Raw genomic sequence first — 55778 nt, forward strand, 5'->3', positions numbered from 1 at the left:
TTTTCTCCGCCCCGGCGACCTGTAAACTCCATCAGCCGGGCAAGATTTCAGAAATATACTGAAACAAAAATCCTGAGCCGCTTCCCCCGAATCACGGACAAAAGAGTCGGTATGACCCAGGCTGCGCCCAATATCCTAGTCGTCGAGGACGACCGCGAGACGCGGTCCCTCATCGCAAAATATCTCCGGACCAATTCCTGCCATGTCACGACCGCCTCCGACGGCCGCGAAATGGCCAAGGCCATGACCGACCACCGGGTCGATCTCCTGGTGCTCGACGTCATGCTGCCCGGCGAGGACGGCCTCAGCCTGTGCCGCAAGGTGCGCGCGGAGTCGCAGACACCGATCATCATGCTGACCGCACGCGGCGAGGACGTCGACCGCATCCTCGGCCTCGAGATGGGTGCCGACGACTATTTGGCCAAGCCGTTCAACCCGCGCGAGTTGCTGGCGCGCATCAACGCGGTGCTGCGCCGGCAGGCCGCCGCGCGGAACGCCAGCGCGATCGAGGGCGCGACCACGCTGAGCTTCCTCGGCTGGCGCATCGACATCCGCCTGCGCGAGCTGCGCAACCCGGAGGGTGCGCGCGTCGCCATGACCAGCGCCGAATTCGACCTGCTGCGCACCTTCTGCGAGCGGCCCGGCCGCGTGCTGTCGCGCGACAGCCTGCTCGACCTGACGCAGGGCCGCAGCGCCGGTTCGTTCGAGCGTTCGATCGACGTGCTGGTGAGCCGCATTCGCCGCAAGATCGAGCCCGATCCGCAGGAAGCCACCATGATCAAGACGGTGCGCTCCGGCGGCTATGTGTTCACTCCGAGGGTGGAGGCGGTTGCCGCCACGAGCAACTGACCATGAAGCTGCTGCGCGTGCTGAGTCTGCGGGGGATCGGCGCCCAGATGGCGGCGCTGGTTGTCGTCTCGATCGTCGCGCTGCATCTGATCATTACTGCCACGTTCCTGATCCATCGCCCTGACCGGCCGGAGCCTTCGGACCGCTGGCACACCCAGCTCGCCGCTGCCGCGCAACTGCTCGGGCATGCCCCGGCATCGGAGCGGCCGCGGCTCGTGGCCGACGTTGCCCGCGCCTTCCCGCAACTCGCAATCGGCGACCTGCCAACCGATACCGGCGCGCTCACCGAGACCGACACGCCGAGCCTGCACGCGCTGCGCCGGCTCGGCGCCGGCTATCACGTCTTCCTGCTGCCGCGCGAGGCGGGCAATGCGCCGCATGACGGCGACATCCGCCGCGTCGCGATCCGCCTGCCCGATGGCGCCATGTTCGCCGCCAACCTGATGCCGGACCAGCATATGCGGCCGTTCTGGGGTGGCCCGTGGATGATGACGGTGCTGTTTGCCGTCATCAGCGTCACCCTGCTCGGCCTGTGGGCGGCATGGGCGCTGACGGCGCCGCTGTCGTCCTTCGTCAAGGCCGCCGAGACCTTCAGCCTGAACGGCGCCTCCGCGCCGCTGCCCGAGCGCGGCCCCGAGGAGATCCGTTCGCTGGCCAAGGCGCTCAACCGGATGCGCGAGCGCATCACCGCCTTGATCGACGACCGCACCAAGATGCTGGCCGCGATCAGCCACGATCTGCGCACGCCGATCACGCGGATGCGGCTGCGCGCCGAGTTCATCGAGGACGAGACCCATCGCCACCGCATGCTGCGCGACCTCGACCAGATGCGCTCGATGCTGGAATCGGTGCTGTCGTTCCTGCGCAACGACCGCAAGCTCGAGGAGATGACGCTGGTCGACATCGCGAGCACGCTGCACCTCGTCACCGACCAGTTCGCCGACATGGGGCACAAGGTGAGTTACGAGGGGCCGCAGCACGCCATGGCGACCGCACGGCCCGCCGACCTGCATCGCTGCATCACCAATCTGGTGGAAAATGCCGCACGCTTCGGCGGCGAAGTCGCCGTCCGGCTCGACGTCAAGGCCAGCAGTCTCGTCGTCGACATCGAGGACGACGGCCCCGGCATTTCGGACGCGCACAAGGCGACCGTGCTGGAGCCGTTCGTGCGCGGCGACCAGGCGCGCAACATGGACGAGGCCGAGGGCTTCGGCCTCGGCCTGTCGATCGCCAACGCCATCGTGCTCGCGCATGGCGGCACGCTGTCGCTGCACGATCGCAAGCCGCACGGGCTCGTGGTCCGGATCGAATTGCCGGCGCGTCAGCAGCAACAGTTGCAGCCGCCGCAGAAATCTGCGGCCTGATCAGGCTGATCTGAGCGACAACAAAGATTTTAGGCGGCGAGTGGCGTGAGCTGAGCTACGTCATAGATCGCGATCGCCTCGAAGCGGTAATTGCAGGCGCGGCAATTCCACAGGAATGACGTGCGCCCCTCGCTGTGCTCCACCCAATCGGGGCGGGCAATTGGCTTGCCGCATTGCGCGCAGGGATTTTCGCGAGGCATATAGCCGGTGTCCTGACGGACCATGGCGCATCTCCCGAATGTTGTTTTTTGCGTGCTTTGGAAGGGACAGACGCGCTGACTGAGCGCGCGCTGCTATAGATGAAGTGTAAACCTTCACCGAATCGTTTGCACGAAAAACCTTTGTGGATAGCGTGCGGCAAAAAGCGGCCAACAAAATTAGAAGCGAAGACAATTTTTGGCTGAGACGATTGAAGCGAACAATTTGAAGCATCTGTCTTCACAATCGCGTCGTCCATTTGACCGGCACCCGAACAATTACCGACGCAGAACGTTCGCTGATGCGAAGGTTTTGCCACATTCCTGCCCGCTCGCCGTACCATTCAGACCGCAGAACCGACGCGCATCTGAAAGCCCCGAGCGACCGAGATGAAGACCGTACAAGCCCTTAGCTGCCTTCTCAGCTGCCTTGCCGCGATTGCGGTGCTGGCCTGCAGCACCAGCGCGCATGCACAATCGCGCGCGCAATATGAGGCGATGGTGGCGGCCGAGGCGCAGGCGAACCTGGTGCCGGAAGAGCTGGTGCATCGCGTCATCGTGCGCGAGAGCAAATACCATCCGCAGCTGATCGGGCGCGGCGGCACCATCGGACTGATGCAGATCAAGCTCGGCACCGCGCGCGGCCTCGGCTACACCGGTACCGCAGAAGGTCTGCGCGACCCCGGAACCAACCTCAAATACGGCGTCAAATACCTCGCCGGCGCCTTTCGCGCCGCCAATGGCGATCACGACCGAGCCGTGCGTTATTTCGCGGGCGGCTATTACTATGTCGCAAAGCGCCAGCGCGGGGATCACCTCAAGCAGGCGAAGCATGGCAGCGCGGGTGCAGCACCGAAGGAACTCGCCAAACAGGACGCCAGCCAGGACCAGATGACGCCGAATGCCGCCGAGGCGACGGCGGAACAGGCGGAAAAATAAGTGCTTTCGTGTCCCGGACGCGGTGCAACGCGCAGCGTTGCTCCGCAGAGCCGGGACCTATGTTCGACAGGATGGTGGACCCCGGCTCAGCAGCGCACCGCTGTCGCGCTGCGCTGCGTCCGGGGCACGAGAGCTTTGCGCGCGCCACGGTGCGCCGGTCCTTGGCATACAAGTTGACACACCCGCCCATCCGCCTACATTAGGGGCGTTCCGAGGGGTGCTCCGAAGGAGGAGCTGAGATACCGCAAGCTTGGACTTCGCCATCACGGCGATCAGTTCGGGACCGCGGTGACCCTTTGAACCTGATCCGGGTCATGCCGGCGAAGGGACAGGGATGTATCAGACGTCAAGACCGCGGGGGGATTCCCCCGTCTCCATCATCGGCGCAGGCATAGCCGGCGCTTGGCATGCGCTATTGCTCGCAGAGGCCGGGCGTGCCGTCACCCTGCATGAGCGCAGTGACGCCGCGATGACGGAATCCACGAGCCACTGGGCCGGCGGGATGCTCGCGCCATGGTGCGAGGCGGAGGCGTCCGAGCCCGTCATCTCGCGGCTCGGCATCCGCGCGCTCGATTTGTGGCGGCAGCATTTCCCCAAGACTCCGTTCAACGGCTCGCTGGTGGTGGCGCATCCGCGCGACCGCGCCGATTTCGAGCGCTTTGCCCGCCTCACCACCAATCACTGCCGGCTCGACGCTCAAGGGGTGAGCGCGCTCGAGCCGTCGCTCGAGGGCCGTTTCCGTGACGGCCTGTTCTATCCCGACGAGGGCCATGTCGAGCCGCGCCGCGTATTGCCGCAACTGCATGCCGCGATCGCCAAAGCCGGCGGCGCCATCAAGTTCGGCAGCGACGCCGAGGTCCAAGATCTCGACGGCCTCGTGATCGACTGCCGCGGCCTTGCCGCGCGCGACCGCGAGCCGAGCCTGCGCGGCGTCAAGGGCGAGATGATCATCATCGAGACCTCCGAGGTCGAGCTGTCGCGCCCGGTGCGGCTGATCCATCCGCGCTGGCCGCTCTATGTGATCCCGCGCGGCGACGGCCGCTTCATGCTGGGGGCGACCTCGATCGAGGCCGAGGACAATGGCGTCAGCGTGCGCTCGGCGCTGGAGCTGTTAGGGGCCGCCTATGTGGTGCATCCGGCCTTCGCCGAGGCGCGCATCGTCGAGTTCGGCGCGGGCCTGCGCCCGGCATTTCCCGACAATCTGCCGAAGATCAGGATCGAGCAGGACCGCATCACGGTGAACGGGCTCTACCGTCACGGCTTCCTGCTGGCGCCGGCGCTGGCCGAGCTGACGCTGAGCTATCTCGCGCGCGGCGAAATCGACAATGAGGTGATGCAATGCGCGTGATCGTCCAATGCGTGTGATTGTAAATGGCGAGCAGCGGGAGATCGCGGCTTCCAGCGTCGATGCGCTGCTGGCCGAGCTCGACTACGAGGGCACCCATTTCGCGATCGCGCTGAATTACGACGTGGTGCCGAAGAGCCGCTGGGCCGACACTGCACTCAAGGCCGGCGACGAGATCGAGATCATCACGCCGCGGCAGGGAGGGTGATGATGATGCGCGATCGCGCCATTCACTCCGCTGTCATCGCCCGGCTTGACCGGGCGATCCAGTACGCCGCGGCTTCTCGGTTCACGGCATGGCCTCTGGAATACTGGATCACCGCCTTCGCGGGGATGACGACCACATTTGAGGAGACACCTCGGACATGGTGAACTTCTATGGCAAATCCTTCCCCTCCCGCCTGCTGATCGGCACGGCGCTGTATCCCTCGCCCGCGATCATGCAGGGCGCGATCCGCGCCTCCGGCGCCAGCATCGTCACCGTATCGCTCCGCCGCGAAGCCGCCGGCGGCAAGACCGGCGATGCGTTCTGGTCGCTGATCCGCGAACTCGGCGTCACCGTGCTGCCGAACACCGCGGGCTGCCGCAGCGTCAAGGAGGCGGTGACCACCGCGAAGCTGGCGCGCGAATTGTTCGGCACGCCCTGGATCAAGCTCGAGGTGATCGCCGACAACGACACGCTGCAGCCGGACGTGGTCGGCCTGGTCGAGGCCGCCGCGATCCTGATCAAGGACGGGTTCGAGGTGTTCCCCTATTGCACCGAGGATCTTTCGGTCGCCTCGCGCCTCGTCGATGCCGGCTGCAAGGTGGTGATGCCGTGGGCCGCGCCGATCGGAAGTGCAAAAGGCATCACCAACCGCGACGCGCTGAAGCTGTTGCGCGACCGCCTGCCCGACATCACGCTGGTGGTCGACGCGGGCCTAGGCGCGCCGTCGCATGCGGCCGAAGCGCTCGAGCTCGGCTACGACGCCGTGCTGCTCAACACCGCCGTGGCCAAAGCCGCCGATCCCGTCGCGATGGCCAACGCCTTCCGGCTCGGCGTCGAGGCCGGCCGCACCGCCTATGAGGCCGGGCTGATGGAAGCCCGCGACTTCGCCTCCCCCTCCACCCCTGTCGTTGGGACCCCGTTCTGGCATGCCGTATCCTGATCCGTTTTATCCCGTCGTCGACAGCATCAAATGGGTCGAACGCCTGACCAAGCTCGGCGTCGGCACCATCCAGCTGCGCGCGAAAGAGCTCGACGATGCCGGGGCGCTGCAGATCGTCAGCGACGCGCTGGCGATCACAAAGGGCACGCCGACGAAGCTCGTCGTCAACGACTACTGGCGCGCGGCGATCGTCGCCGGCGCCGAGCATCTGCATCTCGGCCAGGAAGACCTCGCCGACGCGGACCTCGGTGAAATCCGCAAAGCCAAGCTGACGCTCGGCGTCTCCACCCATGACGATGCTGAACTCGCCACCGCGCTCGCAGCCAAGCCCGACTACGTCGCGCTCGGCCCGATCTTCTTCACCACGCTGAAGTCGATGCGGTTCGAACCACAGGGTATTGCGAAGATCACCGAGTGGAAGAAGCGCATCGGCGCGATCCCGCTTGTCGCGATCGGCGGCATCAAGTTCGAGCACGCGGCCGAGATCTTCGCCGCCGGCGCCGACTCGATCGCCGTCGTCTCTGACGTCACGCAGAACGCCGACCCCGACGCGCGGGTCAGACAATGGCTCGGCCTCAGCGCGGAGGCCGCGTGATGCTGCCTACCGCACACTGTTTATCCCGTCACCCTGAGGTGGCCGCTTCTTCAGCGGCCCTCGAAGGGCGACGGCCCGGCTCGTCGACCCTTCGAGGCGCGCAAGAGCGCGCACCTCAGGGTGACGAGAACAACATTACGCACACGAATTAAACGGAGGATACGCTATGAACATCCGCTCCAACCCCGACACCACACGTCCCGCCGTCACCACAGGCTCGCTGCCCTCCTCGCGCAAGATCTTTGCGACGCCGGAGGCCGCGCCCGACCTCCGCGTGCCGCTGCGCGAGATCATCCTGTCCGAAGGCGCCGGCGAGCCGAACCTGCCGGTCTATGACACCTCGGGTCCCTATACCGATCCGGCGGTGACGATCGACGTCAACAGCGGCCTGCCGCGCAATCGGCTGGCCTGGGTCAAGGAGCGCGGCGGCGTCGAGGAATATGAAGGCCGCACCATCAAGCCGGAGGACAACGGCAACGTCGGCGCCTCGCATGCTGCAAAAGCCTTCACCGCGCATCACACGCCGCTGCGCGGGCTCGACGGCCACAAGATCACGCAGCTCGAGTTCGCCCGCGCCGGCATCATCACCAAGGAGATGATCTACGTCGCCGAGCGCGAGAATCTCGGCCGCAAGCAACAGCTCGAGCGCGCCGAGGCCGCGCTCGCCGACGGCGAGAGTTTTGGCGCCGCGGTGCCGGCCTTCATCACGCCGGAATTCGTCCGCAGCGAGATCGCGCGCGGCCGCGCCATCATCCCCTCCAACATCAACCATGCCGAGCTCGAACCGATGATCATCGGCCGCAACTTCCTGACCAAGATCAACGCCAATATCGGCAACTCGGCGGTGACCTCGTCGGTCGAGGAAGAGGTCGACAAGATGGTGTGGGCGATCCGCTGGGGCGCCGACACCGTGATGGACCTCTCGACCGGCCGCAACATCCACACCACCCGCGAATGGATTTTGCGCAACTCGCCGGTGCCGATCGGCACCGTGCCGATCTACCAGGCGTTGGAGAAGTGCGACGGAGATCCCGTCAAGCTGACCTGGGAGCTCTACAAGGACACCCTGATCGAGCAGTGCGAACAAGGCGTCGACTATTTCACGATCCACGCCGGCGTGCGGCTGCCCTACATCCACCTCACCGCCAACCGCGTCACCGGCATCGTGTCGCGCGGCGGCTCGATCATGGCGAAGTGGTGCCTGGCGCATCACAAGGAGAGCTTCCTCTACACCCATTTCGACGAGATCTGCGACCTCATGCGCAAGTATGACGTCTCGTTCTCGCTCGGCGACGGCCTGCGCCCCGGTTCGATCGCCGATGCCAACGACCGCGCGCAGTTCGCGGAGCTCGAGACGCTCGGCGAGTTGACCAAGATCGCGTGGGACAAGGGCTGCCAGGTCATGATCGAGGGCCCCGGCCACGTGCCGATGCACAAGATCAAGATCAACATGGACAAGCAGCTCAAGGAATGCGGCGAGGCGCCCTTCTATACGTTAGGCCCGCTGACGACCGACATCGCGCCGGGCTATGACCACATCACCTCGGGCATCGGTGCGGCGATGATCGGCTGGTTCGGCTGCGCGATGCTCTGCTACGTCACGCCGAAGGAGCATCTCGGTCTGCCCGATCGCAACGACGTCAAGGTCGGCGTCATCACCTACAAGATCGCGGCCCACGCCTCCGATCTCGCCAAGGGCCACCCCGCCGCCCAGCTCCGCGACGACGCGCTGTCGCGCGCCCGCTTCGACTTCCGCTGGCAGGACCAGTTCAACCTCGGCCTCGACCCCGAGACCGCAAAGAACTTCCACGACGAGACCCTGCCGAAGGAAGCCCACAAGGTCGCGCATTTCTGCTCGATGTGCGGCCCAAAATTCTGCTCGATGAAGATCACCCAGGACGTCCGCGACTATGCGGCGACGCTGAACGACCCGACGGGCGTCGGGGCGTCGATGTCAGGCACCATAGAGGACGGCATGGCGCAGATGAGCGCCAAGTTCAAGGAGATGGGCGAGAGCCTGTATCTCGATGCGGACAAGGTGAAGGAGAGCAATCGGGTGTTGTGAGGGCTCGCCCTCTCCGCTCGTCATGCCCGGGGCAGAAGCGCGAAGCGCGTCTTCGCGCCAGATGACCCAGGCATCCATCCAGAACGAAGAGGCCGGGCGAGAGCCAGGCCTCTTCGCTTCAACGGCGCGCACTCATAAATCCATCGCCTGTGTGCGGATTGTACAGGGGCAGTCACGACAGCAACCGGCCCAAGGCCGCCACGTGCTGCGCAGAACCATTGACTTGGATCAACGAAAAATCCGTTGTCTCATCGCATGCCATGATGCTCAAAAGCGATGAAGTGCCGCGTCGATGATGTTATCATGCTCCCTTCAAATAAGCGATTTAGCGACCTCCACGTCCGGTTCACCGAGGGTCCAGTAGCCTAATGACCATTTAATTGGAGATTTTCATGAGAACCTTCAATGCGCTACTATTCGTACTTCTCGTTGCGCAATCGGCCTCGACACAGGCTGCCGATTTGAACGGAGCCTGGACGATCGACGCCTCGGCCTGCGACAAGGTATTCACCAAGGAGAACAACAAGCTCGCGTTCAAGAAAGATGCCGATCTCCACGCGGGCAGCTTGATCGTCCAGGGAAAGCAAATCACCGGCACGTTTCAAAAATGTACTGTCAAATCGTTGCACGATGACGGGCAGAATGTTCGAGTGATTGCGTCGTGCTCGGACGGCGTCGCGATTTCAGACGTAGCAATCGACGTGAAACTCTCTGGCGAGAATAAGATCACACTCAGCGCCAAGGAGCCGGTGCCAATGGAGACGCCGTATGTTCGCTGCTCGATGTGATATCGGTGGCGACGGCCTGAGAGCGACGTGGATGATCGACTATCGAAGGTCCTAAATGCGGACACTGTAGATAGCTGTCTACTGCACCGGATTGCCATCGTCGCTTCGCGCCTCCTGGTTCGACCGCGCGGCGAGGTTGAACGACGATCAGAGCGGTTCGGTGGCCCGCGACAGCACCTTTGCGAGCCATCGTAATGATCGCGATAACGACCGCGAGAAGATGGTGGGTTACGCTTCCGCCTTCGCTCGTCGAGCTACGGCGGACAAGTCGCTAACCCACCCTACGATGCCGACGCGCCAACAGCCGCCGCCTGCGCGCCAGCCCGCGCCCCAGAACCAAACTCAATCTCCCGATACCCCTTCTCCGCCACCCCATTGATGATCCCCAAAAACTTCGGCGTGCCGCCGTTGTAGACGAAGTAGCGGACGGTGCCCTCCTCGTGGCCGGCGACGTTGGAGTTGTAGCCGGTGAACCACGATTTGGCTTTGCGCATCAGCAGGATCTCGTACATTTTTGCCACATGCGCGGTCCAGCGCTCCTGCGCTTCGAGCGTGGCGTCGGCGCGGGTCAGGCCGCGGTCCCACATGTATTGCAGCAGGTTGGTGCACCAGTTCACCCCATTCTCGATGCCGCGTGGAAAATTGGTCGAGGCGGAGGCGCTTTGCGGGCCGGTCGGCATCAGCAAATTCGGGAAGCCGTGCACGAGCATGCCGAGGAAGGTCGACGGCGCCTGCTTCCATTTGTCGGCGAGCTTCTCGCCGCCGATGCCGGTGATGTCGATCAGGTCGTAGGCGCCGGTGATGGCATCGAAGCCGGTGGCGTAGACGATGATGTCGAATTCGTAGTCGCGCGCTGAGGTGCGCAGCCCCGTCTCGGTGACGCGCACCAGCGGCGTCTCGCCGAGATCGACGAGTTGCACATTGTCGCGGTTGTAGGCCTCGAAATAGTTGGTCTCCAGCGGCAGGCGCTGCACGCCAAAACCGTGATCCCTGGGGATCAGCTTCTCGGCGACCTTGGGATCGTTGACGCGGCCGCGGATACGGTCCGCGATATACGCCGACAGTTCGGCATTGGCGGCCTCGTCCATGAAAATCTCGCGAAAATTCGCCAGCCAGATGCCGAAGCCGGGCTCGTCGTAGAGCTTGTCCCACAGTGCCAGCCGTTCCTCGCGGCTCACCTCGTAGAAGCCGCGCTTGTCGGGACCGTGCACAAAACTGCCGGGCGTCAGTGCGCAGGCGGCGAAGATCTCGTCGTAGCGCGCGCGGATGTCGGCCATCTCCTCCACTGAGATCGCGGAGTTGTTGAGCGGCGCGCTCCAGTTCGGCCGGCGCTGGAACACGGTGAGTTGGCCTACCTTGTCGGCGATCTCGCCGATCACTTGAATGCCCGTCGCGCCGGTGCCGATCACCGCGACCTTCTTTCCCGCAAGGTCGACCAGCTCGTGCGGCCAGTAATAGGTGTGGAACGAGCGGCCCTTGAAGTCCTCGATGCCAGGCACGCGCGGCATGGTCGGCGCCGAGAGCAGCCCGATCGCGAGCACGACGAAGCGGCAGGTCAACTGGCGGCCATCACCGAGCCTGAGCTGCCAGAGATCGCGCGTCTCGTCGAACTGCATGGCCTCGACCTTGCAGTTGAACTGCATGTGCCTGCGCAGGTCGAACTTGTCGGCGACGTAATTGAGGTAGCGCAGATTCTCTGATTGCCCGGAGAAGCGCTCCTTCCAGTGCCACTCGTCGAGCAGCTCGCGCGAAAACGAGAAGCCGTAGGTGTAGCTCTCGGAATCGAAACGACAGCCCGGATAGCGGTTCCAGTACCAGGTGCCGCCGAGATCGGGCGCGCCTTCGAGCACGGTGGCGTCGATGCCGAGATCGGCGAGCCGCTTGATCTGGTAGATCCCGGCGACGCCGGCGCCGACGACAATCACCTCGTAATGGGTTTTTGCCTCTCCCGTCATGTCCTGCTCCCAAAATTCTTCTTGATCTGTTGGGGCGGATTACAGACCCTTTTGCCAGCGCAGGCAACCGCCCGCGCCCGGCAGAGCGACGCGCAACTTGCGTTGAGGCGCTGGGCGCTCCACATCATGCGGACGATTGATCGCCCACACTTCACCGGGACCGCCATGACCGACAATCTCACCGGCGTCTGGGACGGCAGCTATGTTCAGCCGGGCTCCGGCATGGTCACGTTCCTGGCGACGCTGATCGACGCCGGTGGCTCGCTCGGCGGCAGCGTGACCGAGCCTTGCTTGACGCCGGGCTGCCCGCTCGCCACCCACAATGCCTCGCTGTCGGGTCATCGCTCCGGCGGCGCGGTGACGTTCGTCAAACGCTACGAGCCGCCCGGCTACGGCTACGGCACCGTCCACTACGAAGGCTCGGTCAATGCCGACGCGACGGAGATCGACGGACGCTGGAGCATCCGCGGCACGAGGTTCTCGGGAACGTTCCTGATGGTGCGCGCGACCGGGCCTGCGCAGGCGGTCACGACTGAAGACGAGATCAAGGAGCCGACGCGCTAAACAACGATGACGTTAGGTTGAACCGGTCAGGCCGCAGACACGCTCCACCTCTCCCGCTTGCGGGGGAGGTCGGATCGCATCGAAGATGCGATACGGGTGGGGGCTCTCTCCACGATGTGACTCGTGGAGAGAGCCCCCCAGCCCCCCGCAAGCGGGAGAAGGAGCGCACCGCCTGTGCGACTGCCACTCAACCTAATTCCATCATACGCTAGCGCGTGGATACGCCGTTCAGTCTCTTGTCAGATGCCCGCTAATAACCTTCACCGCCTCCCCGACCAGCTCCGCGCCAATCTGCGCCTGGTCTTCGTCGGCACGGCGGCCAGCACGCGCTCGGCCGCGGTCGGGCATTACTACGCGCATCCCGGCAACCGGTTCTGGCGTGCGCTGCATGAGGCCGGCATCACGCCACGGCGCTATCGGCCGGATGAGTTCGCGGCGCTGCTCGAACTCGGCATCGGCTTCACCGATCTCTCCAAGACCGGCGCCGGGATGGATCATGAGATCGCGCGGGGCTCGTCCGATGTCGCAGGCTTCAGGGCGAAGATCAAGAGGCATCGGCCGAAGACGATCGCCTTCACCAGCAAGAAGGCGGCGAGCCTGTTTTACGGCAGGCCGACCAGCGCGGTCGTGCTCGGGCGGCAGGCGCGCATGAATGGTTTCCCGGATGTGTTCGTGTTGCCGTCGCCGTCCGGCGCGGCGTCCGGACATTGGACGCTGCAGCCGTGGCGCGAGTTGGCGCAGTGGATCGCAGGGCCGTAGGGTGGGTTAGCCGACCACGTCCGCCGTAGCTCAACGAGCGAAGGCGGAAGGCGTAACCCACCATGTGCTCGTGAAGGTCGGTGGGTTACGCTTCGCTAACCAACCCTACGGACCACGAAGCCCGCGCGCCCGTTACTCCTTCAACGTAATCGCAAGCCCGCTGAGGTCGACATTGGCCATCAGGCCGACCTGCTTGCCGCTCAATTCGAGCACCGCGCCGTTCTGGTTGGTCAAGAGGATGCCGCGCACGCCGGCGCCGAGGGCAACGCCCATGCCGGCCGCGGCGTAGACGCCAGCGATGTCCTGGGCGCGGCGGATATTGCGGACCCGCCCCTGCAAGGTGGTCTGGGAGCCGCCGAACACGAGGCCGTAGTCCAGCCCGCCGGCGGTGAGCCCGTAGGTCTGGCCGTGGAAGGTCAAAACGCCCTTGCCGGCGGAGCCGCCGAAGATCCAGCCGCCCTTGAAGATCACGAGCGTCACGGCGCCCTCGTCGGCCAAGGCGGCGGACGAGCCGGTGAGCAGCGCCAGCGCGAACAGCGCGGCGCGGATGGCGGATGACAATCTCATGGGGTGTTCTCCGGACGAAGTGAGAGCGAGAAGCGAATTGCGGCAATCCGGCTGGTGGCATCGTTGAAATGCCGGCAAACACGCGGGATTGCGCTTGTTCCTGATCTGGCGGAGTCTATCATCGGGTGCACAGTCGCGCGACCGTTGGCGCATCCGCAGCCGCCACTTTGCCGGATCGCTGAGGTGTTCGCGCAACAGGGATCAGCATCGATGCACGATTTCACCCCCTTTTCCGGCCTCGCCGGCGGCGCGCTGATCGGGCTCGCCGCGGCGGTGCTGATGCTGCTGACCGGACGAATCGCAGGCGTCACCGGCATCGTCGGCGGCCTGCTGCAGGCCGATACCGCCGACCGCTCCTGGCGCGTCGCGTTCATCGCGGGGCTGGTCGCGGCGCCCCTGATCGCGGCGCTGTTCGGCGCGCCGCTGCCGCGGCCGGCGATGAATGCGAGCCTCGCGGTGATCACGATCGCGGGATTGCTGGTCGGGTTCGGCACCCGCATGGGCAATGGCTGCACCTCGGGCCACGGCGTCTGCGGCTTCGCGCGGCTGTCCGGCCGCTCGATTGCGGCCACCATCGTCTTCATGCTGGCGGCGATCGCGACGGTTGCGATCGCAAGACATGGATTGGGAGGCTAGCGATGCCGCTTCTTGCCAGCTTCGTCTGCGGCCTGATCTTCGGCGCAGGCCTGCTGATCTCGGGCATGACCGATCCGCAGAAGGTGCTCGGCTTCCTCGATTTGTTTGGCGCCTGGGATGCGACGCTCGCTTTCGTGATGGCCGGCGCCGTCGCGGTCGCGGCGACAGGCTTTGCGATCGCGCGGCAGCGCACCGCGCCCGCCTTCTCGGCGCGCTTCCTCTGGCCCGACCGCAACGACATCGATGCGCCGCTGGTCGCCGGCGCGGTGCTGTTCGGCATCGGCTGGGGCCTCGCCGGCATCTGCCCCGGACCGGCGCTGGTCAACCTCGCCGGCCTGTCGCTGCCGATCGTGGTCTTCGTCGTCGCGATGCTCGCAGGCATGATCGGCCAGAATCTGTTCGGCAAGAATCTCTGGCGCCGCGATGCGGTGGCGCCGCACACCATTGACACCGCTTCCCTTCCATCTCGCGCAGACGGGTGATCCCAATGACAGAAACGACAGCGATCAAGCACTTCCCTCCTCCGCCCGGCGTCCAGGCGCCGCCGCTCTCGTTCGGCGCCCGCGTCGGCGATTTGCTGTTCATCTCCGGCATTCCCGGCTTCGACGCCAACCGCGAGCTGCCTGACGGTTTCGAGGCGCAGTTCGCCAATGTCGTTACCAATTTCAAACGTGTGCTGAACGAGGCGGGCGCAACGATGCGCGATCTCGTCAAGGTCAACGTGCTGCTGACCCGCGCCTCCGACGTCGCCACCATGAACGTCCTGTATGCCGGCGCGTTCGGTCCCGCGCCCTACCCCGCCCGCACCACCTGCGTCGTGGTGGCGCTGCCGAATCCGAAGATGCTGATCGAGATCGAGGGCGTGGCGTCGGTGAAGGGGTGAAGGCTCCCTTCGTCATTCCCCGGTGCGCAATTGCGCACCTGAGGGCGCGCCGCGGCCGCTCGGCTCAAACACTGGCGTCTCTGGAATACTGGATCACCCGCATGCGCGGGTGATGACACCGATCAAGCTGTTTGGCAGGTTGAATCGAGGACCATCTTCATCGTCGTCCTGGCCTAGTGCGCAATTGCGCACGGGAGCCAGGAACCATTACCCCAGATCACAATTGTTGCGCGACGCTGGGGCCACAATCCCGTCCACGATCAACTGCGGTGGTTATGGGTCCTTGCTTTCGCCAGGACGACGATGTGGAGAAATCTGTACCTGTATTCGCGCCACGCTCCACGCTTTTCCAACCGATCGCTAAAACAACGACCCCTGCCCGTCATCCTCCCGCACAGTCGTCTTGCGCGGCGCGGACTTCTTCGCCGGTGCGTCCTCAGCGGCGATCTCTTCCGCACTCATCGGCAGCAGCAATTGCGTGTCGTCATTGGCGACGCTGTTCACCCGCATCGTGACCTGGTGCCAGGCGAACTCGCCGACATCGGGTCCCCTCAGCATCGGCATCACGTCGTCGACATCGTTGGGCAGGCAATCGAGCCAGCGCGCGAATTGCTCGGGCCGGATCGTGACGGGCACGCGGTGATGCAGTTGCGCGAGGTCGGGGCTTGCGGGCGCGGTGACGATCGCCACCGTGTCCTGCTCCTCGCCGTTCGGCCCCATCCAGCTCTCGGCGAGCGCGGCGAAGGCGAGCGGGTGCCCGTCGCGGCGATGAATGAAGAACGGCCGCTTGCGGCCGCCGGCATCCTGCCATTCGTAATAGCCGTCGGCCGGGATCAGCGCGCGGCGCCGCTTGATCGCGTTCTTGAAGGCCGGCTTCTCCCGCACCGTCTCGGAGCGGGCGTTGATCAGCAGCGAGAACGTTCGGGGGTCCTTGACCCAGGACGGGATCAGGCCCCAGCGCATCAATTGAAAATGCCGGCCGCCATTCTGCAGCAGCACCACCGGGATCGGCTGGGTCGGCGCAACATTATACCGTGGCGGAAAATTCGGCTGCTCGATATAGCCGAACATCTCGCGCAAGGCCGCCGGCGGCGAGGTTATGACAAAGCGTCCGCACATTTCCCGTCCAGAGTGGTATCCGTTTATTCTGCCTTAACTTGGAACGTTAAAGACTGCGATCAATGACCTCAACGGCCGCCATAGCGGGCTCTTCCCCGCGACCGACGTACCCCGACGAGGCGCGGGCGACGCTGTTGCGCGCCGCCAACATCAATCCCCGGACCGGGCTTGCCACCGACTACCTCAATCACTTCAACGAAGCCATCATGCTGCTCGAGATGGTTCCGGACCTGCCGGAATGCGCCAGCGATTTCCTGGAATGGCAGCCACTGTCCTATGCTGAGCATTTCACCGCCTCCAATTTCAAGGCGCGTGACCTCGCGATCGAGTCCTACGAGACCGCTGACGCCAGGATCCGGGCCGAATTCGACCAGCTCACCGACAGCATGACGAAGATCCTGACCGAGGTCGGCTCCGCGATGCGGCAGTTGCATCAGGACAAGAGCCGGGTCGCGCTCGCCGAGCAGGCGATCGTCTGGGTCAAGCCGCTGGTGATGCTGACCGCCGGCATCATCAACGGCGCCGCGGAGGCCGATGTCGACAGCATCATGGCGGGCGCCTGATTTATCGGGCATATAGTGCTTGAAGCTGATTGTTGATTGCCTTGACCTCTCCCGAACCTCCGATCCGCCCGCAGCTCGCCGTCTCCGGCGTGATTTTTCGCGACGGCAAGGTGCTGCTGGTCCGCCGCGCCCGCTCGCCCGGAAAAGGCTTCTATTCGCTGCCGGGCGGCCGGGTCGAGTTCGGCGAGTCCTTGCACAGCGCCCTGCACCGGGAGATCGACGAGGAGACCGGCTTGCGGGTCGAGATCCTGGGCATGGCCGGCTGGCGCGAGGTGCTGCCGACCGGCCCTGGCACCGGGCATTATCTGATCATGACATTTGCGGCGCGCTGGGCGTCCCGCGAGCCTGTCCTGAACGACGAGCACAACGACTTCAAATGGCTGGCGCCGGAGGCGATCGGCGACCTCAAGGTCACCGGCGGCCTCCACGAGGTCATCGCGGCCGCCCGGCGGCTGGTTTGAGGCCTGTTTTGGGGCGGTATTGGAGGCGGTATTGCCAGCCCTTTGCCGCCTTGCCTCGGGCGCATTGAGGGGGCATACCACCGCCATTCCGGAACCCCTGATGATCAGAGCCTTTCTCGCCGTTGTGATCCTGATGTCGGCATGCCTTGCCTCGCCCGCCCGGGCGCAGGACGCGGCTGCGCCGTTCGACGGCGACCTGCAGCGGCTGGCCGAGATCCTCGGCGCCCTGCACTATCTGCGCGGCATCTGCGGCTCCAACGAGGGCGCCAAATGGCGCAACGAGATGCAGGCGCTGATCGACGCCGAAACCCCCTCCGGCGACCGCCGCGCCCGCATGATCGCGGGCTTCAACCGCGGCTATAACGGCTTCCAGCAGACCTACCGGTCCTGCACCCCCGCAGCCACCGTGGCGATCCGCCGCTACATCGAGGAAGGCTCGAAAATCTCGCGCGACCTGACGGCCCGCTATGCCAACTGACCGCGCGATCTTCTTCGACCTCGACGGCACCCTGACCGACCCGAAGCCCGGCATCACCGGCTCGATCCAGTATGCGCTGGGAAAGCTCGGCCGGCCGGTTCCCTCGCAGGACGAGTTGACCTGGTGCATCGGGCCGCCGTTGCGGGCGAGCTTTGCGCTGCTGCTCGGCGGCGAGGAGCTCGCCGATCGCGCAGTGGAGTTCTACCGCGAGCGATTCGGCGATGTCGGGCTGTTCGAGAACAGCGTCTATCCTGACATCGCCGAGGTGCTGGCGGAGCTTCGCGAGCGGCCGGGCCGCATGTACGTTGCGACCTCGAAGCCGCATGTGTTCGCGACGCGGATCGTCGCGCATTTCGGCCTGAACGGGTATTTCGACCACGTGTTCGGTTCCGAACTCGACGGAACCCGTGTCAACAAGGTCGACCTGCTCGCCTATGCGCTGGAGCAAACCGGGGCCGATCCGGAGAAGGCCGTGATGATCGGCGACCGCAGCCACGACGTGATCGGAGCTATCAGGAACGGCATCCGTGCGGTCGGCGTGACCTATGGCTACGGCACGCCCGAGGAGCTGCTCGAGGCCGGCGCCAGCCAGCTGTGCGCCTCGCCGCGCGCGGTAGGGGACCATATCCACAGCTCATTTGGCTGACGGCGGCCGCACCATCCGGAATTCCCCTTTAAATGCCGAAGCGCGCGTTAACCTTTTCGAAAGATGTGGGCTAGGCGGTACCCGCATGCGTGATACATCTCGCGCGTCGCAGTGGTTCGCGTCCGGACCGCGCGCATTCATTTTGATGAGTTCCATGCGCCATCCAGCGTCCTTTCCCCATCACCAAGACCCGCGTCCCGATCACGAGCAGAAGCAAGCCGCGCTGGGCTACCTGAACGAGGCCTGGGCGGAAGCGCGTCACGACGGCGTCGACGGCGACTGCCTCGCGCAGGCGAGCCTGTTTGCGGCGCTGGCGGAGCTCGTCGGCACCTATGGCGAGGATGCGGTGGCGAAATTCGCCGAGGGCCTCGCCGCGCGCGTGCGCAACGGCGAGTTCTCGCTGGCGCTCGCCCGGCAGTAATCGCACCAGTCGTTACGGCTTCAGCGTCTCGAGGAACCGGACCGGCTCGCCGAGCGACGGCGTCGTCAGTTCGCCCTGCCACATCACCCGCCTGCCGCGCACGAAAGTGCCGACCGGCCAGCCCTGCACCCGCACGCCATCATAGGGCGTCCAGCCCGCGCGCGAGGCGACCCATTTGTTGGTGATGGTCTCGCTGCGCTTGAGGTCGACCACGGTGAAGTCGGCGTCATAGCCCGCCGCGATGCGGCCCTTGCAGGCGATGTTGAACAGCCGCGCCGGCCCCGCGCTGGTGAGATCGACGAACCGCGCCAGCGACAGCCGCCCGGCATTGACGTGATCGAGCATCAACGGCACCAGCGTCTGCACGCCGGTCATGCCTGACGGCGAGGCCGGATAGGTCTTGGCCTTCTCCTCCAGCGTATGCGGCGCGTGGTCGGAGCCGAGCACGTCGATGATGCCCTGCTCGATGCCGTACCAGATGCCGGCGCGGTGATCGGCCGAGCGCACCGGCGGGTTCATCTGCGCCAGCGTGCCGAGCCGCTCATAGCATTCGGGCGCGGCCATGGTGAGGTGATGCGGCGTCGCCTCGCAGGAGGCGACATCCTTGTGGTCGCGCAGATACAGGATCTCTTCCTTGGTCGAGATGTGCAGCACGTGGATGCGCTTGCCGGTCTCGCGGGCGAGATTGACCAGACGCTCTGTCGCCATCAGCGCTGCGGTCTCGTCGCGCCACACCGGATGCGAGCGCGGATCGCCCTCGATGCGCAGCGGCTTGCGCTCATTGAGGCGGTATTCGTCCTCGGCATGGAACGCGGCGCGGCGCCGGATCACCTGAAAGATCCGCCGCAGGCTCTCGTCGTCCTCGACCAAGAGCGCGCCGGTGGAGGAGCCGATGAACACCTTGACGCCGGCGCAGCCCGGCGCCCGCTCGAGCTCCGGCAGGTCCTGCACGTTTTCGCGGGTGCCGCCGATGAAGAACGCGAAATCGCAATGCATGCGATGGTGGCCGCGCTTGATCTTGTCGGTGAACGCCTCTGCGGTGACGGTCAGCGGGTTGGTGTTCGGCATCTCGAACACAGCGGTGACCCCGCCCATCACGGCGCTGCGCGAGCCGGTCTCGAGGTCTTCCTTCTGCGTCAGCCCCGGCTCGCGGAAATGCACCTGGGTGTCCATCACGCCGGGCAGGATGTGCAGGCCCTTGCAGTCGATCACCTCGCCGGCCGAAGCCTGGCCGAGCGAGCCGATCGCGGCGATGCGGCCGCCCGCGATACCGATATCGCGCACGCCCTCGCCGTCCTGATTGACCACGGTGCCGGATTTTAGAATGGTGTCAAAATGCTGATTCATCGGTCCTCGGCGCCCGCTTTCCGTTGTCGCGCGGGCCTTGTTCGGCGCACTCTAGCGCCTTAGCTTGGCAGGGGATATCCGCGGCCTGCGCGTTTCCCAAGGAACTTGAAAAGAGCCAATTTTGCGAATGAAAGCAGCGTTTCTTCCGGATCGGGGCGTGGTCAAGGTCTCTGGCGAGGACGCCCGCAACTTCCTCAACGGCCTCATCACGGCGGATGTCGACGAGCTGCGCCCGGGACAGGCGCGGTTTGGCGCGCTGCTGACGCCGCAGGGTAAGATCATCGTCGATTTCCTGATCACCGAGATACCCACAGGCCATGGTGGCGGCTTCCTGATCGACGCGCCGCGCGCGCTCGCCAAGGGGCTCGCCGACAAGCTCGGCTTCTACAAGCTGCGCGCCAAGGTCGTGGTCGAGAACCTCACCGACAGCCTCGGCGTGCTGGCGGCCTGGGATGGCGAGCCGGCGGCGATCCCCGATCTCGCCTTCGCCGATCCGCGCAACCCGGCGCTCGGCTGGCGCATCCTGATCCCGCAAGATCTGACGCAGAAACTCGCCGGCCTGATCGGCGCCGATCTCGTCGACGATAGCGCCTATGAGGCGCATCGGATCGCGACCGGCGTGCCGCGCGGCGGGCTCGACTTCATGTATGGCGACGCCTTCCCGCACGAGACCAATATGGACCGCCTCAACGGCGTCGATTTTGAGAAGGGCTGCTATGTCGGCCAGGAAGTGGTGTCGCGCATGCAGCACCGCGGCACGGCGCGCACCCGCACGGTGAAGATCATTCTCGACGGCCCCTCCCCTGAGACCGGCGCTACTATCCTCGCCGGCGACAAGCAGGTCGGCACCATCGGCTCGACCGCCGGCGAGAAAGGCCTCGCGCTGGTGCGCATCGACCGCGTCGCCGATGCGCTCGACGCCGGCCTGCCGCTGACCGCGGGCGGGCTCGCGCTTCATCTCGCCGAGCCCGACGCTGTCCGCATCACACCCAAGCAGACCGTCGCATGAGCCGTACCGCGCAACTGCATCCCGACGGCAAGACGCGATGCCCGTGGCCGGGCGAGGACGCGTTCTACGTCGCCTATCACGACAATGAATGGGGCGTGCCCGAATATGACGACCGCGCGCTCTACGAAAAGCTGATCCTCGACGGCTTCCAGGCCGGCCTGTCCTGGATCACGATCCTGCGCAAGCGCGAGAATTTCCGCAAAGCCTTCGACGATTTCCAGCCCGAGAAGATCGCGCGCTACAACGCCAAGAAGGTGCACGCGCTGATGAACGACGCCGGCATCGTCCGCAACCGTGCCAAGATCGAAGGCACGGTGGCGAGCGCCAAGTCGTATCTCGATATCATGGAGAAAGGCCCCGGCTTCTCGAAATTCCTCTGGGACTTCGTCGACGGCAAGCCGAAGGTCAATCAGTTCAAGACCACGGCAAGCGTGCCGGCCTCGACGCCGGTGTCGATCAAGGTCTCCAAGGAGCTCGGCGGACGCGGCTTCAAGTTCGTCGGCCCGACCATCGTCTACGCCTTCATGCAGGCCACCGGCATGGTCAACGATCACCTCGTCACCTGCTTCTGCCATGAGGCCTGCAGCGGGAAACTCCGCACACCGCGGCTCAAGACGAAATGACTGCGCGTAACTCGACGGAGACCGCCCGCGCCTGGCAGCGGATGTTGTCCGGGCGCCGGCTGGACCTGCTCGATCCGTCGCCGCTCGATATCGAGATCGTCGACATCGCACATGGATTGGCGCGGGTCGCGCGCTGGAACGGACAGACCAGCGGCGCGCACATCTTCTCGGTGGCCCAGCATACGCTGCTCGTCGAAGCCGTGATGCGCCAGCAGACGCCGCGCGTCGACATCCGCGTGCGGCTTGCCGCGCTGCTGCACGACGCGCCGGAATATGTCATCGGCGACATGATCTCGCCGTTCAAGGCGGTGCTCGCCGGCGAATACAAGGCGGTGGAGAAGCGGCTGCTGTCGGCGATCCACATCCGCTTCGGCCTGCCGCCCGTGCTGGCGGATGAGATCACCCAGCAGATCAAGGCCGCCGATCGCGGCGCCGCCTATCTCGAGGCGACGCATCTGGCGGGATTTTCGCAGGCCGAAGCCAAGCGGCTGTTCGGCCGCGATCCGGAATTGCCGGAGGCGACCGAGCGCGACTATCTAACGCCGTGGACCGCAGCGAGGGCCGAAAAGCAGTTCCTCGAGCGCTTCAAGGCATTGCACGCGTCGTAGGCGCGGCACCGCGAAACGTGCCGCCGGTTGCGGCGCAAAACGAGGCGCGGGCACGGCGCCGCCCGCCTTTGCCCACCCGGGAGCAGCCGTTATAATCGGACGCACCCGATACCCAAGGACCATCATGCTTCACGTCTGCTCGCTCGCCGCGCTCTCCGACACGGTTCGTGCCACCGGCGCCAGCCATGTGCTGACCGTGATGGCCAATGTCGACCAGGTACAACGGCCGCCCTCCGTGCTGCCGGCCAACCATCTGAAAGTGTCGATGGACGACATCATCGAACAGATGGACGGGTTCGTGGCACCCAACGAGACGCATATCGAGAAGGTGCTGACCTTCGTGCGCGGCTGGGATCGCCGCGCACCGATGGTGGTGCATTGCTACGCCGGCATCAGCCGCTCGACCGCGAGCGCATTTGCCACCGTCTGCGCGCTCAATCCGCACCGCGACGAAATGTCCATCGCCCGGCTGATCCGCGAGGCCTCGCCGATCGCGGCGCCCAACCGGCTGATCGTCAGCCTCGCCGACAAGGCGCTGGGACGCGAGGGCCGGATGCTGCGCGCGCTCGATGCGATGGGTCCGGGCAGCATGAGCGTCGAAGGCCGCCCCTTCCACATCGACCTGGAATAGCGCGGCTCGCACACCCGATCGCTTGAACTTCCGGTCCTCTCAAGTGCACTACTAGGTTGCGACCCCCCGCTGGTTGGCCACGGCTCCGGCGCGCGCTGCCGGAGGCCTGATGTTCGACTCGCCGTTCGATTTCCTCACGCTGGTCATCGCCATCGTCGCGCTCATCTTTGCGCGCCAGGCGCTGGGCCAGATCGCGCTGCTGCAGCGGCGGCTGGATGCGGTCGAGACTGCGGGTGCAGCCGCCACACGGACGGCGATGCCGCCGCCTTTGGCACCGCTGCAGGAGTTCGAGCAGACACTCCCGGCGGCACCTCCGATCGCACCGCCACCGCTCCCCGAGGCCGTACCGAGCGGGCCGGACGCGCAGACAGAGCCGACCGCGGATGCTGCGGGCGCCGCGCCACCGCCCATTCCGCAACCCGCGCCCGCGCCGGAGCCAACGCCCGGCTTCGAGGAGACGCTCGGCACGCGCTGGGTGGTGTGGATCGGCGGCCTGACGCTGGCGCTCGGCGGCTTCTTCATGGTGCGCTACTCGATCGAGGCCGGGCTGCTCGGCCCCGGCGTGCGCACGATGCTCGGCGGGCTGTTTGCGCTGGCGCTGCTCGGCGCCGGTGAATGGACGCGGCGCAAGGAAAGCATCTCCAACATCGCGGCGCTGCCGATCGCCAACATTCCGGCGATCCTCACCGCCGCCGGCACCGCGGTGGCATTCGCCACCGTCTACGCCGCCTACGCGCTGTACGACTTCCTGGCACCCGCAACCGCCTTCATCCTGCTGGGCATGGTCGCGCTCGGCACGCTCGCGGCCGCGCTGCTGCACGGGCCGGCGCTGGCCGGGCTCGGCATCGTCGGCGCCTTCGTCACGCCGATCCTGGTCTCATCGGACAAGCCCGACTTCTGGTCGCTCTACATCTATCTCGCCATCGTCACCGCCGCATCCTTCGCCCTCGCCCGCATCCGGCTGTGGCGCTGGCTTGCGGTGACGACCATCGCCTTCGCACTGCTGTGGACCTTCCCGTGCCTGCAATGCGGGCCGGAGATGGTCGCGCCGCACGTCTTCCACGTGATCGCGGGCTTCGTGCTGGCGGCGCTGCTCGTGGTCTGCGGCTTCATGCTCGGCCCCGACGGCGATGGCGAGGAAATCGAGCCGATCTCGTCGGGATCGCTCGCGGCCTATCTGTTCGGCGCGATGCTGATCGTGCTCAACAGCGCGCACGCCGACATCGCGATGATCGGCTTTGCGCTGCTCACAGCCGGCAGCCTGCTCGTCGCCTGGCGCGCACCGGCTGCCACCCGTGCGATCGGCGCCGCGTCACTCTTCGTGTTCATCGTATTCGGCGAATGGGCGGTCCGCCGCAACGTCGACATGCTGGTGCTGCCGGGCGGCGCGATCCCCGGCATCGGCCCGTCCGCGACCGACGGTTCGGTGTCGCTGCATCTCGTCACCGCGGCGCTGTTCGCGGCCGCCTTCGGCATCGCCGGCTTCCTCGCGCAACTGCGATTTGCCACGACGAGGGTCACGGTGACCTGGGCCGCGGCGGCCGTGTTCACGCCGGTCGCGCTGCTGGTCGCGCTCTATGCGCGCATCGCGCATCTCGACCGCTCGATCCCGTTCGCGATCCTCGCCGTGCTGCTGGCCGCGGCCTACGCGGCCGCGACCGAGGCGCTGACCCGGCGCGGCGAGCGTCCGGAGCTGTCGCCCTCGATTGCGTTGTCGGCGACCGGCGCTCTCGCCTCGCTGGCGCTTGCGCTGACCTTCGCGCTCGACAAGGGCTGGCTCACCATCGCGCTGGCGCTGGTGTCGATGGGCACGGCATGGCTGTCGGTGCAGCGGCCGATCCCGTTCCTGCGCTGGCTCGCTGCGATCCTGGCCGGCATCGTGGTGCTGCGCATCGGCTACGAGCCGCGGATCGCCGGCGATGCCGTCGGCACCACGCCGATCTTCAACTGGCTGTTGTGGGGCTATGGCGTCCCGGCGCTGTCGTTCTGGGCCGCAAGCCATTTCCTGCGCCGCAATGGCGACGACGTCCCGCTGCGCATCATCGAATCCGCCGCAATCCTGTTCACGGTGCTGCTAGCCTTCATGGAGATCCGCCACGCGGTCAATGGCGGCGACGTCTATCGCGACAGCGCCGGGCTGACCGAGGTTGCGCTGCAAGTTGGCGTGACGCTCGCGATGGCGATCGGGCTGGAGCGGTTGCGCCTGCGCACCGGCAGCATCGTCCACAATGTCGGCGCGGTCCTGCTGACTGCCTTTGCCGGGCTTGCCAGCGTGTTCGGGCTGCTGTTTCTGGAGAATCCGATGCTATGGGCGCATGACGTCGGCGGCAGCTTCATCAACCTGCTGCTGCTCGCCTATGCGCTGCCGGCCGTGCTCGCGCTGCTGCTGTCCTACGCGGTTGCGGGCCATCGTCCCGCGGCTTACGCCAACACAATCGCAGCCGGCGCGCTGATCCTCGCGCTCGCTTATGTGACGCTTGAGATCCGCAGGCTCTATCACGGGCCGGTGCTGGCGCGCGGCGAGACCACGGGCGCGGAGCAATATACTTATTCGATCGCCTGGCTGATGTTCGGCGTCGCGCTGCTCGGCATCGGCATCGTGGTCAATTCGGAGCGGGCGCGGCTTGCGTCCGCTGCCGTGATCGGCCTGACAATCCTGAAAGCGTTCCTGGTCGACATGTCGACACTGTCAGGTGTCTACCGGGCGCTGTCGTTCATGTGCCTTGGCATCGTACTGGTCGCGATCGGCTGGCTGTACCAGCGGATCCTGTTTCGCAGGCGGGCCGCGCCGCCTGTGCCGCAGGCTGGGGGTTAGAACCGCTTGTCGTGAAAGGTGAGCCTCAGTCGCAAGTCTCACAGTCGACGGACTCGGCGACCAGGCGAATCCTGAAAACCGGCTTTCTGCCCTCGTCGAGCAGCTCCATGTGCCATTCGCTGTTCTGCTTCAGATTGCGCGAAATGCTGCCGAGGAAATTGCCGCAGACCTTGGTCATCTCGGCCCAGGCCACATCACGGCTTTCAAACTCCGTCGCGTGGTCGGACGCGCCAGCGTAATCGCCGTCACTGATCCGGAAAAAATACTGCGCCATATGACTACTCAAAATCGGAGCCCCCAACATCTCGCCGCCTGGCGAACGCTAGGTATTGAGTAGATAACAACGCGTGGCGACCGCCATCCGTATGACTACGGCTTGGCGGCGCTATTCCCGTTAGCGCGCAGATGAAACGTTGGTCAGCAGAGCGTTAGTCGGTGGAGCGGCGCAACTCCGGCGCGCTCTCGACCTTGGCGGGTTCGGCCTTGACCGGCTCGAGCTTCGCGCTTCCGACCTGCGGCGTCTCAACGCGCGACACTTCAGTCTGCGAGGCATCCGCGGATCGGGTGCGCGGGTGCAGCGAGCGTGGCCGCGCCACCGCGCGCGCCATCAGCATCTGTTGGCCGCCCTGATGGCGGAATTCGCAATAGGCGAAGCCCATGCCGGAGACCGAGCCGCGGAACGAGCGCTCGTCCTGCTTGTCGAGGTTGAAGCACGGCTCGAACGGAATGCCCTTCAGCGAGGCGCAAACGCTCTGGCCGCGGATTTGCAGCGTGTTGCCGGGCAGGCGCACATGGCGGATCGGACCGGAGCCGGAGAACTGGATCGAGCCAGCCGCGCCCATGTCGTCGAGGATGCGGCCGGCGCCGCGCGTGCCATCGAAACAGGTGAAGGCGAATACCTTGCCCGCGACAAACTTGCGGGCCTCATCGGCGTTCATCATGCCTGCGAACGCCGGCACGACCATTGCCCCGGCCGTGACGGCCCCCAACACCAAACGCGCAAGCATGAGCTACTCCACTTACGAGCGCGGGCACCCGCTCCTTGTTGAGCATGATCCCCGCGACCGACGCTTCTCGACGTCCGCGCGAGGAAACCCGGCCCCCCGGGATCATGCTGCAAGTCTCTTTACCCGCTGCTTACCATACCAACCGTGGCAACATTGGAGCAGCTTGGTTGGTAAAGTCTGAACGTCCTCAGACTATTTTTACCACGATCCGCCCGCGGACCTGGCCGCCGAGAATTTTCGCACCAAAGCCCATGACCTCATCCAGGGCGATTTCATGAGTGATATCAGCCAGTTTTGCCTTATCCAGATCGCTGGCAAGGCGGCGCCAGGCGGTCCGCCTGAGTTCGATCGGGCACATCACGGAATCGATGCCGAGAAGGCACACGCCGCGCAAAATGAAGGGCGCGACCGACGACGGCAGGTCCATACCAGCCGCCAGGCCGCATGCCGCGATGGCGCCGCCGTATCTGGTCATCGAAAGCAGGTTGGCGAGCGTGGTCGAGCCGACGCTGTCGACGCCGCCCGCCCAGCGCTCCTTGGCAAGCGCCTTCGGGGCGCCGGACAGCTCGGCGCGGTCGATCACTTCGCTGGCGCCGAGCCCCTTGAGATAGTCGGTCTCCGACATCCGCCCGGTCGACGCAATGACGTGGTAGCCGAGCTTCGACAGCACCGCGATCGCGACCGAACCGACGCCGCCGGCAGCGCCCGTCACCACGACCGGGCCGCTCTTCGGGGTCAGACCGTGCTTCTCCAGAGCCAGCACCGACAGCATCGCGGTATAGCCGGCGGTGCCGACCGCCATCGCATCGCGGGCCGAAATGCCGTCCGGCAGCCGCACCAGCCAGTCGCCCTTGACGCGGGCCTTTTCGGCATAGGCGCCGAGATGGGTCTCGCCCATGCCCCAGCCGTTGCAGACGACCTTGTCGCCCGCCTTCCAGTCCGGATGGCTTGATTGCTCGACCGTGCCGGCGAAATCGATGCCGGCGATCATCGGGAAGCGACGCACCACCGGCGCCTTGCCGGTCAGCGCGAGGCCGTCCTTGTAGTTCAGCGTCGACCATTCGACACGGACGGTGACGTCGCCATCCATCAATTCCGCCTCGTCGAATTGGGTCAGTGCGGCGGTGGTACCCTTGTCCGCCTTGTCGATCCTGATTGCCTTGAACGTTGCCACGATGAGCACTCCCCGTAATCTTGGTTTCGGAAAAGTGTTTAACCCATCAGGCGGGCTGCGCAACCGGGCGCACGACCGGCTTTTCGACGATCGGCAGATTGATCAGCGCCGACAGCACGCCGAACACCACCGACAGCCACCAGATCGGCGTGTAGGAACCAACCTGCTCGAACACGATGCCGCCGAGCCAGACGCCGAGGAAGCCGCCGACCTGATGGCTGACGAAGGCGAAGCCGTACAGCGTCGCAAACCAGCGCGTGCCGAACATCAGCGCCACCAGCGCCGAGGTCGGCGGCACCGTGGAGAGCCAGGTCAGGCCAGAGATCGCGCCGAACGCAATCGCCGAGAAGGTCGTGATCGGGAACGAGATGAAGGCGATGATCGACAGCGCGCGGGTGAAATAGATCACCGACAGGATGTAGCGCTTCGGGAACATGTTCTGCAGCCAGCCGACGCTGAGCGAGCCCATGATGTTGAACAAGCCGATTGCCGCGATCACCCAGCCGCCGGTCGAGGCCGGAATGCCACGGTCGGCGAGATAGGCCGGCAGATGCACGGTGATGAAGGCGAGCTGGAAGCCGCAGGTAAAGAAGCCGAGCACCAGCAACACGTAGGAGCGATGGCCGAAGGCTTCGGCCAGCGCGGTCTTGAACGATTGCTGATCGGCGGGCGCGGCCTCATGCGTCTCTGCCGGCGGCGTCGAGAGCGCCAGCGACAGCGGCAGGATCAGCAGCATCAGCGCGGCGAACACCAGCAGAGCAGTCTGCCAGCCAAAATTGTCGATCATCGCAACGCCGAACGGGGCGAACAGGAACTGGCCGAACGAGCCCGCGGCGGTGCCGGCGCCGAGCGCGATGCCGCGCTGCGCGGGCGGCAGCAGCTTGCTGAACGCGGACAGAACGAGGTTGAACGAGGAGCCCGACAGCCCGAAGCCGATCAGGACGCCGGCGCCGATGTCGAGCGACAGCGGCGTCGTCGAGTAGCGCATCAGCAGCAGGCCCGCAGCGTAAAGCAGCGCGCCGACGATCATCACGCGCAGCACGCCGAAGCGGTCGGCAATGGCGCCGGCGATCGGCTGGCCGAGACCCCACAACAGGTTCTGCAGCGCCAGTGCGAGGCCGAACACATCGCGGCCCCAGGCGAATTCGCGGCCCATCGGCTGCACGAAGAAGCCGAGGCTGGAGCGCGGGCCGAAGCTCAACAATGCGATCGCGCAGCCGCAGACGATGATCACAAGCGGCGTGCGCCAGGTGCCGGACGCCGGTCGAAGATCGCCGGTGGTAACAGCCATGTTGTCTTCCCCCGCAGCTGCTGCGGGGGAACCGCCCCGCCGAACATTACGGGGAGTTAATGCATCTGCATGAAAACCCCAAGAGGGCCCGGGAGAAAAATCTTCGCCCGCAGGGCTGCTCTGCAGAATTGGAAAGGATGATGCGCGTCATTCCGGGGCATGCCGCACCCACCCGGAACAGGGCGAAAGACCACTATCGCTTGGCGCTGGCCTGCTCGGCAGAACTCTGGGCCGCCTCGGCGAGCTGCGCCGAGATCTTGGCGGTCTCGGCCGGGTTGCCCCAACTCGGCGCATCGCTGCCGTCGCCCCAGGCGCGCGGGCGATAGAAGGTGTGGACGCCGAACTTGTACATCTTCTTCATTTCGCTGACCCAGGACGGTCGCACCCAATAGGCATGGTAGTGGGTCGAGCGGTCGACTTCGGGCAGCCACAATTTGCCGTCGAGCATCGCTTTCGCGATCTTCTTCGCGCGGTCCCACATATCGGGCTCGCGGACGACGTCGGCAGTGTTGTCGCAGGCGAAGGTGAACTGACAGGCGTAGTGCCGGTTCTTGTTCTGGTAGACCACGCCGCACACCGTCTCCGGATATTTGCCGGAGAAGGCACGGTTCAAGACCACCTGGGCGACCGCGATCTGGCCGCGCACCGCTTCGCCGCGGGCTTCGAAGTAGACCGCCTCAGCCAGGCACTTCTCCGACTTGGCGCGCGACTTGTCGTCGAACAGGCCGAGCCGCTCCGCCGGCGTCTTGGTGTGCTGGTCGTCGGCGTTGACCTCGCCCTTCGGCGCGATGCTCTCGCCCATCTCGCCGGCCCTGACCGGGCCGTCGGCATCGACCGGCAATGACGCCATCACCTTCATGTCGGGATCGGGCTGCGCTACCGGCATCACGACGACCGGCGCCTCGCCGGGCTGCCAGCGCTCGAGATTCTCGGGCGTGCCGAGCGAAGAGCCGAAGAACAGGCTGGCGGTCTTGAATGCAAACGGGTCGCGCTCATGCGCTGCATCGGCGGGCGCAGCAGCAGGCTTCGCGGGCGCCGGCTTCAGATCGTCGAGCGGGCTGGCCTCGAGCGACAGCGACACGTCGTAATGCTGCGACGACGGCTTGGCATATTGCGGCAGCGGCGGCGCGCGCAGCGCTTCCTGCAATTCCGGATCGAGCGGCGCGCTGTCGGCCGGCGCGGTCGCGGTCTTCATGCCCTTGACCGACGAATTCGATGTTGCAGGATCCTCGTTCGCCGGCGCCGTGTTTGCGGGCTCGGAAGGCTCGACCTGATCGGGCCCCCTGACCACGAGACGATCGCCCTTCAGGGTGCGATCGACCTTGGGGAAATCGGATGCCGCGTAACGCGGCGGCGGCGCCGCGATCGGATTGCGCGTCACCGTGCCGGTGATGTCGACGCTCGAATTGTCCAGCCTGGCGAGCAGGATTTGCGGGGCCTGCGGCGCGGATGTTCCGATCGGACGGCCGAAGCTGTAGGTGGCGACCTGGATCGAGCCGACCGCGGATGCGAAGACGCGCTTCTGCCAGCGCTCGGCGACGCCGGGCTGCCGGGCCAGGAGCGAAGCAATATCCTGATATCCGATCTCGGTCGGCATCAGGGCGAAGATGCCTAGACCGAGACCGAAGAGCGCAAGACGTGCGCCCTTCGGCTGGTTACGCGACACAAACATCGTACGCTCACGCAACGCTTACTGAGTGCAATCGAACGCGGTACATCCGCGCAATTCGACCTTTCCCGTTGCTAACTTGTTTAGGTTGCCGCGGAGTTAATCGACGTTGCCCGCGCGCTACACTCAAGCGATCGCAGAGTCTTCGCGCGTTGCATCGCGCGCCTTGGTAAATGCGCGGCGCATGAAGGTCGTGAACATCCGGTTAACGAAGATGGTGAACAAGGCGTTACGCGCGACCGTCTCTGCGTGGTGTTGAGGCAGCGCACCACAAACAAAATGGCCGGGACTTGGTCCCGGCCATGGTTGTCACCGAATTGTTCGATCGTTCACGCCTGGCTAGCGGCGGCCTTGCCGAGCGCGGCCTGGGCCGCGGCGAGACGCGCGATCGGCACGCGGTAGGGCGAGCAGGACACGTAGTCGAGCCCGACCTCGTGGCAGAACACGACCGACGCCGGATCGCCGCCGTGCTCGCCGCAGATGCCGACCTTCAGATTCGGACGCGTCTTGCGGCCGCGCTCGACGCCGATCCTGACCAGCTCGCCGACGCCGTCGCGATCGACCGAGATGAACGGATCGATCTCGAGAATGCCCTTGGCGACATAGGTGCCGAGGAAGCTCGCAGCGTCGTCACGGCTGATGCCGTAGGTGGTCTGCGTCAGGTCGTTGGTGCCGAAGGAGAAGAACTCCGCAGTCTCTGCGATCTCGCCGGCCATCAGGCAGGCGCGCGGCAATTCGATCATGGTGCCGACCTGGTAGCTCAGCTTGGCCCCGGTTTCCTTCATCACCGCCTTGGCCATGGCATCGATCCGCGCCTTGACCAGGTCGAACTCGGCCTTGGTGGCGATCAGCGGCACCATCACCTCGAGACCGACCGGCTTGCCAGTGCGCTTGCCGGCCTCGACGGCCGCCTCGAAGATCGCGCGCGCCTGCATCTCGGCGATCTCCGGATAGGCGATCGCGAGACGGCAGCCGCGGAAGCCGAGCATCGGGTTGAACTCGGACAGTTCGCGGGCGCGGTCGGCGAGCTTGCGCGGATCGGTATTCATGGCGCGCGCCACTTCCTCGATCTCGGCCTGGGTGTGCGGCAGGAATTCATGCAGCGGCGGATCAAGCAGACGGATCGTGACGGGCAGGCCCTTCATGATCTCGAACAGCTCGACGAAGTCGGCGCGCTGCATCGGCAGCAGTTTCGACAGCGCGGCGCGGCGCGACTGCTCGTCCTCGGAGAGGATCATCTCGCGCACGGTGCGGATGCGGGTCTCCTCGAAGAACATGTGCTCGGTGCGGCAGAGGCCGATGCCTTCGGCACCGAACTTCACCGCGGTGCGCGCGTCATCGGGCGTGTCACCGTTGACGCGGACGCCGAGCTTGCGGACCTCGTCGGCCCAGCCCATCAGCGTGCCGAACTCGCCGGACAGTTCCGGCTCGATCATCGGCATCCGGCCGGCCAGCACCTGCCCGACCGAGCCGTCGATGGTGATGACGTCGCCGGTCTTGAAGGTGCGCGAACCGATGCTCATGGTGCCGCGGCCGTAATCGACGCGGATGGTGCCGCAGCCGGAGACGCAGGGCTTGCCCATGCCGCGCGCGACCACCGCCGCGTGCGAGGTCATGCCGCCGCGGGTGGTGAGAATGCCTTCCGCGGCGTGCATGCCGTGGATGTCTTCCGGGCTGGTTTCGATGCGGACCAAAATCACCTTGCGTCCGTCGGCCTGCAGCTTGGCCGCTTCGTCCGACGAGAACACGATCTCGCCGGAGGCCGCACCTGGCGACGCCGGCAGGCCGGTCGCGATCACGTCGCGCTTGGCGGCCGGATCGATGGTCGGATGCAGCAGCTGATCGAGCGAGGCGGGATCGATCCGCGTCACCGCGTCCTTCCTCGAGATCAGGCCTTCGTTGGCGAGCTCGACCGCGATGCGCAGCGCCGCTTTCGCGGTGCGCTTGCCGCCGCGGGTCTGCAGCATCCACAGCTTGCCCTGCTCGACCGTGAACTCCATGTCCTGCATGTCGCGGTAGTGCTTCTCGAGCAGCGTGTAGATCCGCGTCAGCTCCTTGAAGGCGTGCGGCATCGCGGCTTCCATCGACAGCTTGTCGGAGCCGGATTCCTGGCGCGCTTCCTCGGTGATGTCCTGCGGCGTGCGGATGCCGGCGACGACGTCCTCGCCCTGCGCGTTGATCAGGAACTCGCCGTACAGCTTGCTCTCGCCGGTCGAGGGGTTACGGGTGAAGGCAACGCCGGTCGCCGAGGTCTCGCCCATGTTGCCGAACACCATCGCCTGCACGTTGACGGCGGTGCCCCAGGATTCCGGGATGTCGTGCAGCTTGCGGTAGGTCACCGCGCGCGCGTTCATCCAGGATGAGAACACCGCGCCGATCGCGCCCCACAGCTGGTCGTGCGGATCCTGCGGGAAGTCGTGGCCAGTCTCCTTGGCAACCGCTTCCTTGTACTTGCCGACCAGCTCGACCCAGTCGTCGCCGGTCAGGTCGGTGTCGAGCGAATAGCCCTGGCCGTCCTTGAAAGTGTCGAGGATGTCCTCGAAGTGATGATGCTCGAAGCCGAGCACCACGTCGGAATACATCGTGATGAAACGGCGATAGCTGTCATAGGCGAAGCGGCGGTCGCCGGAGAGCTCGGCGAGCGCTTCGACCGTACGGTCGTTGAGGCCGAGATTGAGCACGGTGTCCATCATGCCCGGCATCGAGGCGCGCGCACCCGAGCGCACCGAGACCAGCAGCGGGTTCCTGGCATCGCCAAAGGTCTTGCCGGTCAGCTTGCCGACATAGTCGAGCGCCTTCTCAACCTGAGCTTTCAATTCCTTCGGATACGTCTTGTCGTGTTCGTAGAAATAGGTGCAGACCGAGGTCGGGATGGTGAAGCCGGGAGGCACCGGCAGGCCGAGATTGGCCATTTCCGCGAGGTTGGCGCCCTTGCCGCCGAGCAGATCGCGCAAGGTCGCCTGGCCCTCGGCCTTGCCGTCACCGAACGTATAGACCCACTTGCCGGCCTTGATCGCAGCCGGGACCGCCTTTTTCGCTGGCGTGGCCACCTTCGCCGGCGCCTTGCTGGCGGGCTTTGCAGCCGGCTTGACAGCGGCTTTCGGCGCCGCCTTCGGGGCGCTCTTCTTCAGCGCCTTGCGCGCCGGCGCGGCCTTGCGGGCCGCTGCGGATGGCTTTGATTTCGCTGCAGTTTTCTCGGCAGTTTTCGCAGCAATTTTCTTGGACTTCGCGACGGCTTTGGCCATGTCAGACAACAATCCGGAAGGAGGGGTCGAAGATGCGCGCCTTACACCATTTTGGGGGGTTCCGCGCAAGCCGCGAAACCCCGCTTTCCCGCTACAGGTGCAGCCAGCGCAACAGGCCCATCCCCACCAGCCCGACGAAGATCAGGTAGATCGCGACGATGTAATTGAGCAGCCGCGGCATGATCAGGATCAGGATGCCTGCAATCAGAGCGACAATGTGCGGCAAATGCCCAGCGGTGATGACCATTGAAGTTTCTCCGGCGGTTTTTGGAGGAGCGAATCGAGCGGCAGTTTATCCGCTGCGGGGGTTCCCACATCAAGACGCCCGTCACGCCCGCGGGTTCCCGCAACTCACGAAAATTGCTCCAAAATGCCGCGTGTATGGCGGCAGTTTTTCCGGAACATCACCACACCGGATGCATTGGCTCGCCATGTGCGCTGGTGAAGGCCGGCGTGCCGCGTGAAAACAATGGAGCGAGCCATGCGAAACAGAATACTTGCCGTTGCAGCGGTTGCTGCTGCGATCACGGTGCCGGCTGTTGCCGCACAGGCCCAGACCGTCGGCATCGTCCGCGGTGGTCCGGCGGTCGCCGTCGAGGATGACGGAGCAATCGCGGTCGAGCAGCGTCCGGCATTCCGCGAATACATCGTACGCGAGCGCGTGCCGAACTACACGGTGCCTGATCGCGTCGTGGTCGGCACCGTCCTGCCGGATGCCGGCGTGACCTATTACGACGTGCCGCAACGGTTCGGCGCGACGCCCTATCGCTACACCGTCGTGAACGGTGAGACCGTTCTGGTCGAGCCGCGTTCGCGACGGATCGTTCAGGTGGTCGAATAAGCCCCCAGCCGCCTGAACGCGATGTCCGGGCGCCGCGCAAGCGGATGTGCGCGCAGATCGACCGGACTTGAAAGCCCCGCCCGGCCTCCCCACCGGGTGGGGTTTTTCATGGATACCTACGATTTCAGGATCGAGAGCAGCGTCGAGGTCGACTTGTAGCTCTTGATCGCGGCGTCCTGGAAATCCTGCGTCCAGTTGGCCGCCTGCCGCTCTTCCGCACTCATCGAGGAATATTGCTTGAGGATGCCGAGGCTGAACTGGCGCGGATCGCCAGCGGACTGGCTCTGCTTCAGCGCGTCGAGCACCGCAAGGCGCGTCCGTGTGTTGAGTTCCTGCTTGGCCGCGAAGATCTCCTCGGTGGAGAATTTCTTGTCCTGGTTCAGCGAGATCGCCGAGAGCGAGCGGTTGTCGAGCGAGGACAGGTCGGCGAGCCGTCCGGTCTTGCGCCTGGCATCGTAGACCAGTTCCTTGCCGTTGCTCGCAGCCTGGCCCTTCTGCCGATCGAGGAAGGCGCGCACGTCGCTCGCCACGCTGCTGAAGTCGCGCGTCGTGCCCGTCGCAGGAGACGTGGTCCCCGCCAGCGCGGCCGCGATCGGGTCACCAGTAATTCCAGATGGCGCCGTGTTCGGATCCTGTTGCGTCGCCTGATAGCCCTTCAACACCGCGGCGCGCTGGCTGGCCCAGGTCGCGGTCGCCTTCTCCTCGTCGCTGGCGCCATCGAGATAATCGAGCGCTGCCTTGTAGCTGACGCTGAAGTCGCCGGTCAGGCGCGTGGTCGCAAGCGAGGGCGCCAGCGCCGTGTCGAAGCGCTGCTTCAGTTCGGTGGCCGCAACCGCCTGCTCGTCCGGCGTGAACTTGCCGCCATTGTTGGTCGAGATCGCAAACAGCGAACGGCGATCCAGCGTCGAGAGATCGATCGTGGTCTTGCCGTCGACGATCGGCACCTTGACGCCGGCCACCGTGTAGAGCCGATCGAGCGTGACGCGCGCATCGCTCGTCACCGTCGCGAAGTCGGGCTGCGGCGCCTTGGCGAGCTGGGCGCGGGCGGCATCCGACAGCGTGAGGTTGGTTGCGGCATTTGACGTCGACGACGCCGACAGATCGCCGGCCGTGCCGTCGCCCGACAAGGTCGCCGCCAGCGAGGGCGTCGCCGCGGCCCGCGCATAGGCCGAACCATATTGGGCGTAGGGATTGGGCGTGGTGCCGATCGAGGTCATCGGGGAGGTCTCTGCATTGGCGCAAAGGGCGATTTCTTAAGAAATCGTTGACCCGGCAGGACCTTCGCAGGGCATGGTTAACAAATTGCAAATTGTGTCCAAATATTTCCGGCGCGACCCGCCGCTCGGCGGCGCCCCCTCATTTGTCCGCGACCCAGCGGTGGCGACGCTGGGTGAAGACGGATTGCGACGGCGCGGGAAAGTCGGGGTCGGCGAAGGCACCAACCGCAACGCCGATCAGATCCGGCGCGCGGCCCGGCTCCCAATAGACCGACGTTCCGCAATTCGGACAGAAATGGAACACCACCGCAGACCCGCTGTCGCCGATGCGGCTGTATTCGCGCGCCTCGCCCTGCGGCTCGACATCGGCGCGCGGAAAGAACGCCGCGACGCCATAGGTGCTGCCGGTCCGCCTCTGGCACTCCAGGCAATGGCACAGCGATATCCTGAGAGGCTCGCTCTGACAGGTGACGCGGAGCTGTCCGCAGGCGCATGTCGCGAGCCTCGCCATCATCACCTGCCTTTGCTTGCGACCAGCCGGTGAATGACTTTGCCGGACGACGCGCTGACGACTTCCTCATCGAGCAGCAATTCGGCCGCCGCCAGTTCAGTCCGCACCAGGGCCGCATCGAAAGCTGCATAGAGCCGGCCGTGTGCATCACGCGCATCGTCACCCGCGGTGACGCGCCAGCTGAGATAGAAGACGCCGCCGGGCTTGACGATATCGAACATGCGGCGCACCGACGGCGCGATCAGCGCGGGATCGAGATGCATGATCACGGTCTCGCACAACACATTGTCGAAGCTGCCGGAGGCGATGCCGGATAGCTCAGGCAGTTCGGCACGCGCAAAGCGCAGCGCCGGATAGCGCGTCCGCGCTTCCGCCAGCAGTCCCTCGGAGGCATCAAAACCTTCAGCCGGAAAGCCATTGGCATTCAGCCACGTCACCTCGCGGCCGCTGCCGCAGCCGATATCGGCGGTTGTGCCGCCCTTGACGAAGAAACGTGTGACGATGTCCTGCAGATCGACCGGCGACGGCTGCTCGTGCCAGTCCTGCGCAAACGCCACCGCTTCCTTGTCGTAAGCGGCGAGCGTTGCGCGGTCCATCGGTCAGCCCTCGATTTTGGAGAAATCCGCCACCGCACGCGTCGCGGCGCGGATCTCGTTGAGCAACTTCAGGCGGTTTTCGCGCACCTTCGGGTCGTCGTCGTTGACCTTGACCTTGTCGAAGAACGCATCGACCGCCGGGCGCAGCTTGGCCATCGCACTCATCGCAGCGGCGAAGTCTTCCTTGTCGACGGCGGCGGAGGCCTCGGCCTTCACCTGGTCGATCGCTTTCGCGAGCGTCTTCTCTTCGTCGAGCTTGTAGAGCGCAGCGTCAGGTTCCTTGTCAAACTCGCGCTTATCTTTCTTCTCTTCGATGGTGAGAATGTTGCTCGCGCGCTTCGTACCAGCGAGTAGATTTTTGCCGTCATCCGTATCAAGAAATCTTCCAAGCGCGTCGACACGATCGACGATTGGAGTCAACGGATGTCCTTGCAGTAGCGACCCTGTAGCAAGCACCGCGTCCACCAAATCGTGACGCGCTTTCTGATCTCTTAGTTGAACCTTGAGCCGATCCTCGAAGAACATCATCAGATTGTCGATGATATCAGCCACATTCAAATAGTCTTTGCCGAATGAGTTCTTGAAATGAGATTCGACCAGATTGCGAAACCCAATTCTAATCCGGTTATCGAGAACTATCCGGATCACTCCCAAGGCAGCTCGCCGCAGCGCAAATGGGTCCTTCGACCCTGTCGGCTTCTCGTCGATTAGCCAGAACCCCGCCAGCGTATCCAGCTTGTCCGCCAGCGCCACCGCGACGCTCACCGGATCGGTCGGCACGCGATCAGTCGGCCCCTGCGGCTTCCAGTGCTCCTCGCTCGCGGCTGCGACCGAGGCATCCTCACCCTGCGCCAGTGCGTAATACTTACCCATCAAGCCCTGCAGCTCCGGGAATTCGCCCACGACCTCGGTCAGCAAATCCGCTTTCGCGAGGCGTGCCGCGCGCCTGGTCTTCTCGACATCGGCGCCGACCAGCGGCGCGATCTCGGCGGCGAGCCGCTCGATGCGTTTGATCCGCTCTGCTTGCGTGCCGAGCTTCTCGTGGAACACGATCTGCTCGAACTTGGGCAGCCGGTCCTCGAGCTTGGTCTTCAGATCGGTCTCGTAGAAGAACTTTGCGTCGGACAGACGCGGGCGGATCACGCGCTCATTGCCGGCGACGATGGTCTTGCCGCCGTCGGGCGCCTCGATGTTGGCGGTCAGCACGAACTTATTGGTCAATTTGCCGGTCTTGGGATCCTTGACCACAAAGCACTTCTGGTTGTTGCGGATCGTGGCGCGGATCACCTCGTCAGGAATCGCCAAAAATTCCTTCTCGAACGATCCCATCATCACAACAGGCCATTCGACGAGGCCGGAGACCTCGTCGAGCAGCACCTGATCCTCGACCAGCTCGAGGCCCTGCGCGAACGCGAGCTCCTTGGCGTCCTCGAGGATGATGTCCTTGCGCGCCTGCGGATCGAGGATGACTTTTGCGGCCTTCAGCTTGGCCTCGTAGTCCTCGAAACGGCGCACCGAGATCGCGGCCGGTGCCATGAAGCGGTGGCCATAGGTGGTCTGCCCGGCTTCGATGCCGTCGACGGAGAATGTCACGACATCGGGCTCCTCGGTCTCCAGACCGAAGGTCGCGGTGATGGCGTGCAGCGGGCGCACCCAGGTCAGCGAGCCTGATTTCGCCGAGCGCGCACCCCAGCGCATCGATTTCGGCCAGGGGAAGGTGCGGATGATCACCGGTAGCATTTCCGCGATCACGTCGATCGCGGCGCGGCCGGGCTTTTCGATCAGCGCAATGTAGAAATCGCCCTTCTTCGGATCGGTCTGGATTTTTGCCTCGCTGATCGAGGTGAGACCAGTGGCCTTCAAGAATCCCTGGATCGCGGGCTCTGGGCCGCCGACGCGCGGGCCGCGGCGCTCGTCCTTCAGGTCGGGCTGGCGCGCGGGAATGCCGTGCACGGTGAGCGCCAGCCGCCGCGGGGTCGCGAACGCCTTGGCGCCTTCATAGACGAGGCCCTCGGCGACCAGCTTGTCGGTCACCATGCGGCGCAGATCGTCCGCCGCCTTCGCCTGCATGCGCGCGGGGATTTCTTCGGAGAACAGTTCGAGGAGAAGATCGGGCATCAGACCGCCCTGCCCGTTTCAGTGTGGATCCACGCCTCGCCGCAGGCCTTCGCCAGATCGCGCACGCGGGCGATATAGCTCTGCCGCTCCGTCACCGAGATGACGCCGCGGGCGTCGAGCAGGTTGAACACATGGCTCGCCTTGATGCACTGGTCGTAGGCCGGCAAGGCCATCAGATGTTCCTTACTGTTGCCGCCCTCACGCCAGCCGGCGGCGAGATATTTGCGGCAGGCGTCCTCGGCCATCCTGAACTGCTCGAACAGCATCGCGGTGTCGGAATATTCGAAATTGTGCCGCGAATATTCCTGCTCGGCTTGCAGGAAGACGTCGCCATAGGTGACCTTCTCGGCGCCCTCGCGGCCGTTGAAGTTGAGGTCGTAGACGCGGTCGACGCCCTGCACATACATCGCGAGCCGCTCGAGCCCGTAAGTGAGCTCGCCCGCGACCGGCGCGCATTCGACGCCGGCGACCTGCTGGAAGTAGGTGAACTGCGACACTTCCATGCCGTCGCACCAGCATTCCCACCCCAAACCCCAGGCGCCCAGGGTCGGGCTCTCCCAGTCGTCCTCGACGAAGCGGATGTCATGGACGGCGGCATCGATGCCGATCGCGGCGAGCGACTTCAGGTACAAGTCCTGAAGGTTCGGCGGCGACGGCTTCATGATCACCTGGAACTGGTAGTAGTGCTGCAGGCGGTTGGGGTTTTCGCCGTAGCGGCCGTCCTTGGGCCGCCGCGACGGCTGCACATAGGCCGCGTTCCAGGGCTTTGGCCCCAGCGCGCGCAGCGTGGTCGCGGGATGGAAGGTACCGGCGCCCATTTCCATGTCGTAGGGCTGCAGGATGACGCAACCCTGCTCGGCCCAGAATCGCTGGAGAGCCAGGATGAAGCCCTGGAACGAACGTTCCGGGCGCATGTGGTCAGGCAGGGCGTCCATCGTCACGACAGGTCTCGCGAGGGGGGTTGTAAAGCGCGCGGGACCGTATCGGCGGCAGCCAATGGAATCAAGGCGATGGGGATGTTTCTGCGAGCTGTCGTCACCTCTCCCGCTTGCGGGGGAGGTCGGATCGCATCTTTGGATGCGATCCGGGTGGGGGCTCTATCCACGATACGACTCGCGGATAGAGCCCCCACCCCGACCCTCCCCCGCAAGCGGGAGAGGGAGCACAATCCCTGAGTGGCAAGATTGGGAGATCCAGGCCTTAGCCCGGGCGATAGGCCCCGGTCACGGGGTCGCGGCGCAGGGTCTTGATTTCGCCCGCATGCGCGGCTTCGGCCACGCGGGACAATCGCGCCTCTTCCAGTTCCTGGTTGATCCGGACGGCCGTCTTGTAAGCCCAGCGGACCACGGCCAGGCCACCCAGGACGCCTGCGAATGCAATCAGCGGCGGCATCGGTCGATCCTTGTCGTTCACGTCTGTCAGACCCCCAATACCAGGCATTCTTACGCAAGCCGGCCTGCGCCGCAATCGCACTTTTGGGACTAAATGGCGCGCTCACAACCGTGTGTTCACAGCCCGAATCTGGCCCAAATCGCCCGTGTTTCCAACGCCGAGATCAGATCGTCCGGCAGCGCGGCGATGCCGTCCAGCGCCGCCAGCGAGCCCGCCCCCGCCGCCCGGCGACCGAGCAGGCCGGACAGCATGCCGCTCGCGGGCGCGATCACCGGGGTCAGCACCTTCTCGCCATAGCGGGCGCGCAAGGTCGAACGAAGGTCGCCGATTGCGTCGGCGAGCCCGAGACCGATCGCGGTGTCGCCCGCCCAGTACTCGCCGGTGAACAGCGCGTCGTCGGCACCCTTGAGGCGGCTGCCGCGGCTCTGCTTCACCAGCGCGATGAAGATCGCATGGATCTCGCGCTGGATCGCCTTCAGCCGGGCGACGTCATCAGGGTTCTCGGGAAGGAACGGGTCGAGCATCGCCTTGTGGCTGCCCGCCGTATAGAGCCGGCGCTCGACCCCGATCTTCTTGATCAGCCCCTCGAGGCCAAAGCTGCCGCCGACCACGCCGATCGAGCCCAGGATCGAGGACGGGTCGCAATAGATCTCGTCGCCCGCGCAGGCGATCATGTAGCCGCCGGAGGCCGCGACGTCCTCGACGAATACCAGCACCGGCAGCTTCTTCTCGGCCGCCAGTTGCCGGATGCGCAAATAGATCTGCCGCGACTGCACCGGCGAGCCGCCCGGCGAATTGATCACCAGCGCCACCGCCTTGGCATTCCGAGTGCCAAAGGCGCGCTCCAGCATCTTGGCGACGCCGGAGAGCGTCATGCCGGGCCGCAGCGGCGTCACCGCGCCGATCACGCCCGACAGCCGCACCACCGGCACCACCGCCGTGCCGCGCCTGAACCGCGCCGGAAGCATTTTCTGCGCACGCTCGAACAGTCCCGGACGTCTGGCGCGATCACTTATTTGTTCACTCATGCCGTTACCTCGAATTAACCATTTTTTATCACGCCACTGTCATTGGAATCCGTGGAACGCGTTTTGCATTTTGTCATTGGGGTTGCAACGCGCGGGCGGAGAGGGACCCATGAAGATCTATCTGCTGATTTTGCTGATCGGAACACTGCTGACCGCGATCCACTTCACTTCGACGCCTGATCGCCAGTCAGAAACGGCCTCGCAGTAGTTTAGTGCCAGACGACGTGGGCAGCGCGCCTGCCCGCTAGCGCCGTGCCAGCGGCAATTCTCCCTTTCCAGCCAAGATCTCCTGCACCCATTTATTGGGCACACCTGACTCTTCCTTGAGCAGCAGTGCGGCATGGAGCCGCGTCGGCGCCCGGCCGCCCTTGACGGCCCGCACCAGGATTCGGATTGCCGGCGACGTCGCGTCGGCGTGAACCGGCAGGATCTCGAGGCTCCCGAAGCCGCGCTCCAGCGCGGCCAGCACCTCGGCAATCCCGTCGGCCCGCCAGATCAGCGCAAGCTGCCCGTTCGACCTGAGAATCCGCCGTGCGACGTGGACCCAGCCGGCGAGCGTGGTCGCGGTCGCGACATGAGCGCGCTCCCGCACGCCGTCCGGCGAGGCCTGGTGCCGCGACGGATCGTTGAACGGCGGGTTCATCAGCACGACGTCGGCGCTGTCGGGTGCAAGACCAGCGTCATCGAAGGCTGCAGCACGGGCCTCGACATCGAGCACGATCACGTCGGCCATGATCGCATTGTGGCCGGCATTATTCCGTGCGAGCTCGGCCAGCGTCGGATCGATTTCGACCAGAACCAGATTGATCCCCCTCACCCGCCGCGCCACGGCGAGCCCGGCGGCGCCGACGCCGGAACCAAGATCGACGACGCGGTCGCCGGATCGCGCCGGCGTCGCCGCGGCCAGCAGGATCGCGTCATGGCCGGCGCGGTGGCCGCCGCGCGGCTGCCGCAGGCGCAATTGCCCGCCGAGAAATCCGTCCTCGGTGACGTCGGCGGCCGGAGACTCCTTTTTTGACGCGTTTTCCTCACGCGAACCGGGGTCCACTTCGCTTGAAAACGCTCTAATCATCGGCCCGCAATTCGTGGCCGAGGCCGGCGTCGGTCAGGAGCTGGCGGGCCTCGTGGTTGTCGTCCTCATGCACCAGGATCCGCCGCGGCAGCACGCCGAGCGAGCCCTCGATGATGCTCATGTTCTGGTCCAGCACCAGATGATGGATGTTAGCGCTGTCGAGCAACGCGCCGATGGCGGAGACCAGCACAATGTCATTGGTCCGTACCAATTCCCGCAAAACGCACTCTCCTGTTGGCCCGGCTGTGCGGCCAATGCGCCACATGTCAATAACTTGATGGCCTTGCCGCTGCACCGCGCAGTTTCTATTGTTATAGCTGAGCATAGTGAGAAATCGGCAAAATTGGAGACCAGCGTGGCGGTTATTGTACCCTTCGAAAGCCCGTCCAATGCTTCGATCGACGGGCTGGTGGGACTTCTCGCCGCGGACATGGAGCGCGTCAACACGACGATCCTCTCCAGGACCGGCTCCGAGGTCACCATGATCCCCGAGGTCGCCAATCATTTGATCTCCTCCGGGGGCAAGCGGCTGCGTCCGATGCTGACCTTGGCGATGGCGCAGCTCGCCGACTATTCCGGCGACGGCCATATCAAGCTCGCCGCCGCGGTCGAGTTCATGCATACCGCAACCCTGTTGCATGACGACGTGGTCGACGAGAGCGAGCTGCGCCGCGGCAAATTGTCGGCGCGGATGCTGTGGGGCAACGAGGCCAGCGTGCTGGTCGGCGACTTCCTGCTCGGCCAGGCGTTCCGCATGATGGTCGAAGTCGGCTCGCTGCGCGCGCTCGACATCCTGTCGGCTGCCGCCGCCACCATCGCCGAGGGCGAGGTGATGCAGCTTGCCGCCGCCAAGAACACCGCGACCACTGAGGACGAATATCTCGCCGTGATCCGCGGCAAGACCGCGGAGCTGTTCGCCGCCGCCTGCGAGGTCGGCCCCGTGATCGCCAACCGGCCCAAGGCCGAGCAGACCGCCTGCCGCTCGGTCGGCATGAATCTCGGCATCGCCTTCCAGCTCGTCGACGACGTGCTCGACTATGGCGGCAAATCGGCAAAACTCGGCAAGAATGTCGGCGACGATTTCCGCGAGGGCAAGATCACCCTTCCCGTCGTGCTCGCCTTCCGCCGCGGCAACGACACCGAGCGCAAGTTCTGGATCCGCGCACTCGAGCGCGGCGAGATCGGCGCTGCCGATCTCGACCACGCGATCGGGCTGATGACCAAGCACCGCGCGCTCGAGGACACGATCAGCCGCGCCCAGCACTACGGCGCGATGTCGGTCGACGCGCTGGCGCTGTTCCCGCCCTCGCCGATGAAGACGGCGCTGGAAGAGGTCGTCGCGTTCTGCCTCGCGCGCTCGCATTGAGTAGGTCTCGCACTCACTGAGCATCATAGACGGTGTCGTCCCTGCGAAAGCAGGGATGACTTGAGACTGTTCCGGCCCGATGCGTCGGTGTTGGCCCCGTCATCCTGAGGAGCGCGCAGCGCGTCTCGAAGGATCGACGGCCACCAGCCGGGCCGTGCATCCTTCGAGGCTCGCTCCGCTCGCACCTCAGGATGACGGGACAAGTTCTCTACCCCTCCACCGGCACCCAGATCTCGAGCCCGCCGTTGCCGGTATTCTTGTCGAACTTCTCGTCGTAGCGCTCGAAGTTCGGGGCGTCGGCGACCTTCATGCCGGACTGCGGCAGCCAGCGATTCCAGATCGTGTTGACGGTGCGGCGGATGGTCGAGATGTGATCGGCGTGGGTGAACACGAGATATCTCTGCGCCGGGATTCTGACGTGCGCGAACTCGCGCGGCAGGTCAGAGAAATCGGCGACCTCGATACCTGCGATGTAATCGAAATTCCCGGCGTCGTCGCCGTTGCAGCAGACGCCGTAGGCGATGTTGCCGACCTGGCGGGGAATGTGTGCGCATTGCTGGTGGAAGCCATGCCATTGGTTCGGGATGCCGGCGGTGCTGTCATTGGCGTGGTTGTAGCGCTCGCCGACGCCGGCAACGAGAAAGGCCTTGCCGGTTGCGATGCGCGGCGGATCGATGTGATCGAGAGCGGTCGAGATCATGGTGATCGGCTCCTGCAGCTTGAGCTTGGTCAGGCACGTCGTGGCGCGCACCGTCTCGGGCGTGACGCCGAAATGGTCGCGGAACGCGCGGGTGAATGCTTCGTGGGAGCCGTAATCCGCATCAAGCGCCAGGCTGAGAATATCGGGCGCCCCGGCCGCGAGCTCGCGCGCGGCCTCGCTGAGGCGGCGCGCCCGCAAATAGCGCATCACCGAAAACCCGGTTGCTTCCGCGAATGCCCGCACCAGATGAAAGCGCGAGACCCCGGCGACGGCTGCGATGTCATCGAGCGTCATCGGCCGACGGAGGTGGCTCTCGATGTACCAGAGCGCCTTCTGGGCTGGATTCATGGACGACGGCCTTCCTTCAAAGCACGCACATCATGCGCGCCTGCCGAACGCGGCGCTTGACAGTCCTTGCTGCGCAACGGCGGAAACTCTGGTTCCGCTCCACGGAAATTTACCGCAAAGCCGTCGCTGGTAACACCGTTGCAATCGTGCATACTCGCAGTTGCATCGATCCGACGGCTCATCAAGCTGCCCGAAAATCAAGACTGCACGAGCCGCGGCCAGCATGTCAGGGAGGACAATGATGCACTACCCACGCCTGAGCTATGTCAACTGCGTCAAATCAGCGGCGCTTGCGGGGCTTTTGACGATCGCCGTCGCAACCGCCGCCAACGCACAGAAGAAGTATGATCCGGGCGCGACCGATACCGAGATCAAGGTCGGCAACATCATGCCCTATTCGGGTCCGGCGTCCGCCTATGCCACGATCGGCAAGACCGAAGCCGCCTATTTCAGCAAGCTCAATAGCGAAGGCGGCATCAACGGTCGCAAGGTCAACTTCATCTCCTATGATGACGCCTACAGCCCGCCGAAGATGGTCGAGCAGGCCCGCAAGCTGGTCGAGAGCGACGAGGTGCTCTTGATCTTCAATCCGCTGGGCACGCCGGGCAACACCGCGATCCAGAAATACATGAATGCCAAGAAGGTGCCGCAGCTGTTCGTCTCCACCGGCGCCGCCAAGTGGAACGACCCGAAGAATTTCCCGTGGACCATGGGCTGGCAGCCGAGCTACCAGGTCGAGGCCCGCATCTATGCCAAATACATTCTGCAGAAATATCCCGGCAAGACCATCGGCGTGCTCTATCAGAATGACGATTTCGGCAAGGACTATCTGATCGGGCTGCACGACGGGCTCGGCGATCAGGCCAAGAAGCTGATCATCGTCGAATCCTCCTACGAGACCTCGTCACCGACGGTGGATTCGCAGATCGTGCAGATCAAGGGCGCCAACCCCGACATCTTCGTCAACATCGCAACCCCGAAATTCGCGGCGCAGGCGATCAAGAAGGCCGCTGAGCTCGACTGGCATCCGGTCCAGTTCCTGACCAACGTCTCGGTCTCGATCGGCGGCGTGATGAAGCCGGCCGGCTACGAGGCGAGCCAGGACATCCTGTCGACCCAGTATCTGAAGGATCCCGCGGATCACGAGTGGAAGAGCGATTCGGCCATGAACGAGTGGCGTGCCTTCATGACCAAGTGGTATCCTGAAGGCGACCAGAACGACGCCTCGACCGTGTTCGGCTATGGCGTCGCCAAGGGGCTGGAGCAGGTGTTGCGGCAATGCGGCGACGACCTGACCCGCGAGAACCTGATCAAGCAGGCGGCCAGCCTCAACTTCGAGATCGGCATCTACCTGCCCGGCACCAAGATCAAGACCGGGCCGGATGACTATGCACCGATCGAGCAGTTGCAGATGATGCGCTTCAAGGGCGAGAGCTGGGAGCGGTTCGGTCCCGTCATGAGCGGCGAGAAGAGCTCGTAACAGCTTTCTCCGCAATTTCGCAGTCCCCGATGCCCGGCCCGAAGCCGGGCATCCACGCCTTCGACACGATTGCCGAGCAAAACTCGTCACAAGCAAGAGTTGGGATGGCTGGAACCAGGCACATCCTGCGATCGGAAGGACAACAACAATGAAGATCACCGATGTCCGCGCCCACCATATCCGCATTCCCTATGACGCAGGGCCCGCGAGCTTCCGCCAGGGCGCATCCGCGATCTCGGCGCTCGACATGGTGCTGGTCGAGGTGTCGACCGATGCCGGCCTGACCGGCTGGGGCGATGCCTTCGCCTATGTCTGCCCGAAGACGAGTTGCACGGCGGTGACCGAGATGATCGCGCCGCAGGCACGCGGCCTCGACGTGCCGGACGCCGCAAAGATTCCCGCGGTGATGGAGCAGATCCAGCGCAATTTGCATCTGTTCGGCCGCTACGGCATCACGATGTTTGCGATCTCGGCGCTCGACATCGCGCTGTGGGATCTGGCCGGCAAGGTCAAGGGCGCACCGCTGCATCAATTGATCGGCGGCGCGCGGCGCAGCTCCATCCCGGCCTATGCAAGCCTGATGCGGATCGGCAATCCCGCGCAGATCGCCGCCGAATGCAGGAAGGCGATCAAGCTCGGCTATGCCGCGATCAAGCTGCACGAGACCACCGTGCCGGCGGTATCCGCCGCACGCGAGGCGAGCGGCCCCGGCGTGCCGCTGATGGTCGACATGAACTGCCCGCTGGACGGGCCGGCGGCGATACAATTCGCCCGCGACTGCAAGCAGGCCGCGCCGATGTTCCTGGAGGAGCCGGTCTGGCCGCCGGAGGATTTTGCGACGCTCGCCGAGGTGCGTCGGGAGGGCCGGCTCGATATCGCGGCCGGCGAGAACGCCTGCACCGTGCATCAATTCCGCCAGATGATGACCGCAGGCGCGGTCAGTCACGCGCAGCCGTCGGTGATCAAGGTCGGCGGCGTCACCGAATTCCTGAAGGTGGCCGTGCTCGCCGACGAGTTCGGCGTCCAGGTGATTCCGCACTCGCCCTATTTCGGGCCGGGTTTCCTCGCCACCCTGCATCTGATGGCGATCCGCGACGAAGGCCTGATCGAAATGTTCTTCATGAAGCGCCCCGCCTGCCTGTGGGGCGACCGCATCGCTGTCGACGCCAACGGCCATGTCGCCGTGCCGCAGGGCCCCGGGCTCGGCTACGAGCCGGATCGCGATGTGATGGAGCAGTATCGGGTGGCGTGAGCCGAGATGAGCAGCGAAGAAAGTGCGCCCCCTCTCCCGCTTGCGGGGGAGGGTTGGGGTGGGGGTGTCACCGCAAGCGATATCCTTCGTGCGGAGAAAGCCCCCACCCGTATCGCATCTGACGATGCGATACGGCCTCCCCCGCAAGCGGGAGAGGCGAAGGCAATTCGCGGATCGACCTTTGCTACTTCGTCCCGTCCTTCGCGGCAGGCGCAGCATCCTTCGCCGGCGGAGCGTCAGCCTTCTTCTTCAAATCTTCCGTCAGCTTGACCTGCCCCGCCTGCTGGTCGGCGACGAGCTTCTGCAAACTCGCGACCGAACTCTTCAGGCTTTCGATCTGCCGGTTGGCGGCGTCGAGCTTCTGCTGATGATCTGATGTCAGCTTGTTGATGGTCTTCTGCAGGAAATCGACATTGCTCTGCAGACAGCTGGTGCGCCGCTCCATCGTCTTCTCGACGGTGCAGATCTCGATGCCGGGAACGTCTTGCGCATGCGCGGTTCCGACGACGCCGAGCGCAATCAGCGCGAGCAAGGCAACAGCCATACGAGCGAACATCATCATCCCCGATCAGAAGCGTCTTTCACAGTTTTGTGCTCACGACGCTGAAAGCTAGGCAGACATACCACACTGAAACCGCATTCAAGCGGTGTGCTTCACCCATTACGGGGACTACTCGTGGGGACGGGGGCCTTCGGAACTCGTTTGGTTCGACCCCTTTTGGCTCGACCTTGGGCAGTGGAGACAGATCGTATGGCTACGCGCGAAAAACGGCTGGCGCAATTCGACGGCAATGGCGAACCTTCGCCGGAACAACGCGTGGAAGTGCTTTGTGAGGATCACAGCGGAACGTATCAGCTGCCGTTCGCCTGCCGGTTCATCGACGGCCGGTGGCGCAATGACACAACCGGCGGCGCGCTGGAGGTCAATGTCATTGCCTGGCGCATGCCGCGCGTGAAGCAGGCGGGCATGGCGTAACAGCGCACAAGCGCTGTTTCAAAACGCGACGCGCACGCGCACGACTTTAAGATTTGGAACGCGGGTGGAACGAACCGCGTCCGAATCACTGATCGAGCGCCGTACTCCGTTGTTCACGGCTAGATGTGGTCATCAGCCCGATGCTGCGCACCACATACAGAAGCATCACGATCGGCGGCAGCCAGCGACCGACGACAAAGGTTAATTCCTCCGCAGACTACATTGCGAACCCTCCTCGCGGTCATTTCCAAGGCGTGACCGGCGGCACCGTCTCGGTCGCCGGCGGCACATCCACGGTCTTGAAATCGGCCGGGCTGACGATCTCGAGGTATTCCATGTCCTTCGAGTAATCGAACAGATAGTGGGTGATGCCGGGGCGCTGATGGATGACGTCGCCGGCCTCGACCAGCGTCTCCTTGTCCTCGTACATGAAGCGGGCCCAGCCCTTGGTCATGATGACGATCTGGAAATCGCACAGATGCTTGTGCCAGCCGGTGCCCTGCTCCGGCGGCAGATCGGGATTGGCCTTGACCAGATGGCAGATCACCTGCCCGCCGGTGGCGTCGGCGATGCCGAGATCACGATACAGGAAGAAGTCGCGCAGACCTCCGCCCTTGAACTCGGTGTCACCTGGTTTGACGTGGGAGAATTTGCTGACGACGGCGTGCTGATTCATTTCAAGCCTCCACGGTTCTCGTATTCGCGAGATCGCGGCGCGGGCTCAGCGTCCAAATTTTCGGCAGCGTCGCATCGTCGCGGTCACAGCTCGATGTTGCTATGCGAAATCCTTGCCAGCCCGATTGTGCTGCAGTGTTCGGTCTTGCCGTGAGCTGATGTCGCAGTGGAAGCATCTGGCGCAAAGCGCAAATTTTCATTCGGCGCGGATCGCGTCGCGCGCCCCGCGCGCCGCCAGGACCTGACGCCGACGGCACGTCTGTTGAGCAAGGCTTGCCTGGAGCTTGAGCCGCCGACGCAGGCAGGCCGAGTGCGCGCTGCCTAATATTCGACCTCGAGCTCCTCGACATCGGCAGGCTCGGCCTTCGCGGCCTCGATCCATTCCTGCATCTCGGGCATCGCCATGATGGTCTTGGCATACGCCGCGAGCACGGGATCGAGCTTCACGTCATAGGTCATGAAGCGGGTCACGACCGGCGCATACATCGCGTCCGCCATGGTACGGCGTTCGCCGAACAGAAACGGCCCGCCTGATATGCCGAGGCAATCGCGCCAGATCACGCAGACGCGGTCGATGTCGGCCTGCGCCCGCGACCAGATCTTGAAGCCGGGGAAATGGCCCTTGAGGTTGACCGGCAGCGAGGCCCGCAGCGTGGTGAAGCCGGAATGGATTTCGCCCGAGATCGAGCGGCAATGCGCGCGCCGGATGCGGTCGTCCGGCAATAGCCCGGCATGCGGCATGATCTCGTTGAGATACTCGCCGATCGCCAGCGTATCCCAGACGGTTGCGCCCTCGTGGCGCAGGCAGGGCACCAGGATCGACGATGACAACAGCAGCAATTCGGCCCGTGCCGAGGCGTCGTCGGGCGCCGTGACCACCTCCTCGAACTCCAGCCCGGCGAATTTCGCCAGCAGCCAGCCGCGCAGCGACCACGACGAATAATTCTTGCTGCTGATGGTGAGTGTCGCTTTCGCCATGCCCGCTCCTCACGCCCTGAACGCGTCCTTAGCCCCCGGACCTGCGCGCCGGTCCAAGCCGCCGCGCCCCCGAAGCCGTTCATTTTTGCAGCAAGCCACGTGCCAATTTGCCGGGCAGCCCGCCCCCTCTCTGGCGTCGATATTGCATAGCCAGCCGGGCCAGGGGCGGATGCGTATGATGTCAATGATGTACCAAGCTTACCAGAACCACATGGACTTCACGGCGCCATGGCGGACCGGGGCCGCAGCGGCGCTGAAATACCTCAATCTGGTGCCGCAGGGCGCCACCGACCGGGTGTACGGCCGGCTCGCGGCGGCGCTCGAGCTGATCTCGCGCTCCACCCTGACCTACGCCCGTCCCGACTACGCCATCGGCAGCGTCACCTCCGGCAACAGGGAATACCAGGTGACCGAGGAGGTCGCCTATGCGACGCCGTTCGGCTCGCTGCTGCATTTCAGGAAGGTCGACGGACCGGAGCAGCCGCAGATGCTGCTGGTGGCGCCGATGTCCGGCCATTTTGCCACGCTGCTGCGCGGCACGGTGAAGACCCTGCTGCAGGACCACGACGTCTACATCACCGACTGGCACAATCCGCGCGACATCCCGCGCAGGGAAGGCCGGTTCGGGCTCGAGGACTACACCGACCATCTGATCGACTTCCTCGGCCAGATGGGTCCCCGCGCGCATATGGTGGCGATCTGCCAGCCCTCAGTGTCGGCGCTGGCGGCCGCTGCGATCATGTCGGAGGACAATCATCCGGCGCGGCCGGCGTCGCTGACCCTGATGGCCGGACCGATCGACACGCGGATCCAGCCGACCAAGGTCAACGAGTTTGCCAAGAGCAAACCGATCAAATGGTTCGAGGATAATCTGATCAACTACGTGCCCATGCAGTGCAAGGGCGCGTTGCGTCAGGTCTATCCCGGCTTCGTGCAGCTCACGGCCTTCGTGTCGATGAACCTGGAGCGGCACATCAAGCAGCACATCGATCTCGCCAACCATCTCGCCAAGGGCGAGACCGCCAAGGCCGAGGTGATCAAGACCTTCTACGACGAGTATTTCGCGGTCATGGATCTGCCGGCGGAGTTCTACATCGAGACGGTGCGCGACGTGTTCCAGGAGCATCTGTTGCCGCAGGGCATGCTGATGCACCGCGGCCGCCCGGTGAACCCGGCGGCGATCCGGCGCATGGGCCTGATGACGGTGGAAGGCGAGAAGGACGACATCTGCTCGATCGGCCAGACGCTCGCCGCCCAGGACCTCTGCACCGGCGTCCGCACCTATCGCAAGGTGCACCACATGCAGGCCGGGGTCGGCCATTACGGTGTGTTCTCCGGCAAGCGCTGGAACAACGAGATCTACCCGCTGCTGCGCGATTTCGTGCATGTGAATTCGTAAGGGCTGACGACGCTCTCTCCCCGTCATTGCGAGCGCAGCGAAGCAATCCATGTTTCCGCATGCGCAGTGGCATGGATTGCTTGACAGCGAATACCTAGTCACGCCTCTTTCCGGGCAGTAATCTCCTTCTCCACGACGACCCCGTCCCAAGAATCGTCCTGGGAGAAACTCCATGCGTTCCGCCACCGCCTTCCGCGCCCTCACGCTCGCCGTCATCGGCGCCCTCGCCTTCACGTCAGCCGCCTCCGCCGCCGAAGTCCACGTCATGATCTCGGGCGGGCTGACCGCGGCCTACAAGGCGCTGGTGCCGGAGTTCGAGCGCAAGACCGGGCACAAGGTGGTGACCGCGTTTGGGCCGTCGATGGGCACCACGACCAACGCCATTCCGGTGCGGCTGGAGCGCGGCGAGCCGGCCGACGTGCTGATCATGGTCGGCTATGCGCTCGGCGACCTCGTCAAGCAGGGCAAGGTCACAGCCGACAGCCGCGTCGACCTCGTGAAATCGCCGATCGGGATCGCAGTCAAGGCAGGCGCACTGAGGCCGGACATCAGCTCGGCCGACACCGTCAAGCAGGCGCTGCTGGCGGCGAAGTCGGTCGCCTATTCCGACAGCGCCAGCGGCGTCTATGTCTCGACCGAGATGTTCGCAAAGCTCGGCATCGCCGATCAGATGAAGGACAAGGCGCGGATGATCCCGGCGACCCCGGTCGGCGAGATCGTGGCCAAGGGCGAAGCCGAGATCGGCCTGCAGCAGATCTCGGAGCTGAAGCCGGTCGCCGGCATCGACATCGTCGGCCCCCTGCCGGAGCCGCTGCAGAAGATCACGGTGTTCTCCGCCGGCATCGCGTCGGTCTCAAAGGAGCCCGGCGCCGGCAAGGCGCTGATCAGCTTCCTCGCCTCGCCGGACGCGCGCGACGCGCTGGTCAAGAGCGGGCTGGATCCGATTCCGGCGAGCGCGACGCATTAGCAAGAAGGCATCGCCCACTCTCTTCCCGTCATCCTGAGGAGCGCGCAGAGCGTCTCGAAGGATGCACGGCCCGGCCGGTGGCCGATTCATCCTTCGAGGCTCGCTTCGCTCGCACCTCAGGATGACGGAGATAGGTAGAGGACTTGTCCCCCTACCGCAAATGATGCGCGCCGTAGGCGAGCAGCAGGACCACAACCAGCGCCAGCAGCAGCGTGGTCGACTTCCAGAACAGCACCGGGTTGCGCTCGATCAGCGGGGTCGATGACGTCGTCAGATATTTAGCGTTGGGATTGCGCAGGTCGAACAGGAACTCGGAAAAACTCTCGTAGCGCTTGAGCGGATTGGCGTGCACGGCGCGCTCCAGCGCGCCATCGACCCAGTTCGGGACGTCGCGGCCGCCATGCCCGGCCGGACGATAGACCAGCCTGTTGAAGTCTGATCGGGTGCGGGCGCGGGCGATCTGCGCGCCATAGGGCAAGCGTCCGGTCAGCATCTGATAGGTGACGACGCCGAGCGAGAACAGGTCGGAGCGCGCCGTGCCGGCCTCGCCCAGAAAATACTCCGGCGCGGTGTATTGCTGGGTGCCCAAAATATCCTCGCCGCCCGATGGCGCCGCGTCGGCGACACCCGCGATCCGCGTCGAGCCGAAATCGATGATCTTCACCGTGCCGGTCCGGTCGATCATGATGTTGTCGGGCCGGATGTCCTGGTGCAGCATCTCCTTGCGGTGGAACGCGCGCAGGCCTTTTGCAATTTGCTCGGTGATGTCGCGCACCGTCTCCAGCGCGGGCGACGGATTATCGATCATCCACTGCGTCAGCGTCTGGCCGTCGATATATTCCATCGTCACATAGAGGAAATTGCGCCTGCGTTGCGGCAGAAACGGCTTCAGCACATGCGGGCTGTCGATCCGCTTGGCGACCCACTCCTCCATCACGAAGCGCTTCAGATAGGCACCATCGTCACGCAAGTCGATCGAGGGGATCTTGATCGTGACCGTGGTGCCAGAGTCCTCGTCGACCGCGAGATAGATGTGGCTGCGGTGCGATGCATGCAGCTCGCGCACCACGCGGTAGCCGTCGAACAGCATCCTTGCATCGAGCAGCGGCGGCAGCGGCAGCTCGGTCGGCTGGCCGAACACCTCGCTGGCATCGCCGTCGGGCAAGGCATCGATCCGGATGATCTGCGCGGTGAGATTGTCCGGGCTGCCGTTCTCATAGGCCTGCTCGACGATCGATTTCGCTGTAGCATCGAGATCGCCAGCGCCGTCCAGAATCGTCTTCGCAAGCTGGCGCGGGGCGACGTGCTCGTAGATGCCGTCGGTCACCAGCAGAAAAGTGTCGCCGCGCTCCAGCGGGAGATGCTGGTAGTCGATCTCGAGCTGCGGGTTTACGCCCAGCGCACGGCCGAGATAGCTCTGCTGCGAGGAGATCACGACGCGATGGTCGTTGGTCAATTGCTCGAGACTGGTGCCGGCGACGCGGTAAATCCTGCTGTCGCCGACATGAAACAGATGCGCCGTGGTCGACCGGATCACCATGGCGCTCAGCGTGCAGACGTAACCCTTGTCCTTGTCGTAGGGATTCTGGCTGCGTCTGGTCTGGGCGTGCAGCCAGGAATTGGTCGCCTCCAGCACCCGCTGTGCCGAGCTCTTCACCGACCAGGATTCCGAGGTGCAGTAATAGTCGGTCAGGAAGCTCTTGACCGCGGATTCGGCGGCGACGCGGCTGACGCTGCTCGAGGAGATGCCGTCGGCGAGCACCACGGCGATGCCCTTCAGGCCGAGCAGCGGCTCGTCCGGGATCAGCACGCCGTGAAAATCCTGATTGGTGTCCTTGCGGCCCTTATCAGAGAATTGCCCGACCGATATTTTCAGCGCACGCGGCATCGACCGTCCCAATGCGAATGGGGCCCTCCATGACAGAGAGCCCCATCAGCCGGCCTGGATCAAGCCGCGAGGCGCTGGCGCTTCGGCGCCGTCTTGATATGCGTCGTGTAGAGCGTGAGCCCGGTGAATGCGAGGCCGCCGACCAGATTGCCGACCACGGTCGGGATCTCGTTCCAGATCAGGTAATCCATGATCGTGAAGTGACCGCCGAGCATGAGGCCGGACGGGAACAGGAACATGTTCACGATCGAATGCTCGAAGGTCATGTAGAAGAACAACATGATCGGCATCCACATCGCGATCACCTTGCCGCTGACCGTGGTCGAGATCATCGCGCCGACCACGCCGGCCGAGACCATCCAGTTGCAGAGCATGCCGCGGATGAACAGCGTCAGCATGCCGGCCGCGCCATGCGCCGCGTAACCGACGGTGCGGCTCTCGCCGATGGTGCCGATCACCTGGCCGACCTTGTCGGGCGGCGAGGAGAAGCCGAACGTGAAGACGATCGCCATCATCACCGCCACCGTGAAAGCGCCGGCAAAATTGCCGATGAACACGAGCCCCCAGTTGCGCAGAACGCCACCGAGCGTGACGCCGGGCCGCTTGTCGATCAGCGCGAGCGGCGACAGCACGAACACGCCGGTCAGCAGGTCAAAGCCGAACAGATAGAGCATGCAGAAGCCGACCGGAAACAGCGCGGCGCCGACGATCGTCACGCCGGTGTTGACGTTGATGGTGACCGCAAACGCTGCCGCCAGCGCGAGGATCGCGCCGGCCATGTAGGCGCGGATCACCGTGTCGCGGGTCGACATGAAGATCTTGGATTCGCCGGCGTCGACCATCTTGGTGACGAATTCGGACGGTGCGAGATAGGCCATTCGTAAAGTCCCCTTGCGCAATTCGGCCGCGCCGGATGCAATTGCCGGAAGCGACGCGGGTTGATTGAAATGCTCGTCCGGCCGGGGAGATGGGGTCTAACGATTGCTCGAGACGCCCGGACCGGGCGCCTTGATCCCCTCGCCTTGGCCTTCACTGGCTTCGGCAATCCGGAGGACGGCAGTCGTCATTGACTGATGCAATCAAAAGCAATGCATGTGCCAACCGCAGGCGTCGGCCGCAGTTTAAAATTCGTGTTAATACAATGACTTACCATGCCACCCGAGAGGCAGGCGGGCGCGATGGCGCCGAATTATGCAGCTTGCACAGATGTCAC

Annotated in this window: 58 protein-coding genes and 1 riboswitch; of the genes, 31 read left to right on the forward strand and 27 right to left on the reverse strand. The window is 64.8% G+C overall.

The window, feature by feature from the left end:
• The first annotated feature begins 111 nt into the window (after positions 1–111).
• Both V5279_RS33370 and V5279_RS33375 read left to right on the forward strand, forming a co-directional pair.
• Positions 112–849 carry a response regulator gene (locus tag V5279_RS33370; protein ID WP_029078975.1) on the forward strand — a complete coding sequence of 246 codons (738 nt, stop codon included), beginning with the start codon at positions 112–114 and terminating at the stop codon, positions 847–849.
• Between the two features lie 2 nt (positions 850–851).
• The gene (locus V5279_RS33375; RefSeq protein WP_338691340.1) at positions 852–2213 is read left to right on the forward strand and encodes an ATP-binding protein; all 1362 of its coding nucleotides are present in this window, start codon (positions 852–854) and stop codon (positions 2211–2213) included.
• Positions 2214–2242: 29 nt separating this feature from the next.
• Here the strand turns inward: V5279_RS33375 and V5279_RS33380 are convergent, their stop codons facing one another.
• Entirely contained in the window at positions 2243–2437 is a 195-nt protein-coding gene (locus V5279_RS33380) for a hypothetical protein (protein ID WP_166308342.1), read from the reverse strand.
• A 363-nt stretch (positions 2438–2800) separates the two neighbouring features.
• Here V5279_RS33380 and V5279_RS33385 point away from each other — a divergent pair, with 363 nt between their 5' ends.
• The 7 genes from V5279_RS33385 to V5279_RS33415 all read left to right on the forward strand — a co-directional run bounded on the left by V5279_RS33385 (position 2801) and on the right by V5279_RS33415 (position 9290).
• Entirely contained in the window at positions 2801–3349 is a 549-nt protein-coding gene (locus V5279_RS33385) for a lytic transglycosylase domain-containing protein (RefSeq protein ID WP_338691341.1), read from the forward strand.
• Positions 3350–3552: 203 nt separating this feature from the next.
• Positions 3553–3696: riboswitch (TPP riboswitch) on the forward strand.
• Entirely contained in the window at positions 3684–4697 is a 1014-nt protein-coding gene (locus V5279_RS33390) for an FAD-dependent oxidoreductase (RefSeq protein ID WP_338691342.1), read from the forward strand. It overlaps the preceding riboswitch by 13 nt.
• A 7-nt stretch (positions 4698–4704) precedes the next feature.
• Entirely contained in the window at positions 4705–4902 is a 198-nt protein-coding gene (gene thiS / locus V5279_RS33395; protein ID WP_057014951.1) for a sulfur carrier protein ThiS, read from the forward strand.
• A 157-nt stretch (positions 4903–5059) separates the two neighbouring features.
• Positions 5060–5842 carry a thiazole synthase gene (locus V5279_RS33400; protein ID WP_338691343.1) on the forward strand — a complete coding sequence of 261 codons (783 nt, stop codon included), beginning with the start codon at positions 5060–5062 and terminating at the stop codon, positions 5840–5842.
• Positions 5829–6437, forward strand: coding sequence for a thiamine phosphate synthase (locus tag V5279_RS33405; protein WP_338691344.1), 609 nt, complete (start codon positions 5829–5831; stop codon positions 6435–6437). The genes V5279_RS33400 and V5279_RS33405 overlap by 14 nt, the downstream gene beginning before the upstream one ends.
• Before the next feature lie 166 nt (positions 6438–6603).
• Positions 6604–8502: a phosphomethylpyrimidine synthase ThiC gene (gene thiC / locus V5279_RS33410; protein ID WP_338691345.1), complete on the forward strand. Its 1899-nt coding sequence runs from the start codon at positions 6604–6606 to the stop codon at positions 8500–8502.
• A 392-nt stretch (positions 8503–8894) separates the two neighbouring features.
• A complete protein-coding gene (locus V5279_RS33415) occupies positions 8895–9290 on the forward strand; it encodes a hypothetical protein (RefSeq protein WP_338691346.1) in 396 nt (131 codons plus the stop codon).
• Between the two features lie 281 nt (positions 9291–9571).
• Here the strand turns inward: V5279_RS33415 and V5279_RS33420 are convergent, their stop codons facing one another.
• Entirely contained in the window at positions 9572–11245 is a 1674-nt protein-coding gene (locus V5279_RS33420; protein WP_338691347.1) for an NAD(P)/FAD-dependent oxidoreductase, read from the reverse strand.
• 165 nt (positions 11246–11410) lie between these two features.
• Between V5279_RS33420 and V5279_RS33425 the strand changes: the two genes are divergently transcribed.
• Together V5279_RS33425 and V5279_RS33430 are read left to right on the forward strand one after the other, a co-directional pair.
• On the forward strand, positions 11411–11809 hold the full coding sequence (locus tag V5279_RS33425) for a hypothetical protein (protein ID WP_338691348.1): 399 nt from the start codon (positions 11411–11413) through the stop codon (positions 11807–11809).
• A 243-nt stretch (positions 11810–12052) separates the two neighbouring features.
• Positions 12053–12568, forward strand: coding sequence for a mismatch-specific DNA-glycosylase (locus V5279_RS33430; protein ID WP_338691349.1), 516 nt, complete (start codon positions 12053–12055; stop codon positions 12566–12568).
• Between the two features lie 132 nt (positions 12569–12700).
• Here the strand turns inward: V5279_RS33430 and V5279_RS33435 are convergent, their stop codons facing one another.
• Positions 12701–13135 carry a hypothetical protein gene (locus V5279_RS33435; protein WP_166214787.1) on the reverse strand — a complete coding sequence of 145 codons (435 nt, stop codon included), beginning with the start codon at positions 13133–13135 and terminating at the stop codon, positions 12701–12703.
• A gap of 210 nt (positions 13136–13345) precedes the next feature.
• Between V5279_RS33435 and V5279_RS33440 the strand changes: the two genes are divergently transcribed.
• The 3 genes from V5279_RS33440 to V5279_RS33450 are packed head-to-tail and all read left to right on the forward strand — an operon-like array spanning position 13346 to position 14654.
• Positions 13346–13771 (forward strand): YeeE/YedE family protein, encoded by a 426-nt coding sequence (locus tag V5279_RS33440; protein WP_338691350.1) that lies wholly within the window; start codon positions 13346–13348, stop codon positions 13769–13771.
• Positions 13772–13773: 2 nt separating this feature from the next.
• Positions 13774–14253: a DUF6691 family protein gene (locus V5279_RS33445; protein WP_338691351.1), complete on the forward strand. Its 480-nt coding sequence runs from the start codon at positions 13774–13776 to the stop codon at positions 14251–14253.
• 5 nt (positions 14254–14258) lie between these two features.
• Positions 14259–14654 carry a RidA family protein gene (locus V5279_RS33450; protein WP_029078990.1) on the forward strand — a complete coding sequence of 132 codons (396 nt, stop codon included), beginning with the start codon at positions 14259–14261 and terminating at the stop codon, positions 14652–14654.
• 360 nt (positions 14655–15014) lie between these two features.
• On the opposite strand, the gene V5279_RS33455 is transcribed toward V5279_RS33450, so the two are convergent.
• Positions 15015–15773 carry an SOS response-associated peptidase gene (locus tag V5279_RS33455; RefSeq protein WP_338691352.1) on the reverse strand — a complete coding sequence of 253 codons (759 nt, stop codon included), beginning with the start codon at positions 15771–15773 and terminating at the stop codon, positions 15015–15017.
• A gap of 62 nt (positions 15774–15835) precedes the next feature.
• Here V5279_RS33455 and V5279_RS33460 point away from each other — a divergent pair, with 62 nt between their 5' ends.
• From V5279_RS33460 to V5279_RS33480, 5 genes are all read left to right on the forward strand, one after another.
• Positions 15836–16336 carry a hypothetical protein gene (locus V5279_RS33460; RefSeq protein ID WP_338691353.1) on the forward strand — a complete coding sequence of 167 codons (501 nt, stop codon included), beginning with the start codon at positions 15836–15838 and terminating at the stop codon, positions 16334–16336.
• Positions 16337–16377: 41 nt separating this feature from the next.
• Entirely contained in the window at positions 16378–16797 is a 420-nt protein-coding gene (locus V5279_RS33465; protein ID WP_338701516.1) for an NUDIX hydrolase, read from the forward strand.
• Between the two features lie 100 nt (positions 16798–16897).
• Positions 16898–17275, forward strand: a complete 378-nt coding sequence (locus tag V5279_RS33470) for a TIGR02301 family protein (RefSeq protein ID WP_029078994.1) — start codon at positions 16898–16900, stop codon at positions 17273–17275.
• Complete coding sequence (locus tag V5279_RS33475; RefSeq protein WP_338691354.1) at positions 17265–17921, forward strand: HAD family hydrolase; 657 nt, start codon at positions 17265–17267, stop codon at positions 17919–17921. Before V5279_RS33470 ends, V5279_RS33475 begins: the two co-directional genes overlap by 11 nt.
• A gap of 154 nt (positions 17922–18075) precedes the next feature.
• The gene (locus tag V5279_RS33480; RefSeq protein WP_028332620.1) at positions 18076–18342 is read left to right on the forward strand and encodes a hypothetical protein; all 267 of its coding nucleotides are present in this window, start codon (positions 18076–18078) and stop codon (positions 18340–18342) included.
• A 12-nt stretch (positions 18343–18354) separates the two neighbouring features.
• Here V5279_RS33480 and V5279_RS33485 read toward each other — a convergent pair whose 3' ends face one another.
• Positions 18355–19689, reverse strand: coding sequence for a dihydroorotase (locus V5279_RS33485; RefSeq protein WP_338691355.1), 1335 nt, complete (start codon positions 19687–19689; stop codon positions 18355–18357).
• A gap of 127 nt (positions 19690–19816) precedes the next feature.
• Between V5279_RS33485 and V5279_RS33490 the strand changes: the two genes are divergently transcribed.
• The 5 genes from V5279_RS33490 to V5279_RS33510 all read left to right on the forward strand — a co-directional run bounded on the left by V5279_RS33490 (position 19817) and on the right by V5279_RS33510 (position 25375).
• The gene (locus tag V5279_RS33490; RefSeq protein WP_338691356.1) at positions 19817–20698 is read left to right on the forward strand and encodes a folate-binding protein; all 882 of its coding nucleotides are present in this window, start codon (positions 19817–19819) and stop codon (positions 20696–20698) included.
• Positions 20695–21321, forward strand: coding sequence for a DNA-3-methyladenine glycosylase I (locus tag V5279_RS33495; RefSeq protein ID WP_338691357.1), 627 nt, complete (start codon positions 20695–20697; stop codon positions 21319–21321). Before V5279_RS33490 ends, V5279_RS33495 begins: the two co-directional genes overlap by 4 nt.
• The gene (locus V5279_RS33500) at positions 21318–21929 is read left to right on the forward strand and encodes a YfbR-like 5'-deoxynucleotidase (protein WP_166304428.1); all 612 of its coding nucleotides are present in this window, start codon (positions 21318–21320) and stop codon (positions 21927–21929) included. The genes V5279_RS33495 and V5279_RS33500 overlap by 4 nt, the downstream gene beginning before the upstream one ends.
• Positions 21930–22053: 124 nt before the next feature.
• Positions 22054–22560: a tyrosine phosphatase family protein gene (locus V5279_RS33505; protein WP_029079000.1), complete on the forward strand. Its 507-nt coding sequence runs from the start codon at positions 22054–22056 to the stop codon at positions 22558–22560.
• A 109-nt stretch (positions 22561–22669) separates the two neighbouring features.
• Positions 22670–25375, forward strand: a complete 2706-nt coding sequence (locus tag V5279_RS33510; RefSeq protein ID WP_338691358.1) for a DUF2339 domain-containing protein — start codon at positions 22670–22672, stop codon at positions 25373–25375.
• A gap of 25 nt (positions 25376–25400) precedes the next feature.
• Here the strand turns inward: V5279_RS33510 and V5279_RS33515 are convergent, their stop codons facing one another.
• The 7 genes from V5279_RS33515 to V5279_RS33545 all read right to left on the reverse strand — a co-directional run bounded on the left by V5279_RS33515 (position 25401) and on the right by V5279_RS33545 (position 34008).
• Entirely contained in the window at positions 25401–25649 is a 249-nt protein-coding gene (locus V5279_RS33515; RefSeq protein WP_338701518.1) for a DUF6894 family protein, read from the reverse strand.
• A 154-nt stretch (positions 25650–25803) separates the two neighbouring features.
• Positions 25804–26382: a hypothetical protein gene (locus tag V5279_RS33520; protein WP_163161150.1), complete on the reverse strand. Its 579-nt coding sequence runs from the start codon at positions 26380–26382 to the stop codon at positions 25804–25806.
• 187 nt (positions 26383–26569) lie between these two features.
• The gene (locus V5279_RS33525) at positions 26570–27556 is read right to left on the reverse strand and encodes an MDR family oxidoreductase (RefSeq protein ID WP_166304420.1); all 987 of its coding nucleotides are present in this window, start codon (positions 27554–27556) and stop codon (positions 26570–26572) included.
• A gap of 46 nt (positions 27557–27602) precedes the next feature.
• A complete protein-coding gene (locus V5279_RS33530) occupies positions 27603–28847 on the reverse strand; it encodes an MFS transporter (RefSeq protein WP_338691359.1) in 1245 nt (414 codons plus the stop codon).
• 193 nt (positions 28848–29040) lie between these two features.
• Positions 29041–30519 (reverse strand): cell wall hydrolase, encoded by a 1479-nt coding sequence (locus V5279_RS33535; protein WP_166304415.1) that lies wholly within the window; start codon positions 30517–30519, stop codon positions 29041–29043.
• 326 nt (positions 30520–30845) lie between these two features.
• Complete coding sequence (gene ppdK, locus V5279_RS33540) at positions 30846–33761, reverse strand: pyruvate, phosphate dikinase (protein ID WP_338691360.1); 2916 nt, start codon at positions 33759–33761, stop codon at positions 30846–30848.
• 91 nt (positions 33762–33852) lie between these two features.
• Positions 33853–34008, reverse strand: a complete 156-nt coding sequence (locus tag V5279_RS33545) for a DUF3096 domain-containing protein (RefSeq protein WP_084518327.1) — start codon at positions 34006–34008, stop codon at positions 33853–33855.
• A gap of 234 nt (positions 34009–34242) precedes the next feature.
• Between V5279_RS33545 and V5279_RS33550 the strand changes: the two genes are divergently transcribed.
• Positions 34243–34602, forward strand: coding sequence for a DUF1236 domain-containing protein (locus tag V5279_RS33550; protein WP_166304406.1), 360 nt, complete (start codon positions 34243–34245; stop codon positions 34600–34602).
• Positions 34603–34718: 116 nt separating this feature from the next.
• On the opposite strand, the gene V5279_RS33555 is transcribed toward V5279_RS33550, so the two are convergent.
• From V5279_RS33555 to V5279_RS33595, 9 genes are all read right to left on the reverse strand, one after another.
• Positions 34719–35819 (reverse strand): hypothetical protein, encoded by a 1101-nt coding sequence (locus V5279_RS33555; RefSeq protein ID WP_338691361.1) that lies wholly within the window; start codon positions 35817–35819, stop codon positions 34719–34721.
• A gap of 139 nt (positions 35820–35958) precedes the next feature.
• A complete protein-coding gene (locus V5279_RS33560; protein WP_338691362.1) occupies positions 35959–36333 on the reverse strand; it encodes a GFA family protein in 375 nt (124 codons plus the stop codon).
• A complete protein-coding gene (locus tag V5279_RS33565; protein WP_338691363.1) occupies positions 36333–36926 on the reverse strand; it encodes a class I SAM-dependent methyltransferase in 594 nt (197 codons plus the stop codon). The genes V5279_RS33560 and V5279_RS33565 overlap by 1 nt, the downstream gene beginning before the upstream one ends.
• A 3-nt stretch (positions 36927–36929) precedes the next feature.
• The gene (glyS, locus tag V5279_RS33570; RefSeq protein ID WP_338691364.1) at positions 36930–39044 is read right to left on the reverse strand and encodes a glycine--tRNA ligase subunit beta; all 2115 of its coding nucleotides are present in this window, start codon (positions 39042–39044) and stop codon (positions 36930–36932) included.
• Positions 39044–39979, reverse strand: a complete 936-nt coding sequence (locus tag V5279_RS33575; RefSeq protein WP_029079013.1) for a glycine--tRNA ligase subunit alpha — start codon at positions 39977–39979, stop codon at positions 39044–39046. The genes glyS and V5279_RS33575 overlap by 1 nt, the downstream gene beginning before the upstream one ends.
• Positions 39980–40244: 265 nt before the next feature.
• Positions 40245–40436, reverse strand: a complete 192-nt coding sequence (locus V5279_RS33580; protein ID WP_029079014.1) for a hypothetical protein — start codon at positions 40434–40436, stop codon at positions 40245–40247.
• A 116-nt stretch (positions 40437–40552) separates the two neighbouring features.
• Positions 40553–41464 (reverse strand): S49 family peptidase, encoded by a 912-nt coding sequence (locus V5279_RS33585; protein WP_166304391.1) that lies wholly within the window; start codon positions 41462–41464, stop codon positions 40553–40555.
• A 244-nt stretch (positions 41465–41708) separates the two neighbouring features.
• Positions 41709–42536, reverse strand: a complete 828-nt coding sequence (locus tag V5279_RS33590; RefSeq protein WP_338691365.1) for a tRNA1(Val) (adenine(37)-N6)-methyltransferase — start codon at positions 42534–42536, stop codon at positions 41709–41711.
• Positions 42529–42756: a DUF2007 domain-containing protein gene (locus tag V5279_RS33595; RefSeq protein WP_106320528.1), complete on the reverse strand. Its 228-nt coding sequence runs from the start codon at positions 42754–42756 to the stop codon at positions 42529–42531. The genes V5279_RS33590 and V5279_RS33595 overlap by 8 nt, the downstream gene beginning before the upstream one ends.
• 135 nt (positions 42757–42891) lie before the next feature.
• Here V5279_RS33595 and V5279_RS33600 point away from each other — a divergent pair, with 135 nt between their 5' ends.
• Positions 42892–43902 (forward strand): polyprenyl synthetase family protein, encoded by a 1011-nt coding sequence (locus V5279_RS33600; protein ID WP_166304205.1) that lies wholly within the window; start codon positions 42892–42894, stop codon positions 43900–43902.
• A 208-nt stretch (positions 43903–44110) separates the two neighbouring features.
• Here the strand turns inward: V5279_RS33600 and V5279_RS33605 are convergent, their stop codons facing one another.
• Entirely contained in the window at positions 44111–44950 is an 840-nt protein-coding gene (locus tag V5279_RS33605; protein WP_338691366.1) for an AraC family transcriptional regulator, read from the reverse strand.
• Between the two features lie 238 nt (positions 44951–45188).
• Here V5279_RS33605 and V5279_RS33610 point away from each other — a divergent pair, with 238 nt between their 5' ends.
• Together V5279_RS33610 and V5279_RS33615 are read left to right on the forward strand one after the other, a co-directional pair.
• Positions 45189–46430: an ABC transporter substrate-binding protein gene (locus V5279_RS33610; protein ID WP_338691367.1), complete on the forward strand. Its 1242-nt coding sequence runs from the start codon at positions 45189–45191 to the stop codon at positions 46428–46430.
• Between the two features lie 148 nt (positions 46431–46578).
• The gene (locus tag V5279_RS33615) at positions 46579–47682 is read left to right on the forward strand and encodes a mandelate racemase/muconate lactonizing enzyme family protein (protein ID WP_338691368.1); all 1104 of its coding nucleotides are present in this window, start codon (positions 46579–46581) and stop codon (positions 47680–47682) included.
• A gap of 184 nt (positions 47683–47866) precedes the next feature.
• On the opposite strand, the gene V5279_RS33620 is transcribed toward V5279_RS33615, so the two are convergent.
• Positions 47867–48238, reverse strand: coding sequence for a hypothetical protein (locus V5279_RS33620; RefSeq protein WP_414645864.1), 372 nt, complete (start codon positions 48236–48238; stop codon positions 47867–47869).
• Between the two features lie 195 nt (positions 48239–48433).
• On the opposite strand from V5279_RS33620, the gene V5279_RS33625 reads away from it, so the two are divergent.
• A complete protein-coding gene (locus V5279_RS33625; RefSeq protein ID WP_166304191.1) occupies positions 48434–48658 on the forward strand; it encodes a hypothetical protein in 225 nt (74 codons plus the stop codon).
• Between the two features lie 241 nt (positions 48659–48899).
• Here the strand turns inward: V5279_RS33625 and V5279_RS33630 are convergent, their stop codons facing one another.
• Positions 48900–49334, reverse strand: a complete 435-nt coding sequence (locus V5279_RS33630; protein ID WP_166304188.1) for a cupin domain-containing protein — start codon at positions 49332–49334, stop codon at positions 48900–48902.
• 320 nt (positions 49335–49654) lie between these two features.
• Positions 49655–50311: a glutathione S-transferase gene (locus V5279_RS33635; protein ID WP_338691370.1), complete on the reverse strand. Its 657-nt coding sequence runs from the start codon at positions 50309–50311 to the stop codon at positions 49655–49657.
• Between the two features lie 175 nt (positions 50312–50486).
• Here V5279_RS33635 and V5279_RS33640 point away from each other — a divergent pair, with 175 nt between their 5' ends.
• Together V5279_RS33640 and V5279_RS33645 are read left to right on the forward strand one after the other, a co-directional pair.
• Positions 50487–51710: a polyhydroxyalkanoate depolymerase gene (locus V5279_RS33640; RefSeq protein ID WP_338691371.1), complete on the forward strand. Its 1224-nt coding sequence runs from the start codon at positions 50487–50489 to the stop codon at positions 51708–51710.
• Positions 51711–51882: 172 nt separating this feature from the next.
• Positions 51883–52677, forward strand: coding sequence for a substrate-binding domain-containing protein (locus V5279_RS33645; RefSeq protein ID WP_338691372.1), 795 nt, complete (start codon positions 51883–51885; stop codon positions 52675–52677).
• A 151-nt stretch (positions 52678–52828) separates the two neighbouring features.
• On the opposite strand, the gene V5279_RS33650 is transcribed toward V5279_RS33645, so the two are convergent.
• Together V5279_RS33650 and V5279_RS33655 are read right to left on the reverse strand one after the other, a co-directional pair.
• The gene (locus V5279_RS33650) at positions 52829–54565 is read right to left on the reverse strand and encodes a protein kinase domain-containing protein (protein ID WP_338691373.1); all 1737 of its coding nucleotides are present in this window, start codon (positions 54563–54565) and stop codon (positions 52829–52831) included.
• A gap of 59 nt (positions 54566–54624) precedes the next feature.
• Positions 54625–55443, reverse strand: coding sequence for a formate/nitrite transporter family protein (locus tag V5279_RS33655; protein ID WP_166214717.1), 819 nt, complete (start codon positions 55441–55443; stop codon positions 54625–54627).
• Positions 55444–55778: the final 335 nt, after the last annotated feature.

The organism is Bradyrhizobium sp. 26S5 (assembly GCF_036923295.1).
GTDB lineage: Bacteria > Pseudomonadota > Alphaproteobacteria > Rhizobiales > Xanthobacteraceae > Bradyrhizobium > Bradyrhizobium septentrionale.

Bases quoted from the DNA above. Each gene is read 5' to 3' on its own strand.
- V5279_RS33370 (WP_029078975.1), top strand. From the start codon at position 112: ATGACCCAGGCTGCGCCCAATATCCTAGTCGTCGAGGACGACCGCGAG.
- V5279_RS33375 (WP_338691340.1), top strand. From the start codon at position 852: ATGAAGCTGCTGCGCGTGCTGAGTCTGCGGGGGATCGGCGCCCAGATG.
- V5279_RS33380 (WP_166308342.1), bottom strand. From the start codon at position 2,437: ATGGTCCGTCAGGACACCGGCTATATGCCTCGCGAAAATCCCTGCGCG.
- V5279_RS33385 (WP_338691341.1), top strand. From the start codon at position 2,801: ATGAAGACCGTACAAGCCCTTAGCTGCCTTCTCAGCTGCCTTGCCGCG.
- V5279_RS33390 (WP_338691342.1), top strand. From the start codon at position 3,684: ATGTATCAGACGTCAAGACCGCGGGGGGATTCCCCCGTCTCCATCATC.
- thiS (WP_057014951.1), top strand. From the start codon at position 4,705: ATGCGTGTGATTGTAAATGGCGAGCAGCGGGAGATCGCGGCTTCCAGC.
- V5279_RS33400 (WP_338691343.1), top strand. From the start codon at position 5,060: ATGGTGAACTTCTATGGCAAATCCTTCCCCTCCCGCCTGCTGATCGGC.
- V5279_RS33405 (WP_338691344.1), top strand. From the start codon at position 5,829: ATGCCGTATCCTGATCCGTTTTATCCCGTCGTCGACAGCATCAAATGG.
- thiC (WP_338691345.1), top strand. From the start codon at position 6,604: ATGAACATCCGCTCCAACCCCGACACCACACGTCCCGCCGTCACCACA.
- V5279_RS33415 (WP_338691346.1), top strand. From the start codon at position 8,895: ATGAGAACCTTCAATGCGCTACTATTCGTACTTCTCGTTGCGCAATCG.
- V5279_RS33420 (WP_338691347.1), bottom strand. From the start codon at position 11,245: ATGACGGGAGAGGCAAAAACCCATTACGAGGTGATTGTCGTCGGCGCC.
- V5279_RS33425 (WP_338691348.1), top strand. From the start codon at position 11,411: ATGACCGACAATCTCACCGGCGTCTGGGACGGCAGCTATGTTCAGCCG.
- V5279_RS33430 (WP_338691349.1), top strand. From the start codon at position 12,053: ATGCCCGCTAATAACCTTCACCGCCTCCCCGACCAGCTCCGCGCCAAT.
- V5279_RS33435 (WP_166214787.1), bottom strand. From the start codon at position 13,135: ATGAGATTGTCATCCGCCATCCGCGCCGCGCTGTTCGCGCTGGCGCTG.
- V5279_RS33440 (WP_338691350.1), top strand. From the start codon at position 13,346: ATGCACGATTTCACCCCCTTTTCCGGCCTCGCCGGCGGCGCGCTGATC.
- V5279_RS33445 (WP_338691351.1), top strand. From the start codon at position 13,774: ATGCCGCTTCTTGCCAGCTTCGTCTGCGGCCTGATCTTCGGCGCAGGC.
- V5279_RS33450 (WP_029078990.1), top strand. From the start codon at position 14,259: ATGACAGAAACGACAGCGATCAAGCACTTCCCTCCTCCGCCCGGCGTC.
- V5279_RS33455 (WP_338691352.1), bottom strand. From the start codon at position 15,773: ATGTGCGGACGCTTTGTCATAACCTCGCCGCCGGCGGCCTTGCGCGAG.
- V5279_RS33460 (WP_338691353.1), top strand. From the start codon at position 15,836: ATGACCTCAACGGCCGCCATAGCGGGCTCTTCCCCGCGACCGACGTAC.
- V5279_RS33470 (WP_029078994.1), top strand. From the start codon at position 16,898: ATGATCAGAGCCTTTCTCGCCGTTGTGATCCTGATGTCGGCATGCCTT.
- V5279_RS33475 (WP_338691354.1), top strand. From the start codon at position 17,265: ATGCCAACTGACCGCGCGATCTTCTTCGACCTCGACGGCACCCTGACC.
- V5279_RS33480 (WP_028332620.1), top strand. From the start codon at position 18,076: ATGCGCCATCCAGCGTCCTTTCCCCATCACCAAGACCCGCGTCCCGAT.
- V5279_RS33485 (WP_338691355.1), bottom strand. From the start codon at position 19,689: ATGAATCAGCATTTTGACACCATTCTAAAATCCGGCACCGTGGTCAAT.
- V5279_RS33490 (WP_338691356.1), top strand. From the start codon at position 19,817: ATGAAAGCAGCGTTTCTTCCGGATCGGGGCGTGGTCAAGGTCTCTGGC.
- V5279_RS33495 (WP_338691357.1), top strand. From the start codon at position 20,695: ATGAGCCGTACCGCGCAACTGCATCCCGACGGCAAGACGCGATGCCCG.
- V5279_RS33500 (WP_166304428.1), top strand. From the start codon at position 21,318: ATGACTGCGCGTAACTCGACGGAGACCGCCCGCGCCTGGCAGCGGATG.
- V5279_RS33505 (WP_029079000.1), top strand. From the start codon at position 22,054: ATGCTTCACGTCTGCTCGCTCGCCGCGCTCTCCGACACGGTTCGTGCC.
- V5279_RS33510 (WP_338691358.1), top strand. From the start codon at position 22,670: ATGTTCGACTCGCCGTTCGATTTCCTCACGCTGGTCATCGCCATCGTC.
- V5279_RS33515 (WP_338701518.1), bottom strand. From the start codon at position 25,649: ATGGCGCAGTATTTTTTCCGGATCAGTGACGGCGATTACGCTGGCGCG.
- V5279_RS33520 (WP_163161150.1), bottom strand. From the start codon at position 26,382: ATGCTTGCGCGTTTGGTGTTGGGGGCCGTCACGGCCGGGGCAATGGTC.
- V5279_RS33530 (WP_338691359.1), bottom strand. From the start codon at position 28,847: ATGGCTGTTACCACCGGCGATCTTCGACCGGCGTCCGGCACCTGGCGC.
- V5279_RS33535 (WP_166304415.1), bottom strand. From the start codon at position 30,519: ATGTTTGTGTCGCGTAACCAGCCGAAGGGCGCACGTCTTGCGCTCTTC.
- ppdK (WP_338691360.1), bottom strand. From the start codon at position 33,761: ATGGCCAAAGCCGTCGCGAAGTCCAAGAAAATTGCTGCGAAAACTGCC.
- V5279_RS33545 (WP_084518327.1), bottom strand. From the start codon at position 34,008: ATGGTCATCACCGCTGGGCATTTGCCGCACATTGTCGCTCTGATTGCA.
- V5279_RS33550 (WP_166304406.1), top strand. From the start codon at position 34,243: ATGCGAAACAGAATACTTGCCGTTGCAGCGGTTGCTGCTGCGATCACG.
- V5279_RS33555 (WP_338691361.1), bottom strand. From the start codon at position 35,819: ATGACCTCGATCGGCACCACGCCCAATCCCTACGCCCAATATGGTTCG.
- V5279_RS33560 (WP_338691362.1), bottom strand. From the start codon at position 36,333: ATGATGGCGAGGCTCGCGACATGCGCCTGCGGACAGCTCCGCGTCACC.
- V5279_RS33565 (WP_338691363.1), bottom strand. From the start codon at position 36,926: ATGGACCGCGCAACGCTCGCCGCTTACGACAAGGAAGCGGTGGCGTTT.
- glyS (WP_338691364.1), bottom strand. From the start codon at position 39,044: ATGCCCGATCTTCTCCTCGAACTGTTCTCCGAAGAAATCCCCGCGCGC.
- V5279_RS33575 (WP_029079013.1), bottom strand. From the start codon at position 39,979: ATGGACGCCCTGCCTGACCACATGCGCCCGGAACGTTCGTTCCAGGGC.
- V5279_RS33580 (WP_029079014.1), bottom strand. From the start codon at position 40,436: ATGCCGCCGCTGATTGCATTCGCAGGCGTCCTGGGTGGCCTGGCCGTG.
- V5279_RS33585 (WP_166304391.1), bottom strand. From the start codon at position 41,464: ATGAGTGAACAAATAAGTGATCGCGCCAGACGTCCGGGACTGTTCGAG.
- V5279_RS33590 (WP_338691365.1), bottom strand. From the start codon at position 42,536: ATGATTAGAGCGTTTTCAAGCGAAGTGGACCCCGGTTCGCGTGAGGAA.
- V5279_RS33605 (WP_338691366.1), bottom strand. From the start codon at position 44,950: ATGAATCCAGCCCAGAAGGCGCTCTGGTACATCGAGAGCCACCTCCGT.
- V5279_RS33610 (WP_338691367.1), top strand. From the start codon at position 45,189: ATGATGCACTACCCACGCCTGAGCTATGTCAACTGCGTCAAATCAGCG.
- V5279_RS33615 (WP_338691368.1), top strand. From the start codon at position 46,579: ATGAAGATCACCGATGTCCGCGCCCACCATATCCGCATTCCCTATGAC.
- V5279_RS33620 (WP_414645864.1), bottom strand. From the start codon at position 48,238: ATGTTCGCTCGTATGGCTGTTGCCTTGCTCGCGCTGATTGCGCTCGGC.
- V5279_RS33625 (WP_166304191.1), top strand. From the start codon at position 48,434: ATGGCTACGCGCGAAAAACGGCTGGCGCAATTCGACGGCAATGGCGAA.
- V5279_RS33630 (WP_166304188.1), bottom strand. From the start codon at position 49,334: ATGAATCAGCACGCCGTCGTCAGCAAATTCTCCCACGTCAAACCAGGT.
- V5279_RS33635 (WP_338691370.1), bottom strand. From the start codon at position 50,311: ATGGCGAAAGCGACACTCACCATCAGCAGCAAGAATTATTCGTCGTGG.
- V5279_RS33640 (WP_338691371.1), top strand. From the start codon at position 50,487: ATGATGTCAATGATGTACCAAGCTTACCAGAACCACATGGACTTCACG.
- V5279_RS33645 (WP_338691372.1), top strand. From the start codon at position 51,883: ATGCGTTCCGCCACCGCCTTCCGCGCCCTCACGCTCGCCGTCATCGGC.
- V5279_RS33650 (WP_338691373.1), bottom strand. From the start codon at position 54,565: ATGCCGCGTGCGCTGAAAATATCGGTCGGGCAATTCTCTGATAAGGGC.
- V5279_RS33655 (WP_166214717.1), bottom strand. From the start codon at position 55,443: ATGGCCTATCTCGCACCGTCCGAATTCGTCACCAAGATGGTCGACGCC.